The sequence below is a fragment of the Luteibacter sp. genome, from assembly GCF_036499525.1.
GTDB lineage: Bacteria > Pseudomonadota > Gammaproteobacteria > Xanthomonadales > Rhodanobacteraceae > Luteibacter.
Genome location: NZ_DASYDO010000052.1, coordinates 1 through 54,803, shown reverse-complemented (window position 1 = coordinate 54,803; position 54,803 = coordinate 1). Strand labels below are relative to the sequence as shown.

Sequence of the window (54,803 nt, the reverse complement as noted above, 5' to 3'; positions counted from 1 at the left end):
TTCGAAGGCGGTGTGACGAACGTTCCAAGCGAGGTCGTGGAATTCAGGGATAAACTGGAGGAGTACACTAGTCGCTGACCCCCGTCCCACCGGCCACCCCAGGCGGCCCCAGAGGTTTCCATGAGCATTACCCATATCGTCCTCCTGCTGCTCGTCGTCGTACTGATCTTCGGCACGAAGAAGCTGCGCAACATCGGCTCGGACCTGGGCGGCGCCATGCGGGACTTCAAGAAGGGCCTGGACGGCGACGAAGAGGCACGCCAGCAGCGCGAGCGCGAGGAAAAGCTGCGTGCCGACCCGCCGGTGTCGACCGAAATCCCGCCGGCCCACAGCGAATCGAGCGAGCCGCGCGACCGGGCTCCGTGATCCCGGCGGCACCATGATCGACATCAGCCTCACCAAACTGCTGCTGCTCGCGGTGGTGGCACTCATCGTCCTCGGACCCGAGCGCCTGCCGCATGCCGCCCGCACTGCCGGGGCGCTGCTGCGCCGGATGCGCAGCGGCTGGGATAGCGTGCGCTCCGAGGTGGAGCGGGAAATCCAGGCCGAGGAAATCAAGCGCACCCTCCGCGAGACCGCTGAGAACGCCCGCGCCACCCACGACAGCGTGCGCGAGGATATCCGTGCCACGGGTGCGGGCATCCTCGAAACCGGCGAGCAGGTGCGCGACACCTTCGCCGAAACACAGGTCGCGCCCACCGAGGCCCGCGAGCCGGATCCGGCTCGCGACATGCTCCCGCTGAAGAACGATTCGCATGACCGCACCTGAGTCGGATCCGTCGCCCAACGACGTGGTCGAAGAGGGCCTGTTCTCCCACCTGATCGAACTGCGCTCGCGACTGCTGCGTGCTGTCGTCGTGCTGATGGTCGTGCTGCTGGCCCTGGTGCCGGTGGCGAACCGTCTATACGCCGAGTTGGCCAAGCCCCTGGTCGAGCGCATGCCGCAGGGTGCGCACCTGATCGCCACCGAGGTCGCGAGTCCCTTCGTCACGCCGCTGAAGCTCGCCTTCTTCGTGGCGCTGTTCATCAGCATGCCGATGATCCTCTACCAGCTGTGGGCATTCGTGAGCCCGGGGCTGTATCGGCACGAGAAGCGCCTGGCCCGGCCGCTCCTGGTGGCGTCTCTGCTGCTGTTCTATTCGGGCTGTGCCTTCGCTTATTTCATCGTGCTGCCGGCGGCGTTCAAGTTCCTCACAGCCGTCACGCCCGAGGGCGTGGCGATGATGACCGACATCACGCACTACCTCGATTTCGTGATGCTGATGTTCTTCGCCTTCGGCCTCTGCTTCGAAGTGCCGGTGGCGGTGGTGATCCTCGCGGCGATCGGTGTCGTCGATGCGAAAAAGCTCAGCAAGGGGCGCGGTTACGCCATCGTGGGCGCCTTTGCCATCGCCGCCTTCATCACGCCGCCCGACCTGCTTTCCATGATCATGCTCGCGGTGCCGATGTGCCTGCTTTACGAGTTGGGCCTGCTCGCGGTGCGTTTCCTGTTGAAGCCGCCCGTGGCGGAGTGATCGCATGGGTACCTCGATCGGCTGGCTCGCAGTCAAGGGCAAGCGCGGCGACGAGGTGCTCGCCGCACTCGACCTCGTACCCAACGAACAGACGGCAAGCCATCCCCGGCGCGGGTTTTCCCTGTCCCTGCCCAACGGCTGGTTCGCCGTGGTCACGCGTTTCGCCGCACCTCTGATCGCCGATGACGCCATGCGGCGTCTCTCCCGCGGTTGCGTGGTGGTCACCTGCGAATACGACGACAACGTGATGGTCAGCTCATCCACCTGCTACGTGAACGGCCTGCGCAACTGGCGCGCCGAGCACGACGGCCAGCAGGACGATACGCGCGACCTCTCGACCAGCGGCAGCCTGCCTGCGGCCTTCGACGCGATCCATGCGCGTATCGAATCCATGCAGGACACGGCGGACGCCGAGGGCGACGACGTGGATCATTACTATTCGCTGCCGATCGAACTCGCGCAGAGCGTCACGACCTTTCACGCCGACCTGCCGGCATCGGCCTTCGGCGCGTCCGCCTGCGAAGGCTGGACCCTGGTCGAAGCCACGGCCACGCCGCCGGCCGATCCCGATCTTCCGCGCAAGGTGCGCAAGGTGGTGGCGCAAGCCTCCCGCCCCTGGTGGAAGTTGTGGTAGCTAGCGGTGGCTGAGGGCCATGCCCTTGAGCACGTTGAGCGCCTGCGACAGCGCGTAATCCTCGATGGCCAGCTTGCCGTCGTCGTCGCCCGGGTTCTTGTCCTCGGCGGCGGCCTTCTCGTTGACCAGGTGGTTCGGCAGGTCAGCTTCCGAGCCGATCAGCTGCGGTGCCGTATCGGCCTTGTTTACCGCGAGGTCCGCCAGGGCGATGTCCGGCTTGATGCCCTCGGCCTGGATCGACGTGCCGTTGGGCGTGTAGTAGCGCGCAGTGGTGATCTTCACCGCGTGGGCTTCGTCAAGCGGCAGCACGGTCTGCACTACGCCCTTGCCGAAGGTGCGGCGGCCCATGATGAGCGCGCGGTGGTTGTCCTTCAGCGCGCCCGCGACGATCTCGGCCGCGGAGGCGGTGCCGTTATCGGCGAGGATGACGATCGGGGCGCCCGCCAGTCTGTCGCCCGCATGCGCGTCGAAGTGCAGGTTCGCGTCGGGTAGCCGTCCCTTCGTGGTGACGATGGTGCCGCCGTCGAGGAAGGTATCCGCCACGCCGACGGCGGTCGTCAGCAGGCCGCCCGGATTCGAACGCAGGTCCAGCACGGCGCCGCGCGGTGCGCCGTTCTTCTTGATGTCGTCGCCCAGCTTCTTGTCCAGGTCCGTGGCGGTATCTTCCTGGAACTGGCTGAGACGGATGTAGACGAAGCCGGGCTCCAGCCGGCGCACCTTCACGCTGGTGACGTTGATGCGCTCGCGCACCATAGGCATGTCGATCGGATTGTCGGACTTCTCGTGGAGAACCGTGAGCGTGATCTTGCTGCCCGGGTCGCCGCGCAGCTTCTTGAACGCCTCGTCGATGTTCTGGCTGTCGACCACCATGCCGTCCACCTTGAGGATGGTGTCGCCGGGCTTGATGCCCGCGCGCGAGGCCGGCGTGTCGTCGATGGGCGAGACGATCTTCAGCATGCCGTCCACCTGCAGCACCTCGATTCCCAGGCCGCCGTACTGGCCGGTGGTGTCCTCGTCGAGCTCGTCCAGGCCCTCCTTGTCCAGGTATTCGCTGTGCGGGTCCAGGTTCTGCAGCATGCCGCTGATGGCGGCGTTCATGATGGTTTTGTTGTCGAGCTTCTCGACATAGGCCTGCTGCACGATGTGGTACACCCGCGTGAAATTGCGGATGTCGTCGAGGCTCACCTCGTCGGCACCTTTCACTATGGCGGCTGCCGTAGTCGAGGACGCGGCGGGCGCATCCGGTTGCTTCAGCGGCTTCTGCTGGGCCTGGGCCGGGGGAATCGCCAGTGCGCCGATGGCGAGCACGAGGGCGAGGCGAAGGGGGTGCTGGCGCATACCTGTGTCCTTAGTGCCGTTTACCGAGCCAGCCGCGCGCATCGATGGGCTTGCCGCCCTGGCGCAGCTCGAAATAGGCGCCGTTGTCGCCGGCGGGCGCCGCGGCGGTGCCGACGGCTTCGCCGGCCTCCACCATGTCGCCCACGCCGTGCAGCAGCGTTTCGTTGTTACCGTACATGCTCATGAAGCCGTTGCCGTGGTTCACGATGATCATCATGCCGTAGCCGCGCAGGAAGCTGGCGAAAATCACGCGTCCGCGCGCCACTGCCTTCACCTCGCTGCCCCGCGGCGCCACGATGATGACGCCGTTGCCGTAGGCGTGCACCAGGCCGTTGGCGGGCCACGAAAGGTTGCCGCGCAGGTTGGAGAGCGGCGCAGCCGAGGGCGTTCCCTTGGGCGGTGGCGCCGGCTCGGCCGCCTTGGCGGCCTCGTCGATCACCTTCTGCAGGCGGACGACCAGGGCATTCATGTCCTGCTCGTTCTGTTTCAGGGCGGTCATGCGCTGGGCCTGGTCCTTGTATTTCGCGTCGGCTTCGGCGACCAGCTTCTGCTGCGCCCCGCGCTGCTTTTCCAGTTCCGCGGCGCGCTTCTCGCGCTCCGCCCGGGCGGCCTCGAGCTTCTGCTGTTCGGCCGTGATGGCGGTTTCGACCTCCTGCAGGCGGGAAAGATCCGCGAGGAGACCGCGAATGCGCTCTACCCTGTTTTCCTGGAAATAGCGGGAATAGGCGAGGGCGCGGGAGATCCGGTTCACGTCTTCGTCGCCAAGCAGCAACTGGAGGTCCGAGCCACGGCCCAGGGTGTAGGTAGCACGCAGGAGGTCACCGAGGGCGCCTTTCTGTTTGTCCAGGCCGGCCTGCATCTCCGCCCGTTGGGCGTTGAGTTGCTCCATGTCATGGCGGCGCTGGTCCAGGTCGGCCTCGGTGTCGCGGACCGCCTTCGCCGCGGCGGAGACCTGCTCGGCCTGCTTCGCAAGGGCGGCGTTGGCGCTGTCGCGCGTGTTGGCCGTCTCGCGCTGCTCGCGGGTAAGCGACTCGATGTCCTTGCGCACCCCTTCCAGCTTCTGCCGCGCGTCCTTTTGCTCCCCCTGCGCCTTGCCATCCTGCGCGGCCCGGGCCAGCGGGGTGGTGGCGAAGCTGACGAGGGCAAGGGCAAGGGCAAGGGCGAGGGCGAGGAGGAGGCGAGGGATTGGGCGCATGGCCGGATTATTACCCATCCGGTGGCCGGGCCGGCGGCCACAAGGGAACGGTAGGAGCGCGCCCGCGCGCGACAGTTCCTGGGGCCGTGCCCCTGGAGCTGGCGCGCAGACCGCAATGACCGGGGCGAAAACATGTCGTACCCGACGCGGGCATAAACGCGTAGGGCGCGCTCCTACGGCGCTGGTATGGTCCCTGACCCCGACCCTGACCACTTCTCCCGCAACTGGTCTTTTCCTAGGCCTCCTAAGAATTCCGTTCGCATTTCGTTTAGCCGTCCAAATGTTTTGACGCAGCGCATCAAGTGTGCATAAAGTGGGGTTGCATGCTCTCGGCCAAGTGGAGGCGGATGATGAAGCAAGGCACTCCGCGCCTCTACGACGCGGCGTTCGAACACGACAGCTGCGGCTTCGGCCTCGTGGCACAGATAGACGGCCATGCCAGTGCAGCGCTGGTCGACACGGCGTTCGCCGCGCTCGCGAAACTTTCCCATCGCGGGGGCGTCAACGCCGACGGCATCAGTGGCGATGGTTGCGGCGTGCTGCTGCGCCGCCCGGTGGAATGGCTGCGCGCCCTCGCGACGGATGCAGGCATCGCACTGGCCACGCACTTCGCCAGCGGCCTCGTCTTCCTCGATCCGGAAGGCGACGATGCCGCGGCACACGTGCTGGAAGCCGAGCTTGCGCAAGCAGGCCTTCCGGTGGCGGGCTGGCGCGAGGTGGATGTCGACGCCTCCGCATGCGGCCCGCTCGCATCGTCGTCGATGCCCCGCGTGCGTCAGGTGTTCGTCGATTCGCCGGGAGATCTCGCGCCGGACGCGTTCGAAGCGGCCTTGTTCCGCGCACGCCGCCGTGCCGAACTTGCGCTGGCCGGCGACAGGCATTTCTATGTGGTCTCGCTGTCCGGCGAAGTCATCGGCTACAAGGCGATGGCCGCGCCTGGCCGCCTGCGCGACGTGTACAGCGATCTACAGCACCCGGCTCTCGTCGCCGACGCCGTGGTTTTCCATCAGCGCTTCTCCACGAACACGTCGCCACAGTGGCGCCTGGCCCAGCCGTTCCGGTTCCTCGCACACAATGGGGAGATCAACACCATTCGCGCCAACCGGCGCTGGATGCAGGCGCGCACGTCGGTGTTGCGCTCGGATCGCGTCGATCTTTCGGATATCGGCCCGCTGGTGCGACAGAGCGGTTCGGACTCCGAGAGCCTCGACAACGCGCTGGAAGTGCTGCTCATGGGTGGAATGGATCTTCTTGCCGCCATGCGCGTGCTGGTGCCGCCCGCGTATGCCGCGCGCGAGGACATCGATGAGGACCTTGCCGCGTTCTACGAATACTATGCGCTGCACAGCGAACCGTGGGACGGCCCCGCCGGCCTGGTGATGTGCGACGGCCGGTACGCGGCCTGCACGCTCGACCGGAACGGCCTGCGCCCCGCGCGCTGGTCGCTGTCCGACGACAACCACCTCATCGTCGCCTCCGAAACCGGCCTGTGGGACGTGCCATCCTCTCGCGTCGTCGCGAAAGGCCGTCTCGCTCCCGGCGAGATGATCGCCGTGGATTTCCGCGAACATCGCCTGTTGCGGGATGCGGATATCGATGCAATCAACCGTGCCCGGGCGCCGTTCCGCGACTGGTTGCGAAATGGCGTTACCTATCTTGAATCCGACCTGATCGATCCGAGTCTCGCGGCAGAGCCGCTGCCTGCGGAAGAACTGCGCCGCTACCAGAAGCTCTACGGCCTGTCTCGCGAGGAATGCGAATCGGTATTGAAGGTGCTTGCCGAGACGGAGGCCGAGGCGACCGGCTCGATGGGCGATGACACGCCGATGGCCGTGTTGTCGCGGCAAATCCGCCCGCTGTTCGACCGCTTCCGCCAGGGTTTCGCCCAGGTGACCAATCCACCGATCGATCCGCTGCGCGAGCGGCTGGTGATGTCGCTGGTCACGCAGATCGGCCAGGAGCGGAATATCTTCGACCTGGGCCCGGAGAACGCGAAGCAGATCCTTCTCAACTCGCCCATCCTGTCACAGCGCAAGCTGCGACAGATCCTCGCCAATCCTGCGTACGCCGACACGCCGCGCTTCGACCTGATGTACGGCGCGGACGAGACACTCGAGCAGGCGCTGCAGCGTATCTGCGACGCTGTGGAAGCGGCCGTGCGCCGTGGCGTGCAGATCGTGTTCCTCAGCGACCGGTATCCGCGTCGCGACCTGTTGCCGATCCATGCCCTGCTCGCCACCGGTGCGGTGCATGCGCGTCTTGTCGACACCGGCCTCCGCTGCCAGTGCAACATCATGGTCGAGACGGGCACGCCGCGCGATCCGCACCATTTCGCCTGCCTGTTGGGCTTTGGCGCCACGGCGATCTACCCGTGGCTTGCCTATCAGAGCCTGTTCGACATGGGCCGGAGCGGACATATCCGCAAGGGCGAAGGCGCGCCTCGCGAGATCGGCCGCAACTATCGCCGTGGCATCCGGAAGGGCCTGCTGAAGATCCTCTCGAAGATGGGCATCTCCACCGTCGCCGGTTACCGCGGCGCGCAGCTCTTCGAGATCGTGGGTCTTGCACCGGAAGTGGTGTCGCTGTGCTTCCCGGGAACGCCGTCGCGCATCGGCGGCTCGGGCTTCACGGACCTTGAACAGGAACAACGCCTGCTCGCGGCGGAGGCGTGGGACGAGGCGCAGGCGCTGCGCGCCGGCGGTCTCTTCAAATACGTGCATGGCGGCGAGTTCCACATGTACAACCCGGACGTGATCGCCAGCTTGCAGGTGGCGGTGCGTACCGGCGAGTGGGCGGACTACGAAAAGTACGCCCGTTACGTCGACACGCGTCCACCGTCGGCGCTGCGCGACCTGCTTGTTCCGCGCGCGGCCACGCCGATACCCCTCGATGAGGTCGAGCCAGTCGAGGACATCCTCAAGCGCTTCGATTCCGCAGGCATGTCGCTGGGCGCGTTGTCACCCGAGGCGCACGAGGCGCTGGCCATCGCGATGAACCGGCTCGGTGCGCGAAGCAATTCGGGCGAGGGCGGTGAAGACCCTTCGCGCTACGGCACCGAACGCGCGTCGAAGATCAAGCAGGTGGCGTCGGGGCGCTTCGGCGTGACGCCGGCCTACCTCGTGAACGCCGAAGTACTGCAGATCAAGATCGCGCAGGGCGCGAAGCCGGGCGAGGGCGGGCAGCTGCCCGGGCACAAGGTGGATGCCACCATCGCGCGGTTGCGCTATGCGAAGCCGGGCATCGGCCTCATCTCGCCACCGCCGCACCACGACATCTACTCCATCGAAGACCTGGCACAGCTCATCCACGACCTCAAGGAAGTGAACCCGCAGGCGCTGATATCGGTGAAGCTCGTGTCCCATGCGGGCGTGGGCACCGTTGCGGCCGGCGTGGTGAAGGCCGGTGCGGACCTCATCACGGTATCGGGCCACGACGGCGGCACCGGCGCGAGTCCGCTGACGTCGATCAAGTACGCGGGCACGCCCTGGGAACTGGGCCTTGCCGAGACACAGCAGACCCTGCGCCTCAACGACTTGCGCGGCCGTGTGCGCCTGCAGACGGACGGTGGCCTGAAGACCGGCCTCGACGTGGTCAAGGCAGCGATGCTCGGTGCGGAGAGTTTCGGCTTCGGCACCGGGCCGATGGTCGCCCTGGGCTGCAAGTACCTGCGTATCTGCCACCTCAACAACTGCGCCACCGGCGTCGCCACGCAGCATCCGGTGCTGCGGCAGAAGCACTTCGTCGGTCTTCCCGACATGGTGATGAACTATTTCCGTTTCATGGCGGAAGACGTGCGTCATCATCTGGCACAGCTTGGCGTGCGTTCCCTTGCGGAGCTGATCGGGCAGAGCGACCGGCTCCAGCAGCGCGATGGCGTGACGCCGGTGCAGGAGCGCCTGGATCTCTCGCCGTTGATCCTTGAAGACGGTCTCGGCACCGAAGTCGACTTCGCCTGTACCTTGGGACGTAATCCCATGCGGGATCCTGCCGCGCTCGCGAGTCGCATCGCGGCCGACACACGTGTCGCCGTGGCCGAGGGGCTGGGCGGTACCTTCCGCTATCCCATCGTCAATACCGATCGCGCCATCGGCGCGCGTCTGTCAGGCGACGTGGCGCGCCGATGGGGCGATGCCGGCATGGCCGAGCGGCCGGTCAACCTGCACCTCACCGGCGCCGCGGGCCAAAGCCTTGGCGCATGGAATGCAGGCGGCGTGCACGTCGACCTCACCGGCGAAGCCAACGACGGCGTGGGCAAGGGCATGGCCGGCGGTCGACTGGTCATTCGTCCGCCCGCCGATTCGCCCTTCGCGAGCCAGGATGCTTCCATCATCGGCAATACTTGTCTCTACGGTGCGACCGGTGGCGAACTCTTCGCGGCGGGACAGGCGGGAGAGCGCTTCGCCGTGCGCAACTCGGGCGCCCTCGCCGTGGTCGAAGGCGCCGGCGACCACTGCTGCGAATACATGACCGGTGGCATCGTCGCCGTGCTCGGCCGGACGGGTCTCAACTTCGGCGCGGGCATGACCGGCGGTTTCGCCTACGTGCTCGACGTCGAGCGCAGTTTCGTCGATTGCTACAATCACGAACTTGTCGACATCGTGCGCATTTCGCACGAAGGCATGGAACATTACATGCAGCACCTGCGACGCCTTCTTGCCCGCCATGCCGAGCTTACCGGCAGCGCGTGGGGTGCCCGTGTGCTCGGCGACTTCCGTGGGCTGTTGCAGCGTTTCTGGCTGGTGAAACCCAAGGCCGCAAGTCTCGATGCGCTGGCCGAAGAACTGCGGAGTGCCGCATGAGCGCGAAGGACTTCCAGTTCCTCGAAATTCCCCGGCAGCCGCCGCGCACTGTACCGGTGGCGGTGCGCGTGCTTGGCTATGGCGAGATATCCGGCGACTTCGCTTCGCCGGAGGCATCGGCGCAGTCCGGGCGCTGCATCGATTGCGGCAATCCGTATTGCGAACACGCCTGCCCGGTGCACAACTACATTCCCAACTGGTTGAAGCTGGTGCAGGACGGCCGCCTGTTCGAAGCCGCCACGCTCATGCACGAAACCAATCCGTTGCCGGAGATCTGTGGGCGCGTATGCCCGCAGGATCGTCTGTGCGAGGGTGCGTGCACGCTGGAGCAGGGCGATTTCGGGGCAGTGACGATCGGCAGCGTGGAGCGCTGGGTCACCGACGAGGCGATCCGCCAGGGGTGGCGACCCGATCTCTCCCGCGTGCGCGAGACCGGTGCGCGCGTCGCCATCGTGGGCGCGGGCCCTGCCGGTCTGGCCTGCGCGGATCGCCTGCGTCGCGCAGGCATCGTGGCCGATGTCTTCGATCGCCAGCACGAGATCGGCGGCCTGCTCACCTTCGGTATTCCACCGTTCAAGCTCGACAAGACGGTGGTGCGTACGCGGCGCATGGTATTGGAAGGCATGGGCGTGCGTTTCCATCTCGGCATGGAAATCGGTCGCGACATCGGCTTCGACGAACTGCTCGCCGATTACGATGCCGTCTTCATCGGCACGGGGGCGTACACCTATGTGGATGGACGCCTCGAAGGCCGCGACCTTCGGGGCGTGCATGACGCGCTGCCTTTCCTCATCGCCAACACCGAGAGGCTGTTGCGCGAAGAGCCGCCGTCACTGGAATACGATCTTTCCGGCAAGCACGTGGTGGTGCTCGGCGGCGGCGATACGGGCATGGACTGCAACCGTACGGCAATCCGCCTGGGTGCGGCATCCGTGACCTGCGTCTACCGTCGTGACGAACCCAGCATGCCCGGTTCGCGCCGGGAGGTCGGCTACAGCCGGGAAGAGGGTGTGCGCTTCCTGTTCCAGCGCCAGCCGGTGGTCCTGATCGACGATGGCAACGGACGCGTGAATGCCGTACGCGTCGTCGAGACGCAACTTGTCGAAGATGGCGATGGCCGACCCCATCCGCAAAACGTCGCAGGCAGCGAAACCGACCTCCGTGCGGATGTGGTGATCCAGGCTTTCGGCTTCCAGCCCAGCCCGCCGACCTGGTGCGACGCCTTTGGCATCGACCGCGACCACCACGGCCGCATCCTGGCGGGCGGCGAAGGCCGGTTGCCGTTGCAGACGAGCAACCCACGCATCTTCGCGGGCGGCGACAACGTTCGCGGCGCCGACCTCGTGGTCCGAGCCGTCCACGATGGCCGCGAAGCGGCGGCGTCGATCGCACGCATGCTGGTGTCGAAAAAGGCGCAGGCTACCGTCGCGGCATAAACCCGTCGCCCCTGCACAAGCAGGGGCGCGGCGCGCCGGTTCACAAGCAAGACGATCGCGCCCACAATGGCTTCCATGGTCCTCGCAGGGCAACCACCATGTGCCTGATCGCCTTCGCCTGGCAGGCGCACCCGCGCTGGCGCCTCGCCCTCGTCGGCAACCGCGACGAATTCCATGCCCGTCCCACCGCGCCGCTCGCGCCGTGGGATGAAGCACCACAGATCGTTGCTGGCAGGGATCTCGAAGCCGGCGGCACCTGGGCCGGTGTCGGCGCGCAGGGACGCGCCAGCGTCATCACCAATGTGCGCGACCTCGCAGCCGACCATGGCGGCCTGTCGCGCGGCTTGCTGGTAGCCGACTACCTCAGTTCGACGGTCTCCGCGCGCACGCATGCCATCGAGCTGATGGCGAGCGCCGGACAATACCGCCCCTTCAACCTGCTTACTTTCGACCGCGAGGATGCCTATTACCTGGGCAACCATCCGCACGCGCGGGCGCAACCCGTCGAAGCGGGGGTACATGGATTGAGCAATACGGACTTCAACGCGCCATGGCCAAAGACGCGCGCCCTCACGCACAGGCTGGAAGCATGGATTGCCGCCGGCGGAAACGACGATACGGACGCCTTGTTCGCCATGCTTTCCGACCAGGGCCGCTGGCCCGACGACATACTGCCCGATACCGGCATCGGCATCGAACGCGAGCGCTTCCTCTCCAGCGCCTTCATCGTCGGCGAACACTACGGCACCCGGGCCAGCACGATCATCCTGGTCGACCACGAAGACCGCACCACTATCGTTGAACGTCGCTTCGGCCCTAACGGTGGTCCCGAAGGCCAAACCCGCCTGGACCTCTGAACGCCGTACCGGCAGGCGGTTCCAGTCCAAAGTCTTTTGCCTGCGGCGCAATTGAATCGCGCCCTTCACGCCCCGACGATCAGGAGGGCATTCCTCTTTCCCTATTCCCGGAGTCCCCATGCAAATCGACCTTAGCAACCGTAGCGCCATCGTCACCGGTTCCACCGCAGGCATCGGCCTGGCCATTGCCACCGGTCTCGCCAAGGCAGGCGCGTCGGTGGTGATCACCGGCCGCACCCAGGTCCGCGTGGACGAAGCCATCGCTGCCGTGACGAAGGTCGCGCCGAACGCCAAGGTCACAGGCGTCGCCGCCGACCTCGGCACGAGCGAAGGCGGCGCCGCGTTGATCAAGGCCGTGCCCGACACGGACATCCTGGTGAACAACCTCGGCATCTTCGAGCCCAGGGATTTCTTCGAGATCGACGATGCGGAGTGGAGCCGTTACTTCGACGTAAACGTTATCTCGGGCGTGCGCCTGTCGCGCCACTACGCCAAGGGCATGGCCGCGCGCGGCTGGGGCCGCGTGCAGTTCATCTCCAGCGAATCTAGCATCCAGACGCCGCCGGAAATGGTTCACTACGGCGTGACCAAGACAGCGCAACTCGCCGTATCGCGCGGTCTGGCCGAAGTGCTCGCGGGTACCGGCGTTACTGTGAACACCGTGCTCCCCGGTCCGACACTATCCGAAGGCGTAAGTGATTTCTTCGGCAAGATCGCGAAGAATGACGGCAAGGCCCAGGAAGAAGTCGAGCGCGATTTCATCAAGACCCACCGTCCCACGTCGCTCATCAAGCGCCTGCTCAGCGTGGACGAAGTGGCGAGCGTTTCGGTATTCCTCGCCTCCGAAGAAGCGTCCGGCACCACCGGCGCATCGTTCCGCGTAGACGGCGGCGTAGCCCGCCTGATCATCTGATCGAACCCTCCGCGTTCTGTAGGAGCGCGCCCTGCGCGCGACGGCTTCTCGCGTCGTGGCAACGGGCCTTGTGGGGCCAACGGGCCTTGTGGGGCCTCGTGAAAGGCTGTCGCGCGCAGGGCGCGCTCCTACAAAATTCACGGTCGGCGGTGATTCAATCGCCGAGCTGACAGATGACCTTCTCGAAAGCACTCACGACAGCTCACCGTCGACATACAACCAACGCCCACCCTCGCGGACGAACCGACTGACTTCGTGCATGCGTTCGGCGCGTCCCCCACCTATACGCATGCGAGCCACGAACTCGACGATGGCCGTGTCCGGCGTGGGGTTCTCGTGACGTTTCACCGAAAGACCAAGCCACGTCGGCTTCGGCGACTGTATCGACAAGCCGAGCGATGAAGGACGCGTATCCGGGTGCCACGTTTCGAGAAGATAGTCCTCGAGGCCGAGCACATAGGCGCTGTAGCGCGAACGCATCAGCGCTTCGGCGGTGGGTGCAGGTGTGCCACTGTGCGCCTTGCCGCAACAGGCTGCATAAAGCGCCTGGCCATCGCACGGACAAATCCGAGGTGGAGAAGAAGTCATTCCGGTATGCCGCCAGAGATCACCAATGGCGCGAGATCATAGCCCATGGTGGCCGCATTCTTTTTCAGCGAAGAGAACGTTGGCTCATCCAACTGCGGTGTACGCGACAGTATCCATAGATACTTCCGCCCCGGCTGCCCGACCATCGCCCAACGATAATCGTCGTCCAGCGCGATGACCCAATAGTCCGCCCAAACCATTGGTAGCCACGACAGCCATTTCGGCGCGAAGCGCACCTGGAGTTTTCCCTGCGAGAACGGTTCCGGTCGTCGCGCGACGCCGTCGCTGCTGATGGTTCCCCCGTCGGCGGTGACACATTCGTTGTGCACCGCAACGGTACCGTCGGCGCGCAGGGTGTAAGTGGCCGTGACGGGCCCTGTGCACTTGCGTTGGAAGTACATCGGCAGGCGGGCGATCTCATGCCAGGTACCGGTGTAGCGCTCCAGGTCGAGGTGGCTGACGGGGGTAACGGGCGCCGTGGCGATGGGAGGCATGGCTGGATTCCGCTGGGACGACCCCCTACGATGCGCATGGGGAGTGAACCTCGTTTGAACCACGCCGTTGCGGTAGGGGGCCGCCACAGCATGGATATGAATCCATTACACATCGGCAGGCCACTGCTCAGGCGGCTGTGCGCGCGGTTTACCGCGGACGCGGCGGTGCATTACGACCGCACTGCGGGAACCATCGTCTTTCATCCGGAGCGCTTCCGGATGAGGGAGGTTCCCCTCGACAGCATCGTGCGGGTGGAAGCCGGCAATCGCGACGATCTTCCGGACGTCTCGTGGGAGACGGTGTTCCTCTTCTTCCACATCGAGGGTGGAGAGGTGCTTGCGGTGTCCGAGCGGGTGATTGCTTTCGCGGCGCTGGTGAGCGACCTGAAGCCATTCTTTCCTCGCATCATGGAGTGGCAGCAAGCGGTGCCTTCGGTCCAGTTCCATCTGACGTCGGTCGATCTGTGGACGCGGGTGAACAGCGCGCCGTTCGATGAGTCGGGTGACGTCGCTTCAGGGGCCGATTGGGGTAATTCGGATCAATAGCACTGTGCTACGGGCCGATAGGTCGACCGACCGCGGCATCGTCACCGTATCACCCGTCGCGCATGCGATGCCATCGATCACGGCGTTCCCGCGGGCAAGATGCAGCAGGGTCACGTCGTCCGTGCTCAGGCTGGCCGGCCCGGACACGACATCAAGCGTCCCATGGACTCTTCCACGGCGGATCATGAGATTGAAGTCGCGTGTCGCTCCACCCGCGAGTTCGACTTCGACCTGTGCCTCGCCTGGGAAGGAGAACGGAACACAGGGCGTCGTCAGCGCATGTTCCCGTTCACCGTCCAGCACCATCGTGAACCCGTCGCCTTCGAGCAGGACGATGGTCCGGTCGATGCCGGGGAACCGCGAGAACGGTGAAGCCGTATCGACATCGGCGATACTCACGCGCCAGAGGAAATCGTCCATCGTCGAGCCGGGTGGGTCGACGACGATTTCCCGGGTGATGCCCAGGCCATTCTTCCAGGGCACCGGTGTCAGCTCGTCGAAACGGAGAATGCTCATGCGACGCGCTCGATCTCGCGGGCGAAAGGTGGCAGGGCACGGAGCATGCCCGTGCCGTAGCGCTTGGTGATGACACGACGGTCGAGCAGCACGATTCGTCCGGTGTCCGTTTCAGTGCGGATGAGGCGGCCGCAGTACTGGATCAGGAGCCGCGTGGCATCCGGCACGCTCACCTCGATGAAGGGATTGCGGCCGCGCGATTCCAGCCATTCCGCATAGGTGGCGCCGACCGGATCGGTGGGTACCGCGAACGGCAGCTGCGTAACGACCACGGTCTCGCAGAGCTTGCCGGGAAGGTCGAGGCCTTCGCCGAACGAGGCGAGGCCGAACAGCGTGCTGCCCTTGCCGGCCTCGATATCCGCGCAATGCTCGGCGATCAGCTGGGCCTTCGACAGCGAGCCCTGTGCGCGCACCTTGCGCACGAATTCGATAGGCAGGATCTGCAGCACGCGATCGAGCTTCGCACGCGAGGTGAACAGCACGAGGTTCCCGGCGTTCCAGTCGAGGTGCTTCGCCAGCCATCCGGAGACTTCCCGGGCATGGCCCTCGCGGTCGTCCGGCAGCGCATTCAACGCAGGCACGGAGAGTGTGGCCTGCCTCTCCAGATCGAAGGGCGATGGCAGGCTGATCGTCACGGCTTCGTTGGGCAGCCCCACCGAATCGGCGAAGCCACGGAAGTTGCCGCCGGCACTCAGTGTCGCGGAGGTCATGACCACGGCGGAAGCATTGTCCCAGAGCACGTTGCGCAGCAGTCCGCCGGCCGACACGGCGGACGCATGGCAAACCAGTTGCTGCTCCGGCGTCATGCTCACCCAGCGGGCGAGCGGCGGCCCATTCTCGCGATCGTCGGTGGACCAGGCGTACCAGGTGCGCACCTGACGGTCGAGACGTTCCAGCGCCACGCCGAGTTCGCGCGACAGCGCTTCCTGCGTCGGACCGCCGGCCTCCATCTCCACCACGGTGCGGCGAACGGTGCGCAGCCAGCGCTGGATATCCTTCGTGATGAGATGCAGGTGTTCCGCATGCATCTTCCAGTTTTCCGGAAGCTGCCCGAGCGACGCGCGGAACACGGGTTCCGTCTCGCTGGACGAGGGCGTCCATGACAGGCGGATCTCGCGCTCGATCTCTTCCAGTGCGTTCGACATCACGAGTATCTTCTCGTCGCCGGCTTCCAGCGTGAGGTTGCCGATACTTTCCTTGTCCGTGAGCGAATACGCTCCGTGAATCTGGTTCTGCAGGCGTCCGATGCGGCGCACGGCGGTTGCCAGGTGCACGTCGGCGGCGCCGCGGTCGATGGCCTTGCCTGGCACGTGGTGCGCTTCGTCGAAGATGTATAGCGTCTCTTCCGGCTTGGGCAGGATCACGCCGCCGAAGGTGTCCTCGTCGCGGGGCATCGTGAGGTCGGCGAGCACCAGGTCCTGGTTTGCCACGACGATGTCGGCCTCGCCGATGGCACGGCGGGCGACGAAGAACGGGCATACGGCGAACGCGCCGCATTTGCGCCCGGTGCAACCACCGGCGCTCGTGGTTATCATGCCGCGCACGAGATCCGACAAGGGCTCCGGACTCATGTCGATATCGCCGTTCCACTCGCGCGATTCGAACATCCTGCCCAGCTTTTCGATGGCCTTGGTGTCGCGCTCCGCGGGTGGGCGCGACCACAACGCGAGGTCGGCATCGAACTCGAAACCGCCCTGCGCCGATGGTTCGGCACCAGCCATGCGCAGGTTGCGCGGGCAGAGATAGCGGGCGCGCCCTTTGGCGAGCGCCACCTTGGCTTCGACGCCGCAGAGGCTCAGGTACTGAGGAATATCCCGCCGGACCAGCTGTTCCTGGAGGGCGACGGTGGCCGTGGCGATCACCAGCTTTTTCTTCTGCGCCCGCGCGACTTCGAGCCCGGCGATGAGATACGCCATCGACTTACCGGTGCCAGTGGGCGCCTCGATCACGGCGGCACCCGCCGGTTCGGCCAGTGCCTTGGCCACCTCGGCGATCATCTTCAGCTGCGAGGCACGCCCGCGGAACCCCGCAAGGCCGTCCTTCAGCCGCGCATAGGCGGCGCGGATCGCGGCTTTGGTGTCGTCGGTGAGCATCGGCGGGGTGCGGAAACGGGTGGGGCAACCTTCCAAGGTTACCTTATCGACGTCTCACCCCACGAACCTCAGGTGTGCCGGTTCATCCCGGCCGGCGGTGTGCCTGCGCCGGCCACGAGGCCGGCCACCACGTAGTTGTGCTCCGTCCAGGTGCCGTCGGCCTGCTGCACGTGGATTTCCACGGGGCGGCCGAGTTCGGCGGATAGCCCGGGTGCGATCGCCTCGGCGGCGGCGAGGGCAGCCGATTGCGACGGGTAGGGGCCAAGCAGCAGCGATGCCGCACGGCGAACGATCCACGGTCCCTCAGTCGATTCGCTGTACGGAATGAACAGTTGGGCGGAACTCGAAGCCATGGAACCCTCGCGAAGGCAGGTGTACCAGACGTGTGGGGCCGCTGATACGGCCCGTGGAGTCACGCTACGCCCGGCAAGCTGAAAAAGCCGTTAAACCTTACCCGACAATGATTTACCCCCGACTTCGGCGCGCCGGAAGCAGTCCGGCGCGTGGGTGTTGATCAGGCCGGAGGCCTCCATCAAGGCGAACACGATGGTGGGCCCGACGAAGGTGAAGCCGCGCTTTCGCAGGGCCTGGGACACCTGTTCGGAGAGCGGACTGTTCGGCAGCACAGGCCCTTCCCAAAGGAGCGGTTTGCCTCCGACGAAGCCCCAGGCGAAGGCGGCGAAATCCTCACCCGAATCGCGCATTGCGAGATAGCCCCGGGCATTGCGAATCGTCGCCTGGATCTTGCTGCGCGAGCGGATGATGCCGGCGTCCCCCAGCAGGCGGTCGACATCATTTTCGCCATACGTCGCGACCACCTCGGGTTCGAAGCCTTCGAAGGCGCGGCGGAAACCGTCACGCCGGGCGAGGATAGTCCGCCACGACAGCCCGGCCTGGAACCCATCGAGCACCAGCTTCTCCCAGAGCTTGCGGCTGTCGCGCTCGGGTACGCCCCATTCATGGTCATGGTAGTCGCGCATCAGTTCGTCGGTTTCGCCCCAGGGGCAGCGTGTCAACGCGTCGGTCTTGGGAGGGCTCATCCGTCAAGCCTCGCACCCATGCGCTTTCGGGTCTACCATCGCCCGCTTACCCACCGAACAAGCGGGTTCCCATGCCGCCACTCGATGCAACCACGTCCACGCCCGACGCCATCGTCGCGGTGCATGGTCTCTCCAAGACCTACAAGACCGGCTTCCAGGCGCTAAAGCGTGTGGACCTGGAAATACGCCGCGGCGAGATATTCGCCCTTCTGGGCCCGAATGGCGCAGGCAAGACCACGCTGATCAGTATCGTCTGCGGCATCGTCAACGGCAGCGAAGGTACGGTGACCGTCGACGGGCACGACATCGTTCGCGAGTACCGGGCGGCCCGCGGGCTCATCGGCCTCGTACCGCAGGAGCTTTCCACCGACGCTTTCGAAAGCGTATGGGCCACGGTGAAGTTCAGCCGCGGATTGTTCGGCAAGCCGCCGGACCCGGCCTACCTGGAAAAGATCCTTCGCGAGCTTTCGCTGTGGGAGAAGAAAGACTCGAAGATCATGACGCTGTCCGGCGGCATGAAGCGCCGCGTGCTGATCGCGAAGGCCCTGGCGCACGAGCCGCGCGTGCTCTTCCTCGACGAGCCTACTGCCGGCGTGGACGTGGAACTGCGCCGCGACATGTGGCAGATGGTGCATCGATTGCGCGAGTCGGGCGTTACCATCATCCTCACCACGCATTACATCGAGGAAGCCGAGCAGATGGCCGATCGCATCGGCGTCATCAATCGCGGCGAGCTGGTGCTGGTGGAAGACAAGCGCTCACTGATGCGCAAGCTGGGCAAGAAGCAGCTGTCGCTGCAGTTGCAGAATCCGCTGCAGGCGGTGCCGGATGACCTCGCGGACTGGCCGCTGGAACTATCGCCCGACGGCGGCTCCCTTACGTACACCTTCGATGCCCAGGGCGAACACACCGGCATCGCCGAGTTGCTGCGCAAACTCGGTTCCATGGGCATCGACTTCAAGGACCTGCACTCGAGCGAAAGCTCGCTCGAGGACATCTTCGTCAGCCTGGTAAGGAGCCGCGCATGAACCTTTACGCGATCCGCGCCATCTACCGGTTCGAGATGGCCCGCGCTTTCCGCACGCTGATGCAGAGCATCGCCTCGCCGGTGCTGTCGACGTCGCTGTACTTCGTGGTTTTCGGTGCGGCCATCGGTTCGCGCATGGGTGCGATAGACGGCGTGAGCTACGGGGCTTTCATCATTCCCGGCCTGATCATGCTGTCGCTGCTCAACGAGAGCATCTCCAATGCCTCGTTCGGCATCTATATGCCGAAGTGGGCAGGCACGATCTATGAGCTGTTGTCGGCACCGGTGTCTTACGTGGAAGTGGTACTAGGCTACGTGGGCGCCGCGGCAACGAAGTCGGTGATCCTCGGCCTGCTGATCCTGGTGACCGCACGTCTGTTCGTTCCCTACGAGATCCTGCATCCGTTCTGGATGATGGCCTTCCTGCTGCTCACGGCAGTGACCTTCAGCCTGTTCGGCTTCATCATCGGCCTGTGGGCCGACGACTTCCAGAAACTGCAGGTGGTCCCGCTGATGGTAATCACGCCCCTGACCTTCCTGGGCGGAAGCTTCTATTCCATCTCGATGCTGCCGCCGGTGTGGCAGAAGATCACGCTGTTCAATCCGGTGGTGTACCTGGTGAACGGGTTTCGCTGGAGTTTCTACGGCAAGGCGGACGTGGACGTGCTCGTCAGTGCAGGGGCGACCGTGGGCTTCCTGCTGGTGTGCCTTGGCGTCGTCTGGTGGATATTCCGTACCGGGTGGAAGCTGAAGTCGTAACAACGTCCGCATCGGCGCCCCTGCGGGGGCAGGGGCCCGGAGACTTCGACAGGCCTTACGGCTTGCCGATGAAATCCATCTTGCCCAGCGTCACGCCTGCACCGCGCAGGATCGCGTAAGCCGTGGTCGCGTGGAAGTACACGTTCGGCAGCACGAAGCCGAGCAGGTAGTCCTGGCCGCGGAAGTGCATGTCGCCCGTGCGCATCTGCAGCAGGATGTCGCGATCTTCGCTGCCGTCGATCTGTTCCGGCTTGAAGCCCTTCAGAAGGTCGATCACGTGCGCGATGCGCTTCTGCAGATCGTCGAAGTTCGACTCGTTGTCGTCCATCTTCGGCACTTCCTGGCCGGCAAGGCGGAAGGCGGCGCCCTTGGCCATGTCCGTCGCGATCTGCACCTGGCGCGCCAGCGGGAACATGTCCGGGGTGATGCGCGTATGCAGCATCACTTCCGGGGCGATGTTCTTCTCGGCGGCGTGGGCCGCGCCCTTCGCGAGGACCCCGGACAGGTTGGTCAGTGCGCGAACGAGGACGGGCACGCAGGTCTGGTACATGGAGATGGGCATGGGGTGGTGGACTCTTGTCGTGGTTGGCGGCCAGCCGGCCGCATCGTCGTATTGTGCGGCGTCGTGGCTCGCGCGTCGACGGCTGCCCCGTTAGGATAGCGGCATGATCTTGCGACCCCGTCACCGCGAGCGCCACCGGCTGGACCGCATCGGCTGGCTGCGCGCTGCCGTGCTCGGTGCCAACGACGGCATCCTCTCCACGGCCAGCCTGCTGGTCGGCGTCGCTTCGGCAGGACAGGCCACGCCGTCGGACATCATGATCGCCGGCGTGGCTGGGCTGGTTGCCGGTGCGATGTCGATGGGCGCGGGCGAATACGTGTCGGTGAGTTCGCAGGCGGACAGCGAGAAGGCTGAGCTTGCCCTCGAAAGGCGTGAGCTGAGCGAGGATCCGAAGGGCGAGCACAAGGAACTGACCGAGATTTACGTTCGCCGCGGCCTCGATCGCGAGCTGGCGCATGAAGTAGCAGGGCAGTTGATGGCGCACGATGCGCTGGAAGCCCATGCACGCGACGAACTGGGTCTTTCGTTGACGACAGCCGCCCGGCCGTTACAGGCTGCCGCTGCATCGGCCGTGAGCTTCGCCAGCGGTGCGATCCTGCCGATCCTTGCGGTGGCGTTGTCGACGCGCGAACTGGCGGCGCCCCTGACCGTCGCGGTGTCGTTGCTGGGGCTGGCGATACTCGGTGCCGCTTCCGCCGTCATGGCGGGATCCCCGGTGGGGGTTGGCGTCGCGCGCGTGCTGTTCTGGGGTGCCCTGGCGATGGCGTTGACGGCGACAGTAGGGCGCCTCTTCGGCGTCGCCGCGTAGGAGCGCGCCTTGCGCGCGACAGCCTTTTGCGAAAAGCAACAGGGCCTGTTACATCGGGTCTAAAAGATGTCGCGCGCAGGGCGCGCTCCTACAAATCGCGTTTCAGCCCGCTACGCAGCGGTTGCGGCCGCCGTTCTTCGCCGTGTACAGGGCAAGGTCAGCGCGGTCGAATACCGATTGCGGTGTGTCGCCCGGCTGGAACTGGGCGAGGCCGATCGACGCCGTGACGCGCACCGGCTGCCGGCTGGCATGGAAAGCGAGGTGCTGGATCTTGCCGCGCAGGCGCTCGCACACCTGCAACGCTTCGGCTTCGTCCGCGCCGTCGAAGATCACGATGAATTCTTCGCCGCCGTAGCGCGCCACGAAATCGCAGGGACGCACGTGTTTCATCAGTGCCTGGCCAATGATGCGCAGTACGGCATCGCCCGCCGTATGGCCATACGTGTCGTTGATGCTCTTGAAGTGGTCGATGTCGATCGCCGCGATACTGAGCGGATGCGATGCGGCTTGCCAGCTTTCGAACGTCGCCTCGATCCGCTTCTCGTATGCGAGGCGGTTTGGCATGCCGATCATCGTGTCGGTCTGCGCGAGCTCGTGTTCGCGTTCGAGCGAACGCTGCAAGGTGCTGCGTTCGGTTTCCAGTTGCTCGATGCGCTGGCGCATCTTCTCCGCGCGTTCGCGGTAAGCGGTGAGTCGCGCGCCCTCGCGATCGCGAAAATCGCGGAAGCACAGCGCGATGGTCTCGAGGCTGTGGTTTACGCGCTCGCGCAGTTCGTGCGCGTCGTCGATTTCAAGGGCCGCTTCGCTGAGCAGGCGCATTTCGTGCGCTACCGAAGCATCCAGCGCCTGTCCGTTCGACTCGCCGGTGGACTGGTCCACCAGTTCGCGCGACATGTACTGGCTCATCTCGTCGAGACGGCCGGTGACGTGGCGGAGCACCACCTGCAGTGCGTCGATCTCGCGCTGCAGCCCGATACGCTGTTCGTTGATCAGGTCGGCCAGGCGGTCGCCACAGGCGGCAAGGGCCACAAGGTCGCCGGCGTCTGCCACCTGGTGGCGCAGGTCATGGGCGCGATCGGCGAGGCGTGGCAGGACCACGATGCGGTCGACCAGCCGGCTGAGCGAAGACTGCACGGATGATCCGTGCTCCGTGCGCTGCGGGCGACCTATGGAAATCGAGCGTTCCTGGTAGACGGCGGCGGGCTGTTCGCCGAGCGCCTGGATCGCTTCGGCCAGGTCATTCACCAGTGGCTCGAGGGCGAGTGACTCCATCGGCTCGGCGAGGGCCGTCGAAAGGCGTTCGATATGGGGATCGACCTGATCGTGCGCGCCATGGGCGACGCGGCCCAGGCAACCGGCCAGTTGGCGAAGGAGGGACTCCGCGGTGCGCCATCGCGCCTCCTCGCGGGTCAACCGCTCCACGGCTTCGTGATACTTGCTTTCCCAGAGCTGGGTATCCAAACGCACGCCCCGACGGTCGCGTTAGTTGCCGATTTGGATCACATCATACGATGAAGTTTGTGGATTAGCTCACGTTTTCCCGGGGGGCTAGACCAGTTGTTTCAATCGGGGCGCGACGATCGGCACCGTCAGCATGGTGCTCGCCACGGCCATCAGCAGCAGGGCGGTGAAGGTTTCGCTGGTGATCACCTGCCGGTCGAGCAGGATGTTGCCGAAGATGATCATGATCAGCGCCTTGGTCTGCAGGGTGAACCAGTCGCGATCCATGATGGCCCCCGCGAGGAAGGCGCCTACCATGTAATGCAGGCCCGACCAGTCGGCACCGTACGCGCAGACCACCAGCCATATGAGCCCGGCGTACCAGCGGTCGGTCTCCTTCAAGCGCCTCATGAGCCGGCGGAACAGCCACGCCACGACGGCGAAGCCGGCGAGAAAGGCCGCCTAGTGGCCCACGCGTTTCCAGTCGAGGATGATGATCTGGACCACCACCAGCGGTGCCCAGTAGTCGGTGCGACCCACGCGCCATACGAGGTACGGCACGGCAAGGATGATCGCCATCGCGACCAGGAACATTTCAGTCGTATTCATTAGCCCCCCCCAGGGACCCGCGAGCATAGCCGAAACATGTAGGAGCGCGCCCTGCGCGCGACAGCTTCTCGCGACATTCCCCGAGCTGGCGCGCCAGCTCCGGGGCACGGCCTCAAAACATGTCGCGCGCAGGGCGCGCTCCTACAAAGGTGGCTGCGAGAGTTCCTTGGCATTCAATGCCCCATCACGGTTCCGGTCCAGTTTGTGGAACTGCTGGATGAGGTTCCGCTGGAACGCGTCGAGGTGCACCGGCCGGGCGCCCGGACGCATCGGCCCGTCGTTGGCATCCAGCACCCCGTCGCCGTTCACGTCCATGCGCAGGAAGCCCTGGCTCATGTAACGCACGTACTCCGTCTCGTCGACACGGCCGTCGCCGCTGCCGTCCATACGGCGCAGGTACTCCGCCGGTGTGCGTGGGACGTCCTGCGCGAAGACGGGTGTAAGAAGGACGAAACCGGCAAGCAGGGCGTAAGGACGTCTGTTCATGGGCAGGGAGTCTGCGTGATCGCCAGGCGTTTGTCGCCCAACGCGGTGCGGGAGTACCTTTGGCATCTGGCAGCCCCGACCAAGGAATCGTTTCCATGATCCATGACAGCATCCTCGACACCATCGGCCGTACCCCGGTGGTGCGCCTGCATCGCGTGGCCCCCACCCACGTCACGCTCTACGCGAAAGTGGAATCGTTCAATCCCGGTGGCTCGGTGAAGGACCGCCTCGCCATCGCCGTCATCCTCGATGCGGAACAGAAGGGCCTGTTGAAGCCCGGCGATACCGTGGTTGAAGCTACCTCCGGCAACACCGGCGTCGCACTCGCGATGGTCTGCGCGGCGAAAGGTTACAAGTTCGTTGCGACGATGGCCGACAGCTTCTCAGTCGAACGGCGCAAGCTGATGCGGGCTTATGGCGCCAAGGTCATCCTCACGCCTGCCGCCGAGCGTGGCACCGGCATGGTCCGCCGCGCCGAGGAACTGGCGGCGAAGCATGGCTGGTTCCTGCCCCGGCAGTTCCAGAATCCGGCCAATCCTGCCTATCACCGCAACACCACGGCTGCCGAGATCCAGCAGGACTTCGCCGGCCGCCGGCTCGACGCCTTCGTCACGGGTTGGGGTACCGGCGGCACGCTGACTGGCGTGGGCGAGATGCTGAAGGTGGCGCGTCCGGAAGTGAAGATCGTGGTGGCCGAGCCGGCCGTGGCCTCGATGCTGCAGGACAAGCCCTGGGCGCCGCACAAGATCCAGGGCTGGACGCCGGACTTCGTGCCCGATGTGCTGAACCGCAAGATCTTCGACGTGGACGTGCCGGTGGACGAAGTGGTAGCGCGCGACACGGCGCGACGCCTCGCGGCCGAGGAAGGCCTGTTCGTGGGTGTATCCGCCGGCGCGACCGTGGCGGCGGCGTTGAAGTATGCCGAAGGCGTGGAGAAGGGCGGCGTCATCCTCGCGATGCTTCCCGATACGGGCGAGCGCTACCTGTCGACGTTCCTGTTCGAGGGCGTGGAAGAGGGTTCCGACGAGGCCTGGCTGAACAGCCTGTCCTGACAACCGGCCCCGTAGGAGCGCGCCCTGCGCGCGACAGTTTCTCGCGATCGCATAACAGGTCCTATGTCTTTCGCGAACGTCTGTCGCGCGCAGGGCGCGCTCCTACCCGTTACGACAGGTCCCACGTCGGCACTGCGTTCCCATCACGCGCGACACGTCAGCGTGGTTGCCTCGAACCAAGGAGGCCACCTGTCATGACATTTTTCCGCAGCAAGAGCGTCGGCGAGGAACTGCTCGGCCGTGCGCATCGCATCGCCGGCGCAACGATGGGCAACCATCCTCGTGAGGCCATCGGCGCCGCCCGGGAGTACGCGGGTCGCGCCGGTGCCCTGGCCACCGATGCCTTCGGGGGTGCCAGCCGCGGTGTGCGCCGCCATCCTGCCGTCAGTGTCGCCGTCGGCGTGGGTATCGGTGCGATCGTCACCGCTTACCTGCTCTCGCGTCGCCGGGCGCATCCGCACGACGACTACGACGAACACGATCCCACGCGTCAACGGCCCACGAACAGCAGCGGTGACGCCTTGGACGGCTCGGGCGAGGACAATCCGGTTCCGGGTGAAACGGGCCTGTACTGAGGCGACTCAGGCCGCGTTCGAGCGGCGACGCAGCACGGCCAGCGGCTGCGCCCAGGTAGCTCCCGGCCGGCGCTTGCTCGTCACCAGCGTGAGTTCCGACGGCTGGAACACATTGATATTGTGCGTGGCCGGCGTGGTGAGGATGTACTGCGCGCGCGTGCTCTTGAGGAATGCGCCCACCTTGTCGATGTTGAAGATGTCTAGGTGGGCGAAGGGCTCGTCGATGAAAACGAAGCCGCCCGGGCGGTCCTCGTCGCGCATAAGGGCGACGAGGAGCAGCAGCGACTTCATCACCTGCTGGCCGCCAGAGGCCTCGCCATCGTCCATGCCGATCCAACCCTTCTTGTCGAACTCGAAGCGCACTTGCAGCGCTGCAGAGGCGAGGGCGAGGTCGTCGTTGCTGAGTTCCGGCAGGCCGACTTCCACGCCGATACCGGCGAGCTCGGCCAGTACCTTCAGGTTCTTCGTGTAACGACGCACGGTGTTACGCAACACCTGGATATAGGCACCGCGGGCTTCATGGGTGATTCGCGAAGCTCGTTCCAGGTGAAGGCGGCGCTTTTCCAGGTCCTGCTTCAGGCCCTCGTGGTTCGACAGCAGCTTTTCGCGCAGGGCCAGCACGCTCGGATCCTGCTCCCAATGGCCTTCCTCGAGGCGGCGCTCTACACGCTCGATTTCGCGACGCACCGCCGCAGGCGATTCATAGCGCTCGCGCAGCGAGGCGGTCGCAGCGCGACTACGGTGGTGCAGGGGCACGTTCGCACGCTTGGCGCGGAAAGCGCTCAGTCGTTCGACCTGCTCGCCGCGCGACACATGATGCTGCCGGACGGCGTCGGCCAGCTGTCGTTGCACCTCGCGCTGCTCGCGCGACGCGTTGTCGCGCGCATTTGACGTCTTCAGGCGCTTTTCGCGTACCGCTTCGTACTGGGTCTCTGCCGCGACGTGGCTGTCGGCCGCGCGTTGCACGTCTTCGCGCAACCGGGCCTGCTGCTCATGCGCCTCGGTGAACTCGTCGACGCGATCGGCAAGCTGGCTGCTGGCGCTGGCGCCACGCAGCACGGCCTCGGCATCACCGGCGCGAGCGAGGGCTTCCTTGCGCTCGGTGGCGATGTCGCGCAGGCGGCCTTCGATGTCGCGCAGTTTCGCCTCGCCGTCGCGAAGCTGGCGTTCGCGGGCGGAAGCGCCGAAGTACATGTCGTCCACGCCCAGGTGACGGCCGCCACGACGCTCGCGGAAATACCCCTGCGGCGTGATCCAGTCCTGCTCACGGCCGAGCGTCGAGCCTTCGGCCACATCGTCCACGCGGAGGATGCGGTCAAGGTTACGCAGCAGCCAGTCCGGCGCGGCAGCGGAGAAGGCGACCACTTCCAGGAGCGAGCCGCGTGTGCTGGTTTGGGCGGGGGCGCGATCGGCGACGACGAAGTGCTTGTAGCGTTGCTGTTCCCCGAGTTTCCATGCCTTTTCACGGTCGCGCGGGTCGTCCAGCAGCACCACGTGGCGGTAACCGGCGAGCACGGCTTCCACAGCCGGCTGCCAACGTGGCTCAATGATCTCCACGATCTCGCTGAGCATGCTGTGGCGAATGCCGGCATCATCCAGCGCGCGGCGGAACGAGGCCTCGAAATCGGGTGTGTAACGGCGGCCGCTGCGCCATGCGGAGAGCTGGCTGGTCAGCGTCGTGAGGTCTTGGCGGAGGCGCCCTTCCTCCGCCTGAAGATGGTTGACCAGGGCACGTGCATCACGCGCGACATCGGCAAGCCGCTCATGATCGGCCCCGCCCTGCGCGGCAATCATTTCGCGCAGCCGCGTCTCCTGCTTGATCAACAGATCGTTCTGCGCGAGCTCCGCGCGAGCCGCGTCGAGACTCTTCTGCGTCTGCTGGCGGGCGAGGTCGGCCTCGTGCTGCCCGGCACGCAGCGTCTCGCCCCCGGCATCCCATTCCACGAGCTGCCGGGTGAGCTCGGCATCGCGACGCTCCAGTTCCGCCACGCGGCGTTTCATGCCCGTCAGCTGGGGACGCGCGCCGCGAATGCCCGCACCGAGGTCGGCGAGCTCCGTACGCGGCAGGATGTCCGACACCAGGTTCACACGCTCGGTCTTCAGCGCATTCCATTCCTGGAAGGATCGTGCACGCGCTTCGGCTTCTTGCAGGCTCACGCCAATGAGCGACAGCTGATGTTCGAGGCCATGCTGCTCGCGGTCGGCCTCCATCTGTTCGTTGCGCGCGCGCTGGTAGTCGTCCAGCACGGCCTTGTCGCCAAACACGTCGAAGACCAGGTCCAGCAGCGCCTTGGGCGGCAACTGGCAGAGTTTGTCGGTGGCACCCTGTTCGAGGGTGAGCACGCGGCGGATCGCCTGTGACAGACCGGCGCCCTCGAGGCGTACCCGGTATTCGCGGAACCCAAGGAACTCGCCCCTGGCTTCGATCTCTTCCACGCTCACGTCCCCGCCGAGCACGACGTACTGGCGCGTCCACTCGCCACCCTTCTTCTGGATGCGGCAGGCGAGGGTGACCTCACGATCCATCAACGGGAAGAAGGGCCGCTCGCCGCTGGGGCCCGGGACATTGCCGACGCGGGCGCGCAGCCACGCGAAGGGCTTGCCGTTATGACGCAGGTAACTCTTGTAGTCGCGGCTACCGGCGCAGTCGATGGTGAGCAGGGTGCGCAGGGCATCCAGAAGGGTGGTCTTGCCCGACCCGTTTGGGCCCACGACCGTGACGATGTTCGTGTCCAGCGGCAGGCTGAAGCGCTGCCAGTAATCCCAGTGCACGACTTCGAGGCTACGGAAATCAAACATCCTGAATCTCCTCGTCGTCCAGCGAATCTTCGTCGAGCGCTTCGCCGCTTTCCCCGGCTTGGCTCGAGGTGCGACGGGTTGTCTCGGCCAGCAGGTCGCCCAAAGCACCGTCGAGGATGCGGCGGGCGGTTCGTTCATAGTCGAACGCCAGGTCCAGCAACGGTCCTTCGGCTATCAGACGGCCGGCAGTTCCCTCGCCACGCCGCCGCACGATGAAGCCCAGGCGCGCCAGCGTGCCCAGCAGGATGTTGATGCGCATCTTGCCGCCCAGCTTGTCGCCGAAGTCGGCGAGGAGCGTGCGCTCGGCGATCACGGGCGACATGGCTGAATCGCGCGGGATGGGCTTTTCCTCGGCGAACATCTGGCTCTGCGACGCCGCGGCCTCGACCTCCTGCCGCTCCATCTGGCGCTGGCGCTTCGGCAGCACGATGAGCGCCCAGATCACCACGAGAAGTGCGACGCCGTCGCGGTCGAGTTGCAATGTGTTGGATATCCAGCTGTCGCTGCCGCCGAATACGGCGCGCTCGCTTTTCCTCGCCACGGCAAGGCCGATGTATGCCGCGTACGGGTGCTCGCGCAGTTCGAGGCCGACCGCTTCGAGGCGGCGATCGAGGTCTTCGCGGAAGGCTTCGTCGAGCAGCGCCTTGCGCGCCTGCACGTCGTCGCGCGGCAGCCAGCGTTGCGCGAGCAGGCGGGTGACCAGGCTGGCGGTGTCGTCATGCATCGGTGGTGTCCTTCGCGGTGTCGCGTGGACGCAGGCGTCCGGCGCTCACCAAGGCGATCTGGGGCAGGTCGATCTCGATCAGGCGAGGTTCGATCTCGAGGGCGAGTGGCAGGCGTGCGAGGTCGGCGGTACCGCCTTCCAGTGCCGCCGACTCGGGATCGCCCAGCAGGCCGAGCAGAGAGAGGCGGTAGGCGGAAAGGGCGTAGTCGTCGCCGACCAGCGTCGCTTCTAGTTCCAGCGGCGCAACCACCGCAGCCAGCTCGGCGTGCCATTCGGCGAGGAAGCGCAGGTCTTCCTCGTCCATCGGCAAGTCGGCGGTGTCCGGCGGTTCTTCCGCGCCGGGAAGCGCGGTGCTCTCGGCAGCCAGGCGCTCGCGTTCGAGCAGTTCGAACTCGGCGACGTCCAGCGCGATCTGGTCGTGGATGAATGGCGCGGGCAGCGGAAGCAGGAGTTGGCCGTCTTCGAACGAAGCCAGTGAGTCGATGTCCTGCGCGCGCAGCCAACCCACCAGGTCCGACGACGACAGGCCTGTGCGGCCGAGGTGCACGCGGTGCTGGTCGATTTTGTTGAGCTCGCGCTGGAAGGTGCCCGCCTGGCGCAGCAAGGCGCTCTGGGCGCGGCCGACGGCCTGGGCAAGACGATGCGCGGCAGGCTCGAGGTCGTCCTTTTCCGTGATGGCGGCGACGACCTCGGTGCCTTTCTCCACCCACGTCCACACCGAATCCAGGCGCTCGGCGGCGCGGCGGATGCGATGTTCCGAGCCGGAGAGTACGGCGCGATCGAAATCTTCCTTCAACTCCGTGAGGCGAGAGAGGAGGTGACCGAGTTCGTCCACGGAGACACGGCCCACCGCCTGGCCCGCGGCAAGCTGCGCCGTGAGATAGCCGAGACCGTCGTCATCGTCGTTCTCGAACTCGAGCATGGCCGCCAGTGCGGCGAGTGCCTTGCGACCGGGCGGGCCGACGCGGTAGCGCATCGTCTCGCCGTCGTACACGAGCAGGTCGTGATCTTTGAGGCGCTGGACGACGGTTTCCAGCTTCACCGGATCAATGTAGGCGAGCTGGTCGCGAATCTCCTGCGGCGTCCATTCCGTGGCGTGCGCACGGCCACCCAGCGTGCGCAGCACCAGCAGGCGCAGCAGCACCTGTGCTTCGCTTCCGTGGAATAGCGCGGAGAACGTGCGCAACAGGCCGCGTCCCCGCAAGAGCGGGAAGACCATGGGCAGGTCTTCCGCGACGACACCGTCGCGGAAGAGATCCTGCAGGCGTTCGTCGTGGATGGTGGTGTCGGCCGGGCCGCTCAAAGGGCAGAGTGCCCCTTCAGCGACGGTCGACGCCGACGAAGCGAAGGAACTCGCCGCGCGTGCGTGGATCTTCGCGGAAGCTGCCGAGCATCTGGCTGGTGACCATCGAGACGCCGCGCTTGTGCACGCCACGCGTGGTCATGCATTCGTGGCTGGCATCGATCACCACGCCGACGCCGCGCGGGCGCAGCGTGTCTTCGATGCAATGGGCGATCTGCGCGGTGAGCTTTTCCTGTACCTGGAAGCGGCGGGCGTAGCCGTCGACCACACGGGCAAGTTTGCTGATGCCCACCACGCGGTCGGTGGGGACATACCCCACGTGGGCGCGGCCGATGATCGGGGCCATGTGGTGTTCGCAGTGGCTTTCGAACTCGATGTCGCGCAACACGATCATCTCGTCGTAGCCGTCCACTTCCTTGAAGGTACGGCGCAGGTAGTCGCCCGGATCCTCGTCATATCCCTTGAACCACTCGGAATAGGCCTTGACCACGCGCTTGGGCGTGTCGAGCAGGCCTTCGCGCTGGGGGTCCTCGCCCGCCCATAAAAGCAGCGTACGCACGGCCTCCTCGGCCTGTTCGCGGCTGACCGGACGGGACTTGGCATCGTCGCTCATGGGAGCTTGTTCCTCAAGGTACAAACCCACATTGTACCGTGGGTCAATCCTCGGCGGGTTCCGCGGTATCGGTGTCGTCCAGGCCGGGGACGAGGTCCAGGAGGGCCTGCGATTCGTCGGGACTCATGGATTCGACGTCACGGAGCTTGCGCTCGATGACCCGGGTACGCACGCCGGCCGAATCGATGCTGTTGCGTACGGTGTCCAGCTGCTTGCGCGTCTTCTCGAGCACGGTGGCGAACTTGCCGAACTCGTTCTTCACCGCTGCCAGCACGTGCCAGACCTCGGAGGAACGCTTCTCGATCGCCAGCGTGCGGAAACCCATCTGCAGACTGTTGAGCAGGGCGGTGAGGGTGGTGGGGCCGGCTACGGTCACCCGGCACTCGCGCTGCAATTGGTCGGACAACCCGGGCCGGCGGATAACTTCCGCATACAGGCCCTCGGTGGGCAGGAACAGGATCGCGAAGTCCGTGGTGTGCGGCGGGGCGATGTACTTGCTCCGGATGCGCTTCGCTTCCTCGCGCACGCGAAGTTCGAGAGCCTTGCCGGCAGCCAGGGCGCCTTCCGCGTCCGCGGCATCCTGCGCGTCCAGCAGGCGCTGGTAGTCCTCCACCGGATACTTGGCGTCGATCGGCAGCCAGACCGGGCCGCCGTCATCGGTACCCGGCAGGCGAATGGCGTACTCCACGCGCTCCACTGAGCCGGGCACGGTCGCCACGTTGGCGGCGTATTGCTCGGCAACGAGGATCTGGTCGAGCAGGGCGCCGAGCTGCACTTCGCCGAAGGTGCCGCGGGTTTTCACGTTGGTCAGCACGCGTTTCAGATCGCCCACGCCGGCGGCAAGGGCCTGCATTTCACCCAGGCCGCGCTGCACGGCCTCAAGCCGTTCGGAAACCAGCTGGAATGACTGGCCGAGGCGGGTCTCCAGGGTAGCCTGGAGTTTCTCGTCCACGGTGGCGCGCATCTGCTCGAGCTTAGCCGCGTTATCCTGCTGGATGGCACCGAGGCGGGTTTCAAGCGTGGTACGGACCTCGCCGAGGCGCTTTTCGTTTTCGCCGGTGAGGGTGGCGAAGCGCTGGTCGATGAGCTCGCCGAAGCGCTTGAGCGTGAGCGCGGACTCCTCGCGGTTCTTGCGCGAATCGTCCGCCAGGCCCTGACGCAGCGATTGCAGGCCGTTATCGGTGCGCTCGGCGAACTGTCCGATCCTCTCGCCAAGTTCGCCGCGACCCGCGCGTTGCTCGTCGCGGATCAGTGCTTCCAGCCGGCGGGTGTCGTCGCGCAAGGTGTCGATGCTTGCAGCGTGGCCGTCGTCCTGCTTTCCCCTGGACAGCAGGGAGAGGAGCAGGCCGAGGCAGGCCAGGGCAACCAGCAGAAGGACGATGAGGAGGATGGATTCGAGCGTCATGTAGCGAGGTTACCCGGTAGGAGCCTCAGATCTCGCGATTGCCCACGATGACCACGTCGGCCGGGCGCCTGGCGAACAGGCCCACGGCGACGACGCCGACGATCTGGTTGAGGTCGGCTTCCAGTTCCACCGGGTTGGCGATGCGCCAGCCGTGGACGTCGAGGATCCAGTTGCCGTTATCGGTGACCACGCCGTCGCGCCACACCGGCTGGCCACCACGGGCGGCGATTTCCCGCGCCACGTAGCTGCGCGCCATGGGAATCACTTCCACCGGCAGCGGGAACGTGCCCAGCACGTCCACCTGCTTGCTCGCGTCGATGATGCAGACGAAGCGGTCGGACGCGGCGGCGACGATCTTCTCGCGCGTGAGCGCCGCGCCACCGCCCTTGATCAGGCGCTTGTGCGGATCGCATTCGTCGGCGCCGTCGACGTAGAGGTCGAGGCGGCCGGCGGCGTTGAGGTCGATCACGTCGATGCCGAGCTTGCGCAGGCGCTCGCTGGAGGCTTCGGAGCTGGACACGGCGGCCTTGATCCGGTCGCGGTACTGGGCGAGTTCATCGATGAAGAAATTCACCGTGGAGCCGGTACCCACGCCGATGATGCCGCCCTTGAACGCGCCATCGCCCACGTAACGGAAGGCGGCGGTTTCGGCGGCAAGGCGCTTCTCGTTGTCCTGGCTCATTTTTTTTCCAGCTTCAGGATGAAATCCCAGTCGCCCTTCGCCACCGGCATGACGGAAAGGCGGTTGCCCTTGCGCACCAGCGGCATGTCGGCGAGCTCGTCGCGGCCCTTCAGTTCTTCGAGCGAGATGTTGCGCGCGAGCTTGCGCTCGAACTTCACGTCCACCAGCATCCAGCGCGGTTCTTCGCGGGTGCTTTTCTCGTCGTAATACTTGGATTTCGGGTTGAACTGGCTTTCGTCCGGATAGGCCGGCGAAGCCACCGTGGCAATGCCCACGATGCCGGGTGCTTCGGTGTTCGAGTGGTAGAAGAACACCTTGTCGCCGACCTTCATGCCATCGCGCATGAAGTTGCGCGCCTGGTAGTTGCGCACGCCGTCCCAGGCTTCGACGCCTTTGCGCTTCAGGTCGTCGATGGAAAACGTGTCCGGCTCGGACTTCATGAGCCAGTATTTCATGCGTCGCCGCCCGTGCAGTCGATCAGTTCCTTGTCGGTCGCGACGTAATCGAGCGAGATGTCCCACTCGGCCGTGTCGAGCGAGTCCAGCTCCTGGAAGTCGTAGGCCACGCCCACCAGCAAGGGCTGTGCCGGGCGCTTCCGGCCGCGAAGGAATTCGAAGCTGCGATCGTAGTAGCCGCCCCCGAAGCCGAGGCGATTGCCGCGGCGGTCGAAACCGAGCAGGGGAACCAGCACGAGGTCGAGGGCGCTGGCCTCGATGATGCGTTCCGCGGACTTCGGCTCGGGAATGCCCATCTCATTGGCCTCGACATCCTCGCCCGTGGTCCAGGGCGCGAAGGTGAGCCGGCGCTTGCCGCCCGATTTCGTGACGACGGGCAGGTAGAAGGTCTGGCCGCGATCGGCCATCGGCGCGATGGCCATGTTGAGCGGCAACTCGCCACCGGTGGCCCAGTAGCCCGCCACGTGGGTGTCGGTGAGGAATTCCGGCAATTGCTCGAGCGAACGACGCAGCCCCTGGGCTGCCGCAACGCGCTCGGCCGGCTTCAGCTGGCGGCGGCGCTGCACGAGGTCGGCTCGCAGTTCACGTCTCTCGGGAAGCTTTGACATGGTCGTTCAGCTGAACGGCACCGGCAAGGTTGCCGTCGAGCCGCCGCACCCGGTGCCGCGGGTCCGACGCTGACCGGCCCCGGAGGGGCCGGTCGGCTGGAATGGAGAGGCGTTCTCCGCGATGCCGCTGCGCACCAAACGACCTTGATCCAAAGGATCAGGTGGGAGAGCTACGCAACTTCGAGGCTTTCCGTACGAGGCGGACATGCACAACAGTCGCGAAAAGCCGACCCGGGGTCGTATGTAGGAACAAGGCAAATGTAAAGTGCGCTGGCGAACATCGCAGGGAACGCCCTCGGCTATTTTACCGGCGCGTCGAGCAGACCATCAAGCTTTCTGCGCAAGGAGGCCAGACCGTCGGTCAGCACCTGTTCCTGGGAGTCGTGCTCCTTGCGCAGGGTGAGCAGATCGTGGGCGATGCTGACGGCCGCCAGCACGGCGAGGCGGTCGAAGCCCGGCACTTTCGCATTGGACTTCAATTCGCGCATCTTGCCGTCGAGGAACTGGGCCGCGGCGACCAGGCCCGGGCGTTCCTCGGGGGCGCAGGCGATGTGGAACTCCCGATCCAGCAAGCGCAGGGACACCGGTTCACTCGAGGTTGCATTCATGTGACGGATCAGCCCGTGTTCTCGAGCGCCTTCAGGCGCTGGATCATCGCTTCCACACGGCTGCGCGCCTGTTCGTTGCGTGCCATGAGTCCCGCGCGTTCGTTCGCCAGCTGTTCCTGGCTATGCCGCAGGCTGCGGTTTTCCTCGGAAAGGCGGCGGACGGTGTCGACGAGCCGGTCGAGCGTGGCGCTCAAGGCTTCCAGTTCGGTCTTGAAGGCTTCCGGGTTCGTCATGCGCGGACTATAACAGGAGGTTTTGGGCTTGTCGGCAGCGCGTGGGCTAGCCCCTCTGCATTAGACTTTGGGTCCAAGCCCGAGGAGCATTGCCATGTCGGCCAACCAGACCGTCGACCCCGAAGACATCGCCGAACTCATCACGCACTGCAATCTGGCCACCACGGTCAGCGAATTCCACGGCTCGCTGGTGGGTTACATCAGCGCCGGCGGCCGCTTCCCGCCGGGTTCGCTGCTGGATGCCCTGCAGCTGGAGCCCGATCCCGCGCCCACCGCCGACGAACAGGCGATGCTGGGGCGCCTGCGCCACCAGACCGAAGCCTGGTTGGCCGATACCGATCTCACCTTCGGACCCTGGCTGCCGGAAGACGACGCGCCGCTGGCCGAGCGTGCCGAAGGCCTGTCCGAATGGACACGCGGCTTCCTGGGCGGCTTCGGTCTCGGCGGCACCGTGGAAACGGCAAAGACCCTGAGCGAGGAAGCCCGCGAGGTGCTGAAGGACATGGCGACGATCGCCGCCACCGAATTCGAACTCGACGAAGACGTGGAAGGCGACGAGGAATCGCTCACCGAGATCGAGGAATTCATTCGCGTCGGCGCGTTGCTCCTCCACGCCGAGGCTAGCGGCAGGAACGAGCCGGCGAGCGACACGCGGCATTGATCGCCGCGGCAGAGTACGCCCGGCGCCGTCGGGAGCTGATGCGCATGGCGGGCGAGGACGCGGTACTGATCCTTGCTTCCGCGCCCGAGCGCATGCGTAATTCGGACGCGCCCTGGCCGTACCGGCAGGACTCCGACTTCCACTACCTCACCGGTTTCGACGAGCCGGATGCCGTGCTGGCGTTGCTGCCGGGCCGTGTCCATGGCGAAAGCGTGTTGTTCTGCCGCGAGCGCGACGCCGACCGCGAGCGCTGGGACGGCGAGCGCATGGGCACCGACCGAGCCGCGCGCGAACTGCGCCTGGACGATGCCTTTCCCATCGACGATATCGACGACATCCTGCCGGGCATGATCGAAGGCCGGTCGCGAGTGTACTGCCACTTCGGTCAGGAACCGGACTTCGATGCCCGCCTCCTTGCCTGGATGCGCCGCCTGCGCACCGCGCGGGGCGGCGGCGTGGTGCCGAAAGACCTTGTGGCCCTGGGCCACCTGCTGCACGACCTGCGCCTGTTCAAATCGCGCGACGAGCTGGCGCTCATGCGTCGCGCGGCGGAGGTTGCCGGTAGCGCCCACCTGGCCGCCATGGCCATCGCCCGTCCCGGCGTGGCCGAGTACGAGGTGGAGGGGGAAATCCTCCGCAGTATCCGTAGCCAGGGTGCCGTGCCGGCCTTTCCCCCGACCGTGGCCGGGGGCGGCAACGCGTGCATCATGCATTACCAGGCCAACCGGGCCACGCTGAAGGAGGGCGACCTGCTGCTCGTCGATGCCGGCGCGGAGGTCGATTGTTACGCCTCGGACATCACCCGCACGTTTCCGGTCGGCGGGCGCTTCACCAAGGAACAGCGCGCCCTCTACGAGATCGTGTATGAGGCGCAGCTCGCGGCGATCGATGCCGTGCGTCCGGGCCATTCCTTCGGCGAAGCCCATGAGGCCGCCGTGCGGATCATCGCCGAAGGCCTCTGCGCCGTCGGCATCCTGCGCGGCGGCGCCGACCGCGTCATCGCGGAGGGAAGTTACAAGATTTATTTCCCCAGCAAGACGGGCCACTGGCTCGGCCTCGACGTGCACGACGTCGGCGATTACCGCATCGACGGTGAGCCGCGCATTCTCGAGGAAGGCATGGTCGTCACCGTCGAACCCGGCATCTATATACCGCCCAACGACAAGCGCGTGGACGAGCGCTGGCGCGGTATCGGCATTCGCATCGAAGACGACGTGGCGGTGACCAGGGGTGCGCCCGAAGTGATGACGGCGATGGTCCCTAAATCCCCCGCCGCCCTCGAGCATTAAATGTAGGAGCGGCCCTGGCCGCTCCTACATTCCATCACAGCAACGCGAAAGCATCCCGCGTCAGGTTCTCCGGCTCGCCGGTCGTGCACACCACATCGTCCTCGATACGGATGCCGCCGTACTTGCGGAACGCATCCACTTTCGCCCAGTCGATGTCCGCCGAGAACGGCTTGTTCTTCAAGTCGGCGAGAAGCATGTCGATGAAGTAGATGCCCGGCTCGATGGTCACCACCATGCCCGGCTCCAGGTTGCGCGTGAGTCGCAGGTACGGATGACCTTCAGGTTTCGCGATCGTGCCGCCCGTCTCGGCAGCCTGGAAGCCGGCGACGTCATGCACCTGAAGACCGATCCCGTGGCCCAGGCCGTGCGGGAAGAACGCCGACGATACGCCGGATTCGACGGCGCTTTCCGGGCTCATGCGGATGAAGCCATGGTCGTGCAGCACACTGGCCAGCACATGATGGGCGTGCACATGCAGTTCGGGATAGTTCTGGCCCGCGCGGACCTTCGCCACGAAGGAACGCTCGGCGGCATCCATCGAATCGATCAGCACCTGGAATTCGGAAGCCTGGCTGCCTGCGTACGTCCGCGTGATGTCGCTCGCGTAGCCCGATGCGCTGGCGCCGGCATCGATGAGGAACGACCGGCTATCGGCCGGTGCGCGGCGATCGAAGTTCGTGTAGTGCAGCACGGCGCCGTGCTCGTTGAGGCCCACGATGCTGGCGTACGGCAACTCGGCGTCGATCTGGCCCACGGCGGTGAGGTAAGCGAGGTGGATGCCCAGCTCGCTTTCGCCCTGGCGGAACGCACGCTCCGCGGCGCGATGGCCGCGCGTGCCACGACGGCTGGCCTCGCGCATCAGCTCCAGCTCGTAGGGCGTCTTGTACGCGCGGTGATAGTGCAGGTGGTCGATCACCGCCGGTGGATTGTTCGCGCACACTTCCTGCAGGTTGCAGTACTGGTCGCCGATGATGGCGCAGCGGGACAGCGCGGCGGGCAGCTCGGCGATGGCATCGGCGGGCTTGCGCACCACCACGATGTCGAAATGGTCCACCCAGTAACCCGAGGGTGCCTCCGGCACCACGTGCCAGTAATCGCGTGGCTGCAGGAAAACCAGCTTCGGCTTCTCGCCCGGCGTGTACACCAGCCAGCTTCCCGGCGCGTCGGTCAGTGGCAGCCAGTGCTTGAAATGCGGGTTGGTGATGAACGGATAATCCTGATCATCCAGGAACTTGGTGATCGGCCGCCCGGCCGGGACCACCAGGTGATCGAACCCGCCGCGGGCCAAAGCGGTGTCGGTGCGCTCGCGCAAGGCGGCGAGGTGCTGGGGGTAGAGCGCGGCCAGCGCGTTGTTCATGGTGGACTCCGGGGGGCGTGGGGCAAACGCCAATGGTGCGCCTCCATGATGCCGTAGCCAAGCCCGCAGGAGCGCGCCCTGCGCGCGACATGTTTTCGCACCTGTCCACAGATTCACGCGCCAGCGTCAGGTCACAGCCTCAAAACCTGTCGCGCGCAGGGCGCGCTCCTACGGGAGCTTCGCCCTCACGCGTTGGCTTCGCCCTCACGCGTTGGCGAAGACGACCGTGTAATCGCCCGCGATATCGCCCAGCCGGTGGCGTAGCGTGGTGGCCGCGTATTCGTTACCGCCGAGCAATCCCTTCAGGTGCGCGCCGTAAAGGGTGATCGCGAAATGCCCCACCGCGAAATCGTGCGCCGGCGACCGCCACACGTGCAGCGGTGTCCAGGTGGCGCAGGACGGGCAGGCCACATACGCCGAGTCGGGAGCGTCGCACCACACCACGAGGGCCTCCTCCAGTGCGTCGCTGCCTTCGTCGCCCAGCGAGAGGGCGGCATGGCATTCGGGGCAGCGGATGGTGAAGCCGCCATCGTAGCGGCAGAAGATGCCGTTCTCGCGGCCGCCGTCGACGAGATGGGCGCCGCCGTGACCGTCCTCGCGCCAGCGATGGCCGCTGGCATGCAGGCCGATGGCGAGAATGCCGGTTTCGGCGACGAAACCTTCGTCGAGCACGCGGAAGCGCGCTTCTTCGTCGCCATGGGGTCGCGCCGCAATGGTGCCGTCACCCACGAGGTGCAGGTAGAGGCCCGTCGCGGCGGCTGCGGCGTCGTCGCGTTCGAGGTCGGTATCGACCAGGATGGTGGTGGCATCGCTCATGACGAGGGATGTTGGACGTCCACCGGGGGCATCGTAAAGCATGGTCTGGGGCTTCCGTTCAGTCCGCTGGTGGTCCGAGCCACTCGTCGATGGCACGTACGGCGTCGTCGCCTCCGGAAACGATGCGGTAGCCGGACCAGAACTGTCCTGCCGACGCCGCCGGTTCGTGCCATTGCTCCTGGATGCCGATTTCGATGCGATGTTCGCGGTGCTGGGCGTCAGGCAATGTGAAGGCCACCTGGTATACCCCGCCGTGGACGGGCTCGCTCGAGACCAGCAGCATCATGCCGCTCGTCGAAAGATTGCCGAGCTGGCCGATCACACGCTCGTTCATCACGTCGACCACCGGGATCGGAGCGGTGGCGCGTTTGCGTGCGGCGCGGCGCTGGTCGAATTCACCGCTCATGCGTGGCCCGCCACGCGCTCGGGCGCGCTTTCACGGCGCAGGTTTCGCGCCACAGCCCGCCACGCGCGATCCACGATCGACAGCCGCTGTTCCTTCCACTCGCGTACTTCGCCACCGGCGACGAGCCGGGCAAGGCGGGTGAGATCGATATCCTCGGTGCGTCCGCCGCGCTGGTTCACGAACAGGCAGCGGCCCGTGCCGGGAGAGAACCAGGCCAGCTTGCGCAGCGCGACGATGCCGTCCGGCTGGATGAATTCGAACCACGTGCCGAAGCGCAGGCTGGCGAAACCGTCATAGATCGCTTGCGCCGTGGGGTCGAGGGGCGTCGGTTGCACCGGCGCCGCTGTCTCGCCATGCGCGGTGCCTTCGCCGAGGCGGGGGCGTTGCTTCAGGCGCAAGGCCACGTCGCTCGGCGTAAGGCCGTCGTCCCTCTGCCTGCCGGGCGGTTCGAAAACACCCGCGGCCACCTGCGCCGCTTCAGCCGAATGCATGCCGAGGTGTTCCAGGCCGCGTTCCACGTCCTGGCGCAGTTTCTGCGGATCGGTGATCGGACGACGGCCCAGCAACTGGTCGGTCACCCCGAGGCAGTAGAGGAAGGCCTCGCCGTTTTCGCCGCCGCGAAGGATGTGCAGGGCAAGCACGTCCGCCCAGGTGCGCTCCAGCAGGATGCGCAGCACGCCGCGCGGCGCGGCGCCGCGCACCATGTGCTCGTTCATGATCTCGGTGGCGCGCTGGCGCGCGCGCTCCAGGCGGTCGCGGCCTTCCATCGCCTCGATCTGGCGACGCTCCGACACGTGTGCCTTGCGCGAGAGCAGGGCGATCTGCTGCTCGATATCGGCACGCCACGTGGGGTCGATCACCTGCGCATGACTGGCTTCGACCACCAGGCGCTCGAGCCGGTCCACCAGTGCCGCGTCGGGTTCGCCCTCGGAAGGATCGAGCCAGTGCTGCGCCGCCTCGCTCACCGTGTCCAGCAGCTGGCGGGCAGGGTGCTCGGTCTGGTCGAAGAAGCCGCGATCGTTCACCGCCGCGCGCAGCATGGGCCACTGCAGGCCGCCGAGCACCGCGCGTCCGGGGCTCGCCGCAGCGAGTTGCTGGCCGAGGCTCTGGAACAGCATGGCCGTGAGTTCCACCGTGTCGTCCTGCTCGATGGTCAGTTCGGCCGGTGGCGAGCCGCTCGGGCGGCCGAGGTTGAGCTGATGGATGAGTTCCTCACGCAGCGCCTGCGCACTGTGGATCTCGCGCTGGGCGGCGTCGGCCACGTCGGTGACGTGTCCTTGCAAGGCCAGCAGGGCGGTCTGCAACTCATCGTCCGAGGCCAGTCGACCCGGCGCGAAGCCTGCGCCGCGGCCGGTCTGCACGCGGCTGGCGAGCAGGGCGCGCAGGCCCTCCAGTACGCCGATGTGGCCCTCGACGGTGGTCGTCGCCGTGCTGGCGGCGGCGCCCGTTGGTTCGCCCGGGGCTGCGTCCGTGGCCTTCGCGCGCCGTTCCGTGGAGGGCGTGGCCGCGACGCGCACGTTCGGATACACGCGAAATCCCGGGAGGATGCCGCGCGTGCGGTAGTGCTCGTTCAGCGCCCCGTAGAAGGCTTCGCCGTGGCCGAGCACGTGCGCATCGACCGCCTGGAACAGCAGCAGGCGGTGCGGAATGGAGAGGGGCATCGGAGCCGCGGCGCTTTCGAACGCGGCGGTGAGGGCGCGCGGTCCGGCCGGCAGCGCGTCGCCTTCCAGGGGCGCCGTGCCGGCGAGCACGGCAAGCCGATAACCGAGTTCGAACAGGCTGCTCGCGCTGCGCGCCTCGCAGCGCGCCGCCATGCTCGCCAGCGCGTCGGCCTGCTCCTGCTCATCGGGATCCACGAGACTGAGCGTGAGGTGCTCGGCTCCGGCCCCGGATTTGCCACCAGGCACCTCACCAAGCTGGCGGAAGCGCTGCGAGAGGTGGGCGGCGAAACGGTTGCGGAAGCCCGGCCCGTCGCGCTCGACGATACCGCGGCTTTCGAAGCAGGCTTGCTGTTCGAGGTGGTTGCGGCTCGCTTCCGCGGCCGCGAACAGGCGCCGGTCGAAATCGCGTAACGCATCGCGCAACGGCATGTCCAGCCAGGTCAGGCACAGCGACAGGCCCTGCTGCGCTTCGCGTTCGGCACGCGGCGACAGGGCGACGGGATGCGGTCCCGTCCGGCCGTACGGCGGCTGCGTGCCTGCACTCATTCGCGGAGGTCCTCCTCGACCCTGCGATCAGAGTTTAGGCGGCGGTGCGGCGGCGGCGCCAGCGTACGAGCGGCTCGCTTATGGCTTAGGGCGATTGGGATAGATCAGGCCATGAAGGCTTCGATGACGTCGTTCAGGAAGCGCTGTCCCAGTGGCGTTGTCTTCAGCAGGGCAGGATCGTCCACCAGCCAGCCGCGTGCCTTGCCGGTGGCCAGGCCAGCACCGATCGCCGCCTGCGGCAGCGCTGTGCGCCCGGTGAAATCGGTGGCAGGCACGCCGTCGATCAGGCGCAGCGCGTTAAGCATGTACTCGAAAGGCAGGTCGGCTGCCGTTACCGGGCCATCCCCGCCGATCCGGTCCGCCTGGCCGGCGCTGGCCAGGTAGGCCGCCGGCAGGCGGGTCTTCCAACGCCGGTGCACGCCGTTCGCGTCGCTGATCTTGCCGTGCGCGCCCGCACCGATGCCGAGATAGTCGCCGAAGCGCCAGTAGTTGAGGTTGTGCGCGCACCGCCGTCCCGGCCGGGCATAAGCGGACACTTCGTACTGCCCGTAACCCGCCTCGGCCAGTCGCGCCTCGCAAGCCTCCTGGATCCCCCAGGCCGCGTCGTCGTCCGGCAACGGCGGCGGATTCGCGGCGAAGGCGGTGTTCGGCTCCAGGGTGAGCTGGTAGTGCGAGACGTGCGCCGGCGCGAGCGCGACGGCACGTTGCACATCGTCGAGCGCGCCGGCCAGGCTCTGTTCGGGCAGCGCGTACATCAGGTCGATGTTGATGTTGTCGATGCCGGCATCCTGTGCCTCGCGTACGGCATTCGCCGCATCGTTCGACGAGTGGATGCGGCCCAGGCGGCGCAGCTTGTCATCGTCGAAACTCTGCACGCCGAAGGAGATACGGTTGATGCCGGCGGCGAGGTAGCCGTCGAAGCGACCGTGCTCCACCGTTCCGGGATTGGTTTCCAGCGTGACCTCGGCATCTCCGGCGAACGGCAGGCGCTCGCGAGCTCCGTCGAGGAAGCGGCCGACGAGTTCGGGCGAGAACAGGCTCGGCGTGCCGCCACCGAAGAACACCGTTTCGATGGTGCGCCCATGCACGGCCGCGCCGAAGTCGCGCAGATCGGCATCGAGGTCGTCGAGCAGCGCGTCGACATAAGCCGCGTAATCGGGTGTGCCGCGCAGGCCGTGCGAGTTGAAGTCGCAGTACGGGCATTTGCGCACGCACCACGGCATGTGCACGTACAGCGACAACGGCGGCGGCAACAGGCTCATGTCCCCAAGTCGGCGAGGCGGGCCCTGAGCATCGCCAGGGCCTGGCCGCGATGGCTCAGGCGATTTTTCAGTGCCGGGTCGAGTTCGGCGGCGGACATGTCGAAACCGTCGGGCAGGAACAGAGGGTCGTAGCCGAAACCGCCGGTACCACGCTCCGACTCGAGGATGCGGCCGTGCCAGCGCGCTTCCGCGATCAGCGGCGCCGGGTCTTCGGCATGGCGCAGCAGGACCAGGACGGCGATGAAATGGGCACGGCGCCGTTCCGCGGCAACGCCGTCGAGTTCGCGCAGCAGCTTTGCCCTGTTGGCGGCGTTGTCGCCATGCGTGCCCGCGTAACGCGCAGCGTAGAGGCCGGGCGCGCCGTCCAGTGCGTCGACGCAGATACCTGAATCGTCGGCGAGCGACGGCAGCCCCGTGGCACGCGCTGCGTGGCGCGCCTTGATCAGCGCGTTCTCGACGAAGGTGAGGCCGGTTTCATCCGCATCGTCGACGCCGAGCGCTGTCTGCGCAACGAGTTCCAGGCCAGTGTCGGCGAGCAGTTGTTCGAGTTCGGCCAGTTTGCCGGCGTTGCCGGAGGCCAGGACGATGCGCATCGATCAGAGTCCTTCGGAAAATTCGGGCGCGTAGTCCACGCGGCCCCGGTAGTCGCCCAGGCCATCCACCGTGAGCGCCAGCACCTGGAAGGCGTTGCCGCCCTGGAAAGCATCGTGCAAGCCGTGCGAAGACGCCTTGGCGAAGCCGAAGCCCGCGTAATAGGCGGGCGAACCGAGGACGAAGATGGCCCGCGCATCGCGCACGAAGCACGCGCCGATGCCTTCCTCGATCAGCGTACGGCCGATGCCCTGGCGCTGGTGGTCCGGCAGCACCGCGACGGGAGCAAGGCCCAGGGCCTTGCCGTCGTCCCCTTCCTCCACCGTGACCGGCGAGAACAGGACGTGTCCGAGCACCACATCTTCGTCGTCTACCGCGACCAGCGAGATCGTGTCGCGACCGGCCTGGACCAGACGCTTGACCAGGCCGGCTTCCGCTTCGCGACAGAACGCGGCACGGTGCACGCCGACGATGGCGTCCAGGTCGGCAGCGGTCGCGGCGCGGACGTCGGTCACGGCATGGCCTCCAGCGCGGCACGCTGCGCTTCCACCAGCTCCGCGATGCCCTTGGTGGCGAGGTCGAGCAGGGCATCCATCTCGTCGCGGCGGAACGCATGGCCTTCGGCCGTGCCCTGCACCTCGATAAAACCGCCGCCGTCGTTCATTACCACGTTCATGTCGGTATCGCAGTTGGAGTCCTCGGCGTAATCGAGGTCGAGCACCGGCAAGCCGTTATAGACGCCCACCGACACGGCGGCGATGGCGCCGAGGATGGGATTACGCTTGATCGCATTGCGCTTCGTGAGGGTCGTCACCGCATCGACCAGCGCGACATAGGCACCGGTAATGGCCGCCGTGCGCGTGCCGCCGTCGGCCTGGATCACGTCGCAATCCAGGGTGATCACGCGCTCGCCGAGGGCGGCGCGGTCCACGCAGGCGCGCAGCGACCGGCCGATCAGGCGCTGGATCTCCATCGTGCGGCCGCCCTGGCCGCCGCGCGCGGCTTCGCGTTGTGTGCGGTCGGTGGTGGCCCGGGGCAGCATGCCGTATTCGGCCGTGACCCAACCCTCGCCCTTGCCGCGCAGCCACGGTGGTACGCGCTCTTCGATCGATGCGGTGCACAGCACCTTGGTGTCGCCGAAGGAAACCAGCACGGAGCCTTCCGCGTGGCGGGTGTAATGACGTTCGATGCTGACGGCGCGCAACTGGTCGGCGGCGCGCCCGCTAGGACGGGTGGAGGTCATGGAGGGCCTGATTTGGGCACGGACGGTGGGTCAGTTTACCATTGCCCCTCCTTTCCCGACGCGCATGCCGCGAGGCCATCGATGATCCGCAGCATGACCGCCTATGCCTCCGCCGAAAGCGCCGGCCCTTCCGGCACGCTCACCTGCGAGCTGCGCACCGTCAACCACCGTTACCTCGAGATCAGCCCCCGGCTGCCCGACGAGATGCGCGGCTTCGAAAGTGCCCTGCGCGAGCGCATCGCCGCCCGGCTGTCGCGCGGCAAGGTGGACGTCACCGTGCGCCTGCGCGCCGAGCCCGGCTCCGGCGAGGGCCTGCGCATCAACGGGTCGGTGCTCTCGCGCCTGTCCGAACTGGCGCTGGACCTCGAACAGCGCTTCCCGCGGATGCAGGTGCAGTTCACCGAACTGCTCCGCTTCCCGGGCGTGCTCCAGCAGCCAGAGGCGGACGCCGATGCATTGCAGGCCGCCTTGCTCGACGTGCTCGACCGGGCCCTGTCAGTACTGGGCGACACGCGTGGCCGCGAGGGCGGCAAGCTGGGCGAGATCCTGCACGAGCGCCTCGACGGCATGGAAAAGATCGTCAGGGACGTACGCGGCTGGCTTCCGGACATTCGTGCGGCGCTGCGCGCCCGCCTCGAATCCCGCCTTGCCGATATTCGGCAGCCGGCCGACCCGGGCCGCCTCGAACAGGAACTGGTGCTGCAGATCACCCGCATGGACGTGGACGAGGAACTCGATCGTCTCGCCACCCACATCGACGAAGCGCGCCGCGTACTGGCGCTGAAAGAGCCGATAGGCCGGCGCCTCGACTTCCTCATGCAGGAATTCAACCGCGAGGCGAACACGCTGGGCTCGAAGTCCGTGGATTCGCGCACCACCAATGCCGCCGTGGAGCTCAAGGTGCTGATCGAGCAGATGCGCGAGCAAGTGCAGAACATCGAGTGAGCATGGATCGGAGTTCCCCGACCCTGTTCGCGCACGTCGATCGCCTTTTAGCCGACGCTTTCGCCGCATGTGGCCTTGAAACGGAGGGCGTTCGAGCCGTGCCCGCGCAGCGGCCCGAGCTTGGCGACGTTCAATGCAATGCCATCATGGCGCTCGCCGGCCGGCTGAAGCGCCCGCCTCGCGAACTGGCGGAAGCCGTGGCCGCGAAGCTTGAAGCGCTGGACGACTTTGCGGACGTCAACGTCGCGGGGCCCGGTTTCATCAACCTCAAGCTCTCCAACAGCCTGCTCTCGCATTTCGCGGGCATGCAGGCTGCCGCCCCGCGCGGCGGTGTCCTGCCCCAGCCTCCGGAGACGATCGTCATCGATTTCGGGGGGCCGAACGTCGCCAAGCCGCTGCACGTCGGTCACCTGCGTTCGCTCGTGCTGGGCGAGAGTCTGCGGCGCATCCTGCAGGCTCAGGGGCACCGCGTTATTGGCGATGTCCATCTCGGCGATTGGGGCCTGCAAATGGGCATGCTGATTTCCGAGGCGATGGTGCTCTGGCCCGAGGTTGCAGAGGATGGCCCGTGGCGTACCGAGCCTCCGTTCGACATGCAGACCTTGCAGGAGCTCTATCCGCGCGTTGCCGCCACGTGCAAGGCAGACGCCGCCCGCATGGCTGTCGCGCGTGCCGCCACCGCGGCTCTGCAGGCAGGCAGCGAGCGGCATAGGCGCATATGGGAAGTCATACGCAGGGTGTCGCTGGAGGCGCAGGCGCGCGATTTCGCCACACTTGAGGCGCACTTCGACGAGCTGCTTGGCGAGAGCCACGTCCAGCCGTTGATTCCCGACATGGTCGCCGACCTCGTCGCCCGTGGCGTCGCGGTGCGCAGCGATGGTGCGCTGGTGATCGACGTGGCACAGGACGACGACGAGTCGCCGATGCCGCCGCTGCTCCTCGAAAAATCCGATGGGGCGTCGCTGTATGCGACCACCGATCTCGCGACGATCGTCGATCGCCGGCAGCGGCACCATCCGGAGCGCATCGTCTATGTCGTGGACCAGCGGCAGGCGCTGCACTTTGCGCAGGTATTCCGTGCAGCGAAGGCTGCGGGATTCGCCGATGGGACGGAACTGATCCATGTCGGCTTCGGGACCGTGAACGGCAAGGATGGCAAGCCATACAAGACGCGCGACGGTGGGGTGGCGCAATTGCACGACCTGCTGGCGGAAGCCCTGGACAAGGCGCGCCTGCGTCAGGTCGAAGGCGGTCAGTCGGAAGCGAGCGCCGTCGCCACGGCGGTGGGCATCGGCGCTGTGAAGTTCGCTGACCTTTCGACCTACCGGACCTCGGGCTATGTCTTCGACGCCGAGCGCATGGTGTCTTTCGAAGGACGCACCGGCCCATACGTCCAATACGCCTGCGTCCGCATCTCTTCCATGCTCGACAAGGCCGAAAGGGAAGGCATGGCTCCCGGTGGCATCGAGGTGCGTGAGCCGACCGAACGGCAGCTGGTGTTGCTTTGCGCGAGGTTTCCGGAGGTGGTCGCCTCGGCGTCGTCGCATTACGCACCCAACGAGATCGCGGATTTCGCCTATGAACTGGCCCAGGCGTTCAGCCGCTTCTATGCCGAATGCCCGGTGCTTGCCGCGGGCGAGGCCGAGCGCGGTTCCCGGCTGGCGCTTTCCGCCCTGACGCGCGGCGTTCTCTCCGAGGCGCTCGACCTGCTTGGCATCGACGTGCCCGAGCGGATGTAACGGGACGTCTCCCGACTACTTAGAATGGTCAGTCTTCTTACCTGCAGGATGTCGCCGTGAACAAGCCGTCGTCGTATGCCATCGGTACGCCCGGAACGCCCTGGGGCGACAGCGAGATCGCCACCTGGCGCGCACGGCAGGTCAAGCAGCGGGACTACGCAGACGATGTGCTGAAGGCGATCGAGCCAATGCGCAGCCTTGGTTTCGACGTTTCCCAATATGGCGCACTCGACTACGCAGGCGAGCACTTCCCATTACTGGCAGTCCGCAGCCGCGACTGGCGCGACGAGCTCCCGGTGATGCTGGTCACCGGTGGCGTCCACGGCTACGAAACCAGCGGCGTGCACGGCGCGTTGCAGTTCCTGCGCGACCACGGCGGCGACTACGCCGGACGCGCCAACCTGCTCGTGGTCCCTTGCGTCAGTCCGTGGGCGTACGAGCGCATCCATCGCTGGAATCCTGATGCGATCGATCCGAACCGCAACTTCCGCGAGGGCAGCCCTTCGGGTGAGGCAACTGCCCTGGTGACCCTGCTGGCCCCGTCGCGCGGCCGCATCCTCATGCACATCGACCTGCATGAGACCACCGACTCCGACGAATCCGAATACCGCCCGGCACTCGCGGCTCGCGACGGCAAGAGCTTCGAGCCGGGCGAGATCCCGGATGGCTTCTATCTTGTCGACGATACCGAGAATCCGCAGCCCGCTTTCCAGAAGGCTGTAATCGAGGCCGTCGCGCAGGTGACGCATATCGCCCCCGCGGATGCGCATGGCGACATCATCGGTTCGCCCCAGGTAGCGCCAGGCGTCATCGAGTATGCGCTGAAGAAGCTGGGGCTATGCGCGGGTATCACGAACGCGCGCTATACGACCACCACCGAGGTTTATCCGGATAGCCCGCGCGCCACGCCGCAACAGTGCAGCGACGCGCAGGTGGCGGCGGTGCGCGCTGCGATCCAGTACGCACTGGATCATCCGGCGCGCTGACGCACTTACTTGTCCGGCGTCGTCAGCGTCGTGTCGTTGCTGTCGACCACGAACACGGCGAGCAGCTTCGCGGGCTCCGTCTTGCTGGCGTTGCGGCTGATGCCGTGGTGCTGGCCTGGTTCTTCGTAGAAGGATTCGCCCGCCTTGTAGACGCGTGCCGGACCGTTGGCCACCTGGCTTTCGATCGCGCCCGAAACGACATAGGCGTAGATGAAGGCGGACTTCGCATGGGTGTGCGGCTGGCTGGTGCCACCGGGCGCGTACGTGACTTCCACGGCAGTGAGCATCTTGCCGGGCAGGTTGGTGATGGCATGGGAGAAGTTCGGCTTGACGTTGTCGCCCGCGTCGTGCGCGCTTGCGATGACTGCCAGGGACATCGCGGCGGTGGTAGCCAGGGCGATAACGAATCGATGCGCTTTCATGGAATGACTCCGTGGGGGGGGGAGGGCAGCTTGCGCCGTCTTAGGTGTACCGAAAAGAACCAGGAACAGTCATGTCGGATGTACCATCGATCGCATGACGTCCCTACTTGAAATCAGGCTCGATCGTTCGGCTAGCACTACGCTGGTCGAGCAGATTCGTCTTGGCGTTCTTGCGGCGATCGAAAGCGGTGCGCTGGAGCCCGGGGCGAGGTTGCCTTCATGGCTGACCCTGGCGGCACAGCTGGGCGTGGCGCGGGGAACCGTGAAATCCGCCTATGAGCGGCTGGCCGACGAGCAGGTCGTCGTCTCCTCCGGTCCGGGCGGCACACGGGTGGCGGATCATCCCGTGCGCGCGGAGTTCGTCGTTCGACCGGGCGGGACAGAGCCGCCGCCGGCCCTGTACGCGCATCTGCTGGCCCCGCCGGTCACGTTCCAGATGGGCGTGCCCGCGTCTGACCTTTTTCCGGTCGGGCTGCTCGCGCGCCTGCGCGCTCACGCCGCCCGTGCGGAGGCGGCCGCCCTCGCGGTATATCCCGATCCGCGTGGCGAGGCAGCCTTGAAGCGCGAAATAGCCGCGCACCTCGCGCTCGCGCGGGGTTTCGACTGCCGTCCGTCACAGGTCTTCGTCACCGCGGGTTTCACCGGTGCCCTGGGCCAGGTGTTGAGGTTGCTCCAGGTCGAAGGCGGCAAGGCATGGATGGAAGATCCCGGGTTCTTCCAGAGCCGTCGCGCGCTCGAGCTCGCGGGCGTCGCACCGGTGCCGGTGCCTGTGGACGAGGAGGGAATGGACGTCGCCTATGGCATGGCGAACGTGCCCGATGCCGCCGTGGTCCTGGTTACCCCCGGCCAGCAGGCACCGCTTGGGTCGACCTTGTCGTTACGCAGGCGGGTCGACCTGATCGAATGGGCGGTGCGCAGCGGTGCATGGATCATCGAGGACGACTACCTCGGCGAACTCCAGTTGAAGCGGCGGGCGGCACCCGCGCTTGCTTCGCTGGATGGATTCGGGCGCGTGATCCACATCGGGTCGTTCAGCAAGACGGTGAGCCCGTCGCTTCGCCTCGGCTTCGTCGTCGTTCCCCTGGCGCTCGTGGATCGGTTCAACGAAATCGTGATGTGCCTTGGATCGGCTCCGGGCCCTGCCGTTCAGCAGGCCATTGCCGAATTCATGCGGGAAGGGCATTACATGCGGCACCTTCGCCGCATGAAGCGCATCTATGCCGAGCGTGGCGACTTGTTGCGGACGACGCTCGAGCGTGCAGGGTACGACGTTCGCATCCGCGCCCTCAGTGTCGTGCTCAGTCTTCCCGATGGCGCGCCGGACGTGGCCATCGCGGACCAGGCGCGCCAGCTTGGACTGGCGCCCGAACCGCTGACGCGATGGTTCGATGCCCGCAGCAGGGCGTCGCCCGGATTGCTCCTCGGCATCGCGACATCGACCGAGGCGCAGATCCCCACCGCGTGTGAGCACCTGCACCAGTTGATCCGCACCTTCCTCCTCCCGACATCCGGGCCGGGTCATCGTCTTTTGTAAAAAAAGTCCGATACCTCCCGGTAGGGCGCGAGGCGAAGCTTTGCGGAACCGCCAGGCAGTGAGATAGCGTTGGAAGGGCAGGCAGGGACCTCCGGCACTTGACCGGATGCGCACGAACAGGTCTAGCATCGCCGATCCCTTCCATGGCAGCTATCCCGATGATCCTTCGCCGGCACGCCCTGTTCATCGCCCTGGTCCTCGCCAGTCCCGCCGTGTTCGCCAATCCTGTATCGGCCGATGCGGCACGCTGGAAGAAGGAAGCGGGCGCGGTCACCATCGTGCGCGACGACTGGGGCATCGCCCATGTCCACGGCAAGCGCGACGTCGATGCGGTGTTCGGCATGGCGTATGCCCAAGCCGAGGACGACTTCAATCGCGTCGAGACGAACTACCTCACGTCGCTGGGCTGGATGGCGCAGGCGGAAGGCGAATCCGCGCTGTGGACCGACCTCCGCCAGCGCCTGTTCGTCGACGAGACACAGCTGAAATCGATGTACACGCGTTCACCGTCCTGGCTCCAGGGCCTGATGAACGCCTGGGCCGACGGCCTCAACTATTACCTCCAGACACATCCCAACGTGCATCCGCGTGTCATCACGCATTTCGAGCCGTGGATGGCGCTCAGCTTCAGCGAGGGCAGCATCGGCGGCGACATCGAGCGGGTGAAGCCTTCCGGTTTGCAGGCGTTCTACGGTAAGGATCCGGCTGGAGCGCTTGCACAGGTCGTGCCGCCCTCCAGCTGGGCCGAACCCACCGGTTCCAACGGCATCGCCATCTCGCCGAAACTCACGACCGACGGTCATGCGCTGCTGTTGATCAACCCGCACACCTCGTTCTTCTTCCGCTCCGAACTGCAGATGTCGAGCGACCAGGGCCTGGACGCCTACGGCGCGGTGACCTGGGGACAGTTCTTCATCTACCAGGGGTTCAACAAGCACATCGGCTGGATGCATACCTCCACGGGCGCCGACGTCGTGGACGAATTCGCCGAGACGATCGAGCGCAGGGACGGCAAGCTGTTCTATCGATATGGCAAGGAGACGCGGCCGGTGACCGTGCGCGAGATCGTGGTGCCGGTCCGCGCGGCCGATGGCTCGCTCGTTGAACACCGCTTCACGACTTATGCCACCCACCATGGCCCCATCATTCGTGCCGACGGTGACAAATGGATCGCCGAGGCGCTGATGAACAAGCCGCTGGAAGCTCTCCAGCAGAGCTGGCTGCGGACCAAGGCGAACGATTACGCCGCCTACATGAAGGTGGCCGAGTTCAAGGCGAACTCCTCGAACAACACGCTCTATGCGGACGACAAGGGCAATGTCGCCTACCTGCATCCGCAGTTCATCCCGAATCGGGACGATCGCTTCGACTATACGAAGCCGGTTGACGGCAGCGATCCGGACACCGACTGGAAAGGCCTGCTGCCGCTGGACAAGGCGCCACACCTGTTCAATCCCGCCACGGGCTGGATTTTCAATACCAACGACTGGCCGTATTCGGCGGCCGGTCCCGACAGTCCGAAGCAGGCGGATTTCCCGCGTTACATGGACTCGGTTGGCGAGAATCCGCGTGGCCTGCATGCGACGCGCGTGCTCACCGGCAGGCAGGGCTTCACCCTGGCTTCGCTGATCGACGCCGCCTTCGATCCGTACCTGCCGGCGTTCGAGCGCCAGTTGCCGATCCTCATCGGGGACTACGATGCGCTGCCTGCCGGTGATCCGATGAAGCAGCAACTCGCGGGGCCGGTCGCGCTGCTTCGCACCTGGGACTACCGCTGGGGCATCGCGTCCATGCCCACGTCGCTTGCGGTGTTCTGGGGTGACATCCTCTGGGACAAGGCGAGCAAGCTCGACACCGCCGAAGGTCTTTCCATCTACGACGTCATGGCTGAGAAGGCCGGCCCGAAGGCGCGCCTTGCCGCACTGGCGGAAGCCGCCGACCGCCTGGAGAAGGATTTCGGCAGCTGGGGCGTGCCCTGGGGCGAGGTGAACCGCTTCCAGCGCGTCGATGGCGCCATCAGGCAGCGCTTCGACGATACGAAGCCCAGCATCCCGGTGCCGTTCACATCATCGCGCTGGGGCTCGCTCGCATCGTTCGGCGCCCACCGCTGGCCGGGGACGAAACGCTATTACGGCACCAGCGGCAACAGCTTCGTTGCCGTGGTGGAGTTCGGCGAGAAGGTGCGCGCCCGCGCCATCACCGCCGGCGGCGAAAACGGTGATCCGGCCTCGACGCATTTCAACGACGAAGCGGAGCGCTATACGACCGGCAACCTGCGGAAGGTGTACTTCTGGCCCGAGGATCTGCAGGGACATGTGGAACGGATATATCACCCGGGCGAGTAATGTCGCAAATTCCTGCTGCCGTTGAATTCGTCCTGCCATTGCAGTCATATAACCGTTTTCCAGGGGAGAGGCGCAATGGCTCGACGCACGAAGCTGTGGGGACTGCTTGCTCTGTCACTGTTGTCGATGGGGTGCGCTGCCGACGATGCACCTGCTCCTGCCGGCCCCGTGTTACTCAAAGCCGACCGCGTCTTCGACGCGCGCGACGAGCAGACACACGAAGGGTGGGTGGTGCTCGTGCAAGGTGGAAAGATCGCCGATGTGGGCCCTGCGGCGACGGTCGCCGCGCCCGCGGGCACGCAGACCATCGACCTGCCTGGCACGACCCTGCTGCCCGGCCTCATCGACGCGCACTCGCACGTTTTCCTGCATCCCTACAACGAGACGCTGTGGAACGACCAGGTGCTCAAGGAAACGCTGGCGTTCCGCACAGTGGAGGCAGTGAAGCACGCACGTGACACGTTGATGAGCGGTTTCACCGCCTTGCGCGACCTTGGCACCGAAGGTGCAGGCTATGCGGACGTGGACGTACAGCGCGCGATCGACAAGGGACTGATCCCGGGCCCGCACCTTTTCGTCGCGACCCGCGCGACCATCGCGGCGCATTGCTATGGCCCCGGTCCGCTCGGCTTCCGCGAGGACATCGACCTCCCGCAGGGCGGCATCCCCGTCAGCGGCACGGCACAGATGATCGACGCCGTGCGCGACCAGGCGGCGCACGGCGCGGACTGGATCAAGATCTACGCCGACTACCATTGCGGCAAGAGCAAGGGCTCGGTGCCCACCTTCACCGAGGAAGAGCTGAAAGCCGGCGTCGACATGGCGCACTCGTTGGGCCTGCCGGTTGCCGTGCATTCGAGCACGGCGGAAGGCATGCGCCGTTCCGTACTTGCCGGCGTCGACACCATCGAGCATGGCTACGACGGCACGCCCGAGGTGTTCGCCCTCATGAAGAAACACGGTGTCGCGTACATGCCGACACTGGAAGCCAGCGCGGCCTACGCCGAGTACTTCGGTGGCTGGAAACCCGGTCAGCCGCCGACGGAAGAAATGCAGAAATCCGCCAAGGCCTTCAAGACGGCCATGGAAGCGGGGGTCACCATCGGCAACGGCAGCGACGTGGGTGTGTTCACCCACGGCACGAATTACAAGGAACTGGAGTGGATGGTGCGCGACGGCATGCGGCCGGCGCAGGCACTGCTGGCCGCCACCGCGGTCGACGCTAAGGTGCTGCGACAGCAGGACCATATCGGCCAGCTGCGCAGCGGCCTCGACGCCGACATCATCGCCGTCCCGGGCGATCCCGCGAAGGACATCGGGGTACTCGCCCACGTGAGCTTCGTGATGAAGGGTGGCGTGGTCTACAAGCGCCCCCAGGGAGCCTCCGGGGCTCCCTAGGCGTCCGCCATTTCGAGATCCGCGTCGGGCGAGGCCTGCCGCGGTTCGGCAGGGGTCCGCGGCTCGGCACAGTCGCCCGCCGCGATCTCGCCGAGGCAATGGCCTGGCACGAGATCGTCGCTGGTGCCGTAGTAGCCCGGCGACCAGTTGTGCCGGCGAACGGCATCCTCGTGCCGCACGGTCTCGAACTCCAGCTTGTGCGGATAGTAGTTGAGCGCATTCATGGTAAGGGCGACGTACATGGCCATGCCTCGGTGCACGGACTCGTGCGGAAGCGGATGGGCGAGCCGGGTCTCGCGTCCCCGCCCGCGGCGAGAAGCCCAAGGGGCGAGCGTAGATCGGTGGGCCGGTCGTGCGTGGGACGTTGGTCCCTATGCATGACCGAGGATGCGCCGGCGCGTATTAAGCATGCGTAATCGAACTGCGTTTTGAGCCCTGTTTTTAAGGGGTTTCGTCCATGACTGATGGCACATGACGTGATCAGTTCCGGTTGTTGCTCATGTAACCGATTTATGCCGGTGCCTGGTTTCGGGAATATGTAGGGTAGCGAAGGAATGATGCGGGAAGAACTTCGGTCGATTTTTCAGAATCGTCCTAAAGTCAATCGGTAGCATCGTTGCTACCGTGACTCCTCTTCCATGAAAGGGGTCACGCATGGTCAGCGCATCCAATCTGTACGGCACGCTCAAGGCCACCGGCGCCCTCATGCCCGACCTGCCAAGGGCCAAGGCTCACGCGCCGCAAGCCAAGCCCACGCCGCGCGATCCGGTGCAGCACTGGGCCTATCCCTTCGCCCTGCGCGACACGAGCGCCACCGACAGCATGCACAGCCATTTCAAGGCACTGGCGGGCATGACCTATGGCTTCTTCCCACTCTCCAGCAATGGGTTC

At 66.0% G+C, this 54,803-nt stretch carries 57 protein-coding genes and 1 other RNA gene (1 of these 58 running past the window's edge); 24 read left to right on the top strand and 34 right to left on the bottom strand.

From position 1 onward, the window contains the following. The 5 genes in view from VGM71_RS09980 to VGM71_RS09960 are tightly spaced (at most 42 nt apart) and all read left to right on the top strand, a layout consistent with a single transcriptional unit that may run on beyond the window. On the top strand, positions 1-78 hold the 3' portion of the coding sequence (locus VGM71_RS09980) for a lipid-binding SYLF domain-containing protein (protein WP_331544608.1). It extends 609 nt beyond the left edge of the window; only the last 78 of its 687 coding nucleotides appear in the window; its start codon lies beyond the left edge, outside the window; it ends in the stop codon at positions 76-78. Positions 79-120: 42 nt separating this feature from the next. Next, positions 121-366 carry a twin-arginine translocase TatA/TatE family subunit gene (tatA, locus tag VGM71_RS09975; protein ID WP_331544606.1) on the top strand — a complete coding sequence of 82 codons (246 nt, stop codon included), beginning with the start codon at positions 121-123 and terminating at the stop codon, positions 364-366. A 13-nt stretch (positions 367-379) separates the two neighbouring features. Continuing rightward, positions 380-769 carry a Sec-independent protein translocase protein TatB gene (gene tatB, locus VGM71_RS09970; protein ID WP_331544604.1) on the top strand — a complete coding sequence of 130 codons (390 nt, stop codon included), beginning with the start codon at positions 380-382 and terminating at the stop codon, positions 767-769. Continuing rightward, positions 756-1,514: a twin-arginine translocase subunit TatC gene (gene tatC, locus VGM71_RS09965; RefSeq protein ID WP_331544602.1), complete on the top strand. Its 759-nt coding sequence runs from the start codon at positions 756-758 to the stop codon at positions 1,512-1,514. Before tatB ends, tatC begins: the two co-directional genes overlap by 14 nt. Positions 1,515-1,518: 4 nt before the next feature. After that, entirely contained in the window at positions 1,519-2,148 is a 630-nt protein-coding gene (locus VGM71_RS09960; protein WP_331544600.1) for a hypothetical protein, read from the top strand. Here the strand turns inward: VGM71_RS09960 and VGM71_RS09955 are convergent, their stop codons facing one another. Together VGM71_RS09955 and VGM71_RS09950 are read right to left on the bottom strand one after the other, a co-directional pair. Next, positions 2,149-3,486: a S41 family peptidase gene (locus VGM71_RS09955; protein ID WP_331544598.1), complete on the bottom strand. Its 1,338-nt coding sequence runs from the start codon at positions 3,484-3,486 to the stop codon at positions 2,149-2,151. Between the two features lie 10 nt (positions 3,487-3,496). Then, positions 3,497-4,681, bottom strand: a complete 1,185-nt coding sequence (locus tag VGM71_RS09950; RefSeq protein ID WP_331544596.1) for a murein hydrolase activator EnvC family protein — start codon at positions 4,679-4,681, stop codon at positions 3,497-3,499. A gap of 347 nt (positions 4,682-5,028) precedes the next feature. Here VGM71_RS09950 and gltB point away from each other — a divergent pair, with 347 nt between their 5' ends. From gltB to VGM71_RS09930, 4 genes are all read left to right on the top strand, one after another. Further along, on the top strand, positions 5,029-9,480 hold the full coding sequence (gene gltB / locus VGM71_RS09945; protein WP_331544594.1) for a glutamate synthase large subunit: 4,452 nt from the start codon (positions 5,029-5,031) through the stop codon (positions 9,478-9,480). Further along, a complete protein-coding gene (locus tag VGM71_RS09940; RefSeq protein ID WP_331544592.1) occupies positions 9,477-10,916 on the top strand; it encodes an FAD-dependent oxidoreductase in 1,440 nt (479 codons plus the stop codon). Before gltB ends, VGM71_RS09940 begins: the two co-directional genes overlap by 4 nt. Positions 10,917-11,014: 98 nt before the next feature. Continuing rightward, the gene (locus tag VGM71_RS09935) at positions 11,015-11,773 is read left to right on the top strand and encodes an NRDE family protein (RefSeq protein ID WP_331544590.1); all 759 of its coding nucleotides are present in this window, start codon (positions 11,015-11,017) and stop codon (positions 11,771-11,773) included. A gap of 118 nt (positions 11,774-11,891) precedes the next feature. After that, positions 11,892-12,686: an SDR family oxidoreductase gene (locus VGM71_RS09930; protein ID WP_331544588.1), complete on the top strand. Its 795-nt coding sequence runs from the start codon at positions 11,892-11,894 to the stop codon at positions 12,684-12,686. 192 nt (positions 12,687-12,878) lie between these two features. Here VGM71_RS09930 and VGM71_RS09925 read toward each other — a convergent pair whose 3' ends face one another. Beyond that, positions 12,879-13,274, bottom strand: a complete 396-nt coding sequence (locus VGM71_RS09925; RefSeq protein WP_331544586.1) for a YchJ family protein — start codon at positions 13,272-13,274, stop codon at positions 12,879-12,881. Then, a complete protein-coding gene (locus VGM71_RS09920) occupies positions 13,271-13,768 on the bottom strand; it encodes a lipocalin family protein (protein ID WP_331544585.1) in 498 nt (165 codons plus the stop codon). Before VGM71_RS09920 ends, VGM71_RS09925 begins: the two co-directional genes overlap by 4 nt. 90 nt (positions 13,769-13,858) lie before the next feature. Between VGM71_RS09920 and VGM71_RS09915 the strand changes: the two genes are divergently transcribed. Continuing rightward, positions 13,859-14,314, top strand: a complete 456-nt coding sequence (locus VGM71_RS09915) for a hypothetical protein (protein WP_331544583.1) — start codon at positions 13,859-13,861, stop codon at positions 14,312-14,314. Here VGM71_RS09915 and VGM71_RS09910 read toward each other — a convergent pair. The 4 genes from VGM71_RS09910 to VGM71_RS09895 form a co-directional block, all read right to left on the bottom strand. Further along, on the bottom strand, positions 14,282-14,830 hold the full coding sequence (locus tag VGM71_RS09910; RefSeq protein ID WP_331544581.1) for a HutD family protein: 549 nt from the start codon (positions 14,828-14,830) through the stop codon (positions 14,282-14,284). The genes VGM71_RS09915 and VGM71_RS09910 overlap by 33 nt on opposite strands. Beyond that, positions 14,827-16,923, bottom strand: a complete 2,097-nt coding sequence (dinG, locus tag VGM71_RS09905; RefSeq protein WP_331544579.1) for an ATP-dependent DNA helicase DinG — start codon at positions 16,921-16,923, stop codon at positions 14,827-14,829. The genes VGM71_RS09910 and dinG overlap by 4 nt, the downstream gene beginning before the upstream one ends. A 68-nt stretch (positions 16,924-16,991) precedes the next feature. Beyond that, positions 16,992-17,276, bottom strand: a complete 285-nt coding sequence (locus VGM71_RS09900; RefSeq protein WP_331544577.1) for a DUF2188 domain-containing protein — start codon at positions 17,274-17,276, stop codon at positions 16,992-16,994. Positions 17,277-17,366: 90 nt separating this feature from the next. Further along, positions 17,367-17,963, bottom strand: coding sequence for a DNA-3-methyladenine glycosylase I (locus VGM71_RS09895; RefSeq protein ID WP_331544575.1), 597 nt, complete (start codon positions 17,961-17,963; stop codon positions 17,367-17,369). A gap of 71 nt (positions 17,964-18,034) precedes the next feature. Here VGM71_RS09895 and VGM71_RS09890 point away from each other — a divergent pair, with 71 nt between their 5' ends. Together VGM71_RS09890 and VGM71_RS09885 are read left to right on the top strand one after the other, a co-directional pair. Continuing rightward, entirely contained in the window at positions 18,035-18,991 is a 957-nt protein-coding gene (locus VGM71_RS09890; RefSeq protein ID WP_331544573.1) for an ABC transporter ATP-binding protein, read from the top strand. Then, on the top strand, positions 18,988-19,749 hold the full coding sequence (locus tag VGM71_RS09885; protein WP_331544571.1) for an ABC transporter permease: 762 nt from the start codon (positions 18,988-18,990) through the stop codon (positions 19,747-19,749). The genes VGM71_RS09890 and VGM71_RS09885 overlap by 4 nt, the downstream gene beginning before the upstream one ends. 55 nt (positions 19,750-19,804) lie before the next feature. On the opposite strand, the gene VGM71_RS09880 is transcribed toward VGM71_RS09885, so the two are convergent. Next, positions 19,805-20,311, bottom strand: coding sequence for a DUF1993 domain-containing protein (locus VGM71_RS09880; RefSeq protein ID WP_331544569.1), 507 nt, complete (start codon positions 20,309-20,311; stop codon positions 19,805-19,807). 109 nt (positions 20,312-20,420) lie between these two features. Between VGM71_RS09880 and VGM71_RS09875 the strand changes: the two genes are divergently transcribed. After that, positions 20,421-21,119, top strand: coding sequence for a VIT family protein (locus VGM71_RS09875; protein WP_331544626.1), 699 nt, complete (start codon positions 20,421-20,423; stop codon positions 21,117-21,119). 102 nt (positions 21,120-21,221) lie between these two features. Here VGM71_RS09875 and VGM71_RS09870 read toward each other — a convergent pair whose 3' ends face one another. The 4 genes from VGM71_RS09870 to VGM71_RS09855 form a co-directional block, all read right to left on the bottom strand. After that, positions 21,222-22,586: a GGDEF domain-containing protein gene (locus VGM71_RS09870; RefSeq protein WP_331544567.1), complete on the bottom strand. Its 1,365-nt coding sequence runs from the start codon at positions 22,584-22,586 to the stop codon at positions 21,222-21,224. 81 nt (positions 22,587-22,667) lie between these two features. Beyond that, positions 22,668-22,970, bottom strand: coding sequence for a hypothetical protein (locus VGM71_RS09865; protein ID WP_331544565.1), 303 nt, complete (start codon positions 22,968-22,970; stop codon positions 22,668-22,670). A gap of 51 nt (positions 22,971-23,021) precedes the next feature. Beyond that, a complete protein-coding gene (locus VGM71_RS09860; RefSeq protein WP_331544563.1) occupies positions 23,022-23,168 on the bottom strand; it encodes a hypothetical protein in 147 nt (48 codons plus the stop codon). A 141-nt stretch (positions 23,169-23,309) separates the two neighbouring features. Further along, positions 23,310-23,654 carry a hypothetical protein gene (locus tag VGM71_RS09855; protein ID WP_331544561.1) on the bottom strand — a complete coding sequence of 115 codons (345 nt, stop codon included), beginning with the start codon at positions 23,652-23,654 and terminating at the stop codon, positions 23,310-23,312. Positions 23,655-23,749: 95 nt separating this feature from the next. Here VGM71_RS09855 and cysK point away from each other — a divergent pair, with 95 nt between their 5' ends. Both cysK and VGM71_RS09845 read left to right on the top strand, forming a co-directional pair. Continuing rightward, positions 23,750-24,706, top strand: coding sequence for a cysteine synthase A (cysK, locus tag VGM71_RS09850; RefSeq protein WP_331544559.1), 957 nt, complete (start codon positions 23,750-23,752; stop codon positions 24,704-24,706). Positions 24,707-24,900: 194 nt separating this feature from the next. After that, on the top strand, positions 24,901-25,281 hold the full coding sequence (locus tag VGM71_RS09845; RefSeq protein WP_331544557.1) for a hypothetical protein: 381 nt from the start codon (positions 24,901-24,903) through the stop codon (positions 25,279-25,281). Between the two features lie 6 nt (positions 25,282-25,287). On the opposite strand, the gene VGM71_RS09840 is transcribed toward VGM71_RS09845, so the two are convergent. From VGM71_RS09840 to VGM71_RS09790, 11 genes are all read right to left on the bottom strand, one after another. Next, positions 25,288-28,080, bottom strand: a complete 2,793-nt coding sequence (locus VGM71_RS09840) for an AAA family ATPase (protein ID WP_331544555.1) — start codon at positions 28,078-28,080, stop codon at positions 25,288-25,290. Further along, entirely contained in the window at positions 28,073-28,804 is a 732-nt protein-coding gene (locus tag VGM71_RS09835) for a hypothetical protein (RefSeq protein WP_331544553.1), read from the bottom strand. The genes VGM71_RS09840 and VGM71_RS09835 overlap by 8 nt, the downstream gene beginning before the upstream one ends. Beyond that, positions 28,797-30,107 carry a hypothetical protein gene (locus tag VGM71_RS09830; protein WP_331544551.1) on the bottom strand — a complete coding sequence of 437 codons (1,311 nt, stop codon included), beginning with the start codon at positions 30,105-30,107 and terminating at the stop codon, positions 28,797-28,799. The genes VGM71_RS09835 and VGM71_RS09830 overlap by 8 nt, the downstream gene beginning before the upstream one ends. A 16-nt stretch (positions 30,108-30,123) precedes the next feature. Further along, the gene (gene folE, locus VGM71_RS09825; protein WP_331544549.1) at positions 30,124-30,720 is read right to left on the bottom strand and encodes a GTP cyclohydrolase I FolE; all 597 of its coding nucleotides are present in this window, start codon (positions 30,718-30,720) and stop codon (positions 30,124-30,126) included. A gap of 43 nt (positions 30,721-30,763) precedes the next feature. Continuing rightward, positions 30,764-32,125 carry a DNA recombination protein RmuC gene (gene rmuC, locus VGM71_RS09820; protein WP_331544547.1) on the bottom strand — a complete coding sequence of 454 codons (1,362 nt, stop codon included), beginning with the start codon at positions 32,123-32,125 and terminating at the stop codon, positions 30,764-30,766. A gap of 25 nt (positions 32,126-32,150) precedes the next feature. Then, the gene (gene rpiA / locus VGM71_RS09815) at positions 32,151-32,807 is read right to left on the bottom strand and encodes a ribose-5-phosphate isomerase RpiA (protein ID WP_331544545.1); all 657 of its coding nucleotides are present in this window, start codon (positions 32,805-32,807) and stop codon (positions 32,151-32,153) included. Beyond that, the gene (locus tag VGM71_RS09810; protein WP_331544543.1) at positions 32,804-33,262 is read right to left on the bottom strand and encodes an EVE domain-containing protein; all 459 of its coding nucleotides are present in this window, start codon (positions 33,260-33,262) and stop codon (positions 32,804-32,806) included. The genes rpiA and VGM71_RS09810 overlap by 4 nt, the downstream gene beginning before the upstream one ends. Then, on the bottom strand, positions 33,259-33,870 hold the full coding sequence (locus VGM71_RS09805) for a 5-formyltetrahydrofolate cyclo-ligase (RefSeq protein ID WP_331544541.1): 612 nt from the start codon (positions 33,868-33,870) through the stop codon (positions 33,259-33,261). The genes VGM71_RS09810 and VGM71_RS09805 overlap by 4 nt, the downstream gene beginning before the upstream one ends. Positions 33,871-33,979: 109 nt before the next feature. After that, a non-coding RNA gene (ssrS, locus tag VGM71_RS09800) (6S RNA) lies at positions 33,980-34,162 on the bottom strand. A gap of 7 nt (positions 34,163-34,169) precedes the next feature. After that, complete coding sequence (locus VGM71_RS09795) at positions 34,170-34,478, bottom strand: cell division protein ZapA (protein WP_331544539.1); 309 nt, start codon at positions 34,476-34,478, stop codon at positions 34,170-34,172. Between the two features lie 8 nt (positions 34,479-34,486). Beyond that, positions 34,487-34,711 (bottom strand): TIGR02449 family protein, encoded by a 225-nt coding sequence (locus VGM71_RS09790; protein ID WP_331544537.1) that lies wholly within the window; start codon positions 34,709-34,711, stop codon positions 34,487-34,489. A 94-nt stretch (positions 34,712-34,805) separates the two neighbouring features. Between VGM71_RS09790 and VGM71_RS09785 the strand changes: the two genes are divergently transcribed. Both VGM71_RS09785 and VGM71_RS09780 read left to right on the top strand, forming a co-directional pair. Next, positions 34,806-35,372, top strand: a complete 567-nt coding sequence (locus VGM71_RS09785; protein ID WP_331544535.1) for a UPF0149 family protein — start codon at positions 34,806-34,808, stop codon at positions 35,370-35,372. Further along, a complete protein-coding gene (locus tag VGM71_RS09780) occupies positions 35,369-36,661 on the top strand; it encodes an aminopeptidase P N-terminal domain-containing protein (protein WP_331544533.1) in 1,293 nt (430 codons plus the stop codon). The genes VGM71_RS09785 and VGM71_RS09780 overlap by 4 nt, the downstream gene beginning before the upstream one ends. Before the next feature lie 34 nt (positions 36,662-36,695). On the opposite strand, the gene pepQ is transcribed toward VGM71_RS09780, so the two are convergent. The 8 genes from pepQ to rph all read right to left on the bottom strand — a co-directional run bounded on the left by pepQ (position 36,696) and on the right by rph (position 44,543). Beyond that, complete coding sequence (gene pepQ / locus VGM71_RS09775) at positions 36,696-38,018, bottom strand: Xaa-Pro dipeptidase (RefSeq protein ID WP_331544531.1); 1,323 nt, start codon at positions 38,016-38,018, stop codon at positions 36,696-36,698. A gap of 204 nt (positions 38,019-38,222) precedes the next feature. Next, a complete protein-coding gene (locus VGM71_RS09770) occupies positions 38,223-38,834 on the bottom strand; it encodes a hypothetical protein (RefSeq protein ID WP_331544529.1) in 612 nt (203 codons plus the stop codon). Positions 38,835-38,892: 58 nt separating this feature from the next. After that, the gene (locus VGM71_RS09765; protein ID WP_331544527.1) at positions 38,893-39,240 is read right to left on the bottom strand and encodes a PilZ domain-containing protein; all 348 of its coding nucleotides are present in this window, start codon (positions 39,238-39,240) and stop codon (positions 38,893-38,895) included. Then, on the bottom strand, positions 39,237-41,447 hold the full coding sequence (locus VGM71_RS09760; protein WP_331544525.1) for a DUF1631 family protein: 2,211 nt from the start codon (positions 41,445-41,447) through the stop codon (positions 39,237-39,239). The genes VGM71_RS09765 and VGM71_RS09760 overlap by 4 nt, the downstream gene beginning before the upstream one ends. A 104-nt stretch (positions 41,448-41,551) precedes the next feature. Then, positions 41,552-42,709: a radical SAM family heme chaperone HemW gene (hemW, locus tag VGM71_RS09755; RefSeq protein ID WP_331544523.1), complete on the bottom strand. Its 1,158-nt coding sequence runs from the start codon at positions 42,707-42,709 to the stop codon at positions 41,552-41,554. After that, positions 42,706-43,302, bottom strand: coding sequence for an RdgB/HAM1 family non-canonical purine NTP pyrophosphatase (rdgB, locus tag VGM71_RS09750; RefSeq protein WP_331544521.1), 597 nt, complete (start codon positions 43,300-43,302; stop codon positions 42,706-42,708). Before rdgB ends, hemW begins: the two co-directional genes overlap by 4 nt. A 3-nt stretch (positions 43,303-43,305) precedes the next feature. Next, positions 43,306-43,815, bottom strand: a complete 510-nt coding sequence (locus VGM71_RS09745) for an N-acetyltransferase (protein ID WP_331544519.1) — start codon at positions 43,813-43,815, stop codon at positions 43,306-43,308. Continuing rightward, positions 43,812-44,543, bottom strand: coding sequence for a ribonuclease PH (gene rph, locus VGM71_RS09740; RefSeq protein WP_331544517.1), 732 nt, complete (start codon positions 44,541-44,543; stop codon positions 43,812-43,814). Before rph ends, VGM71_RS09745 begins: the two co-directional genes overlap by 4 nt. A gap of 81 nt (positions 44,544-44,624) precedes the next feature. On the opposite strand from rph, the gene VGM71_RS09735 reads away from it, so the two are divergent. Genes VGM71_RS09735 through VGM71_RS09725 form a run of 3 tightly spaced genes read left to right on the top strand, consistent with a single transcriptional unit; the run spans position 44,625 to position 48,213 of the window. Further along, positions 44,625-45,488, top strand: coding sequence for a YicC/YloC family endoribonuclease (locus VGM71_RS09735; RefSeq protein WP_331544515.1), 864 nt, complete (start codon positions 44,625-44,627; stop codon positions 45,486-45,488). Between the two features lie 2 nt (positions 45,489-45,490). Further along, positions 45,491-47,227, top strand: coding sequence for an arginine--tRNA ligase (argS, locus tag VGM71_RS09730; RefSeq protein ID WP_331544513.1), 1,737 nt, complete (start codon positions 45,491-45,493; stop codon positions 47,225-47,227). 56 nt (positions 47,228-47,283) lie between these two features. Continuing rightward, positions 47,284-48,213, top strand: coding sequence for a M14 family metallocarboxypeptidase (locus tag VGM71_RS09725; RefSeq protein WP_331544511.1), 930 nt, complete (start codon positions 47,284-47,286; stop codon positions 48,211-48,213). Positions 48,214-48,218: 5 nt separating this feature from the next. Here VGM71_RS09725 and VGM71_RS09720 read toward each other — a convergent pair whose 3' ends face one another. After that, on the bottom strand, positions 48,219-48,635 hold the full coding sequence (locus VGM71_RS09720; RefSeq protein ID WP_331544509.1) for a cupin domain-containing protein: 417 nt from the start codon (positions 48,633-48,635) through the stop codon (positions 48,219-48,221). A gap of 94 nt (positions 48,636-48,729) precedes the next feature. Here VGM71_RS09720 and VGM71_RS09715 point away from each other — a divergent pair, with 94 nt between their 5' ends. The 3 genes from VGM71_RS09715 (at position 48,730) to VGM71_RS09705 (ending at position 53,912) form a co-directional block, all read left to right on the top strand. Next, positions 48,730-50,169, top strand: a complete 1,440-nt coding sequence (locus tag VGM71_RS09715; protein WP_331544507.1) for a PLP-dependent aminotransferase family protein — start codon at positions 48,730-48,732, stop codon at positions 50,167-50,169. Between the two features lie 143 nt (positions 50,170-50,312). Next, entirely contained in the window at positions 50,313-52,514 is a 2,202-nt protein-coding gene (locus tag VGM71_RS09710; RefSeq protein WP_331544505.1) for a penicillin acylase family protein, read from the top strand. A gap of 75 nt (positions 52,515-52,589) precedes the next feature. Continuing rightward, entirely contained in the window at positions 52,590-53,912 is a 1,323-nt protein-coding gene (locus VGM71_RS09705; protein WP_331544503.1) for an amidohydrolase family protein, read from the top strand. Here VGM71_RS09705 and VGM71_RS09700 read toward each other — a convergent pair. Next, the gene (locus VGM71_RS09700; protein ID WP_331544501.1) at positions 53,909-54,154 is read right to left on the bottom strand and encodes a hypothetical protein; all 246 of its coding nucleotides are present in this window, start codon (positions 54,152-54,154) and stop codon (positions 53,909-53,911) included. The genes VGM71_RS09705 and VGM71_RS09700 overlap by 4 nt on opposite strands. A gap of 412 nt (positions 54,155-54,566) precedes the next feature. Here VGM71_RS09700 and VGM71_RS09695 point away from each other — a divergent pair. Beyond that, positions 54,567-54,803 (top strand): hypothetical protein (locus VGM71_RS09695; protein ID WP_331544499.1); only part of this gene is annotated, 237 nt, incomplete at its 3' end.

What these genes read in the sequence shown, in the direction of transcription:
- VGM71_RS09860 (WP_331544563.1), bottom strand. Translation starts at nt 23,168, where the DNA reads ATGAATACGACTGAAATGTTCCTGGTCGCGATGGCGATCATCCTTGCC.
- VGM71_RS09920 (WP_331544585.1), bottom strand. Translation starts at nt 13,768, where the DNA reads ATGCCTCCCATCGCCACGGCGCCCGTTACCCCCGTCAGCCACCTCGAC.
- rph (WP_331544517.1), bottom strand. Translation starts at nt 44,543, where the DNA reads ATGACCTCCACCCGTCCTAGCGGGCGCGCCGCCGACCAGTTGCGCGCC.
- VGM71_RS09880 (WP_331544569.1), bottom strand. Translation starts at nt 20,311, where the DNA reads ATGCCCATCTCCATGTACCAGACCTGCGTGCCCGTCCTCGTTCGCGCA.
- VGM71_RS09840 (WP_331544555.1), bottom strand. Translation starts at nt 28,080, where the DNA reads ATGTTTGATTTCCGTAGCCTCGAAGTCGTGCACTGGGATTACTGGCAG.
- VGM71_RS09890 (WP_331544573.1), top strand. Translation starts at nt 18,035, where the DNA reads ATGCCGCCACTCGATGCAACCACGTCCACGCCCGACGCCATCGTCGCG.
- VGM71_RS09950 (WP_331544596.1), bottom strand. Translation starts at nt 4,681, where the DNA reads ATGCGCCCAATCCCTCGCCTCCTCCTCGCCCTCGCCCTTGCCCTTGCC.
- VGM71_RS09795 (WP_331544539.1), bottom strand. Translation starts at nt 34,478, where the DNA reads ATGAATGCAACCTCGAGTGAACCGGTGTCCCTGCGCTTGCTGGATCGG.
- VGM71_RS09760 (WP_331544525.1), bottom strand. Translation starts at nt 41,447, where the DNA reads ATGAGTGCAGGCACGCAGCCGCCGTACGGCCGGACGGGACCGCATCCC.
- VGM71_RS09915 (WP_331544583.1), top strand. Translation starts at nt 13,859, where the DNA reads ATGGATATGAATCCATTACACATCGGCAGGCCACTGCTCAGGCGGCTG.
- VGM71_RS09910 (WP_331544581.1), bottom strand. Translation starts at nt 14,830, where the DNA reads ATGAGCATTCTCCGTTTCGACGAGCTGACACCGGTGCCCTGGAAGAAT.
- VGM71_RS09835 (WP_331544553.1), bottom strand. Translation starts at nt 28,804, where the DNA reads ATGCATGACGACACCGCCAGCCTGGTCACCCGCCTGCTCGCGCAACGC.
- VGM71_RS09715 (WP_331544507.1), top strand. Translation starts at nt 48,730, where the DNA reads ATGACGTCCCTACTTGAAATCAGGCTCGATCGTTCGGCTAGCACTACG.
- VGM71_RS09885 (WP_331544571.1), top strand. Translation starts at nt 18,988, where the DNA reads ATGAACCTTTACGCGATCCGCGCCATCTACCGGTTCGAGATGGCCCGC.
- VGM71_RS09790 (WP_331544537.1), bottom strand. Translation starts at nt 34,711, where the DNA reads ATGACGAACCCGGAAGCCTTCAAGACCGAACTGGAAGCCTTGAGCGCC.
- VGM71_RS09845 (WP_331544557.1), top strand. Translation starts at nt 24,901, where the DNA reads ATGACATTTTTCCGCAGCAAGAGCGTCGGCGAGGAACTGCTCGGCCGT.
- folE (WP_331544549.1), bottom strand. Translation starts at nt 30,720, where the DNA reads ATGAGCGACGATGCCAAGTCCCGTCCGGTCAGCCGCGAACAGGCCGAG.
- VGM71_RS09805 (WP_331544541.1), bottom strand. Translation starts at nt 33,870, where the DNA reads ATGTCAAAGCTTCCCGAGAGACGTGAACTGCGAGCCGACCTCGTGCAG.
- VGM71_RS09770 (WP_331544529.1), bottom strand. Translation starts at nt 38,834, where the DNA reads ATGAGCGATGCCACCACCATCCTGGTCGATACCGACCTCGAACGCGAC.
- tatC (WP_331544602.1), top strand. Translation starts at nt 756, where the DNA reads ATGACCGCACCTGAGTCGGATCCGTCGCCCAACGACGTGGTCGAAGAG.
- rmuC (WP_331544547.1), bottom strand. Translation starts at nt 32,125, where the DNA reads ATGACGCTCGAATCCATCCTCCTCATCGTCCTTCTGCTGGTTGCCCTG.
- VGM71_RS09940 (WP_331544592.1), top strand. Translation starts at nt 9,477, where the DNA reads ATGAGCGCGAAGGACTTCCAGTTCCTCGAAATTCCCCGGCAGCCGCCG.
- VGM71_RS09735 (WP_331544515.1), top strand. Translation starts at nt 44,625, where the DNA reads ATGATCCGCAGCATGACCGCCTATGCCTCCGCCGAAAGCGCCGGCCCT.
- VGM71_RS09855 (WP_331544561.1), bottom strand. Translation starts at nt 23,654, where the DNA reads ATGAACAGACGTCCTTACGCCCTGCTTGCCGGTTTCGTCCTTCTTACA.
- tatB (WP_331544604.1), top strand. Translation starts at nt 380, where the DNA reads ATGATCGACATCAGCCTCACCAAACTGCTGCTGCTCGCGGTGGTGGCA.
- VGM71_RS09900 (WP_331544577.1), bottom strand. Translation starts at nt 17,276, where the DNA reads ATGGCTTCGAGTTCCGCCCAACTGTTCATTCCGTACAGCGAATCGACT.
- argS (WP_331544513.1), top strand. Translation starts at nt 45,491, where the DNA reads ATGGATCGGAGTTCCCCGACCCTGTTCGCGCACGTCGATCGCCTTTTA.
- dinG (WP_331544579.1), bottom strand. Translation starts at nt 16,923, where the DNA reads ATGCTCACCGACGACACCAAAGCCGCGATCCGCGCCGCCTATGCGCGG.
- rpiA (WP_331544545.1), bottom strand. Translation starts at nt 32,807, where the DNA reads ATGAGCCAGGACAACGAGAAGCGCCTTGCCGCCGAAACCGCCGCCTTC.
- rdgB (WP_331544521.1), bottom strand. Translation starts at nt 43,302, where the DNA reads ATGCGCATCGTCCTGGCCTCCGGCAACGCCGGCAAACTGGCCGAACTC.
- VGM71_RS09955 (WP_331544598.1), bottom strand. Translation starts at nt 3,486, where the DNA reads ATGCGCCAGCACCCCCTTCGCCTCGCCCTCGTGCTCGCCATCGGCGCA.
- VGM71_RS09930 (WP_331544588.1), top strand. Translation starts at nt 11,892, where the DNA reads ATGCAAATCGACCTTAGCAACCGTAGCGCCATCGTCACCGGTTCCACC.
- VGM71_RS09925 (WP_331544586.1), bottom strand. Translation starts at nt 13,274, where the DNA reads ATGACTTCTTCTCCACCTCGGATTTGTCCGTGCGATGGCCAGGCGCTT.
- VGM71_RS09785 (WP_331544535.1), top strand. Translation starts at nt 34,806, where the DNA reads ATGTCGGCCAACCAGACCGTCGACCCCGAAGACATCGCCGAACTCATC.
- cysK (WP_331544559.1), top strand. Translation starts at nt 23,750, where the DNA reads ATGATCCATGACAGCATCCTCGACACCATCGGCCGTACCCCGGTGGTG.
- VGM71_RS09810 (WP_331544543.1), bottom strand. Translation starts at nt 33,262, where the DNA reads ATGAAATACTGGCTCATGAAGTCCGAGCCGGACACGTTTTCCATCGAC.
- VGM71_RS09705 (WP_331544503.1), top strand. Translation starts at nt 52,590, where the DNA reads ATGGCTCGACGCACGAAGCTGTGGGGACTGCTTGCTCTGTCACTGTTG.
- VGM71_RS09765 (WP_331544527.1), bottom strand. Translation starts at nt 39,240, where the DNA reads ATGAGCGGTGAATTCGACCAGCGCCGCGCCGCACGCAAACGCGCCACC.
- VGM71_RS09720 (WP_331544509.1), bottom strand. Translation starts at nt 48,635, where the DNA reads ATGAAAGCGCATCGATTCGTTATCGCCCTGGCTACCACCGCCGCGATG.
- VGM71_RS09960 (WP_331544600.1), top strand. Translation starts at nt 1,519, where the DNA reads ATGGGTACCTCGATCGGCTGGCTCGCAGTCAAGGGCAAGCGCGGCGAC.
- VGM71_RS09865 (WP_331544565.1), bottom strand. Translation starts at nt 22,970, where the DNA reads ATGAGGCGCTTGAAGGAGACCGACCGCTGGTACGCCGGGCTCATATGG.
- VGM71_RS09895 (WP_331544575.1), bottom strand. Translation starts at nt 17,963, where the DNA reads ATGAGCCCTCCCAAGACCGACGCGTTGACACGCTGCCCCTGGGGCGAA.
- VGM71_RS09700 (WP_331544501.1), bottom strand. Translation starts at nt 54,154, where the DNA reads ATGTACGTCGCCCTTACCATGAATGCGCTCAACTACTATCCGCACAAG.
- tatA (WP_331544606.1), top strand. Translation starts at nt 121, where the DNA reads ATGAGCATTACCCATATCGTCCTCCTGCTGCTCGTCGTCGTACTGATC.
- pepQ (WP_331544531.1), bottom strand. Translation starts at nt 38,018, where the DNA reads ATGAACAACGCGCTGGCCGCGCTCTACCCCCAGCACCTCGCCGCCTTG.
- hemW (WP_331544523.1), bottom strand. Translation starts at nt 42,709, where the DNA reads ATGAGCCTGTTGCCGCCGCCGTTGTCGCTGTACGTGCACATGCCGTGG.
- VGM71_RS09935 (WP_331544590.1), top strand. Translation starts at nt 11,015, where the DNA reads ATGTGCCTGATCGCCTTCGCCTGGCAGGCGCACCCGCGCTGGCGCCTC.
- gltB (WP_331544594.1), top strand. Translation starts at nt 5,029, where the DNA reads ATGATGAAGCAAGGCACTCCGCGCCTCTACGACGCGGCGTTCGAACAC.
- VGM71_RS09710 (WP_331544505.1), top strand. Translation starts at nt 50,313, where the DNA reads ATGGCAGCTATCCCGATGATCCTTCGCCGGCACGCCCTGTTCATCGCC.